The organism is Paenibacillus sp. BR1-192 (assembly GCF_029542445.1).
GTDB classification, from domain to species: Bacteria; Bacillota; Bacilli; order Paenibacillales; family Paenibacillaceae; genus Paenibacillus_AQ; species Paenibacillus_AQ lautus_A.
The window spans coordinates 594042-651712 of sequence record NZ_CP120718.1; the positions used below are offsets into that span (position 1 = coordinate 594042).

A 57671-nucleotide genomic window follows, 5' to 3' on the forward strand; every position below is an offset into this window, starting at 1 on the left:
CAAAATGGCGACCATGGTCGTAACGACGGCGCCGATCGTATTCGTTTATCCGTTCCTGCAGCGATACTTCGTCAAAGGGATGATGATCGGCTCCATTAAAGGTTGATTGACAGGATTCGTTGTTAGCCTTCCTTTCCATCTCCCGGGCAGACCCGGGGGAGGGGAAATCTTACAGGTAGCTTCTCTTGCCGAATGTGGCGGGAGTTCTATATAATCATATTTTTAAATAAGAAAAGGGGTAAACACATGAGCAAGATGCTTAAGCCAAAGAGCCTTCTGTTGTTGATGTTCGCACTGGTCATGGCCTTTACAACAGCATGCTCGTCCGGCGGTGACAATAACGCGTCGGAAAAAGAAAAAGGGGAAGAAAAGCCGGCAGAAGAAGTGAAATTGACTCAGGATCAGCCGGGATGGGAAGTCGATACCTCCCCGATTACGTTTGATTGGTACATCAACTTCGCCTGGTTCCCGAACAAATGGGGCGAGGACATTACGTCGCAATACGTAACGAAGAAGACGGGGGTTAACGTCAACTTCATCGTACCGGCCGGTAACGAAGCCGAGAAGATGAATACGATGATCGCTTCCGGCACACTGCCTGATTTTATTACGCTGGGATGGTATGAAGACGCTGTCAAAAAAATGATCGAAGGCGACCTCGTTCTGCCGCTGAACGAACTGGCCGACCAATACGATCCGTATTTCTATAAAGTAACCGACCCTGCGAAGGTGTCGTGGTACACCAAGGATGACGGCAATATTTACGGTTATCCGAATGCCTCCTCTTCACCGAAGGACTATGAGAAGTTTGGCGATAACATTACCTCCAACCAAACGTTCCTGGTCCGCAAAGACATGTATGAGGCGCTCGGAAGCCCGGATATGCGCACGCCGGAAGGTTTCCTGAAAGCGCTTGAGGACGCCAAGAAAATGTTCCCGGACGTGAACGGACAGCCGCTCATTCCGTTTGGATTGCATGATTTCCATGAAAAAGGCAACAGCTCCCTTGAGGGCTACCTGCAGAACTTCCTCGCCATTCCGCAGGATAAAGACGGAAAGCTGTATGACCGCAGCACCGATCCGGAATATGTAAGATGGTTGAAGACGTTACGTACAGCGAATGAAAAAGGTCTGATGTCCAAGGATATTTTCGTGGATAAACGTCCGCAGATGGAAGAAAAAATTGCACAAGGCCGCTATTTCGCGATGTTGTACCAACGCAGCGATATGGCGAACCAGCAGAACGCGCTGTATGCAAACGATCCGAACTCCGTCTACATCGCGGTGGACGGACCGGCTAACTCCAATCTGGATCAGCCGACCTTGTCGGGCCCTTCGATCTCCGGCTGGACGGTAACCTTGATCTCCAAGAACGTAAAAGACAAAGCACGTGCCATTCGCTTCCTGGATTACCTGATCTCCGAAGAAGGCCAGCGTGATACCTACTTGGGCGAAAAAGGCGTGACATGGGATACGATTGACGGCAAAGACCAATTCCTGCCTGAGGTTGCAGAGCTGCTGAACAGCGACCGCGGCGCATTCGACAAGAAGTACGGAGCATCCCATACCTTCTGGATGATGATGGATACCAACATCACTCCGGCTTGGGCGCCTCCGGCCGTAGAGCCATTCAAGCAGATGGAAGACTGGACTCGCGGCAAGACCCAGAGCTTCTCGCAATTCGATCAACTGGATCCGGATGCCGGCTCCGAGGAAGGCATCATTAACGACAAAGTATTGAACGAGTGGGGCAAAATCCTGCCGAAGCTGATCTTTGCCAAAACGGATGCCGAATTCGATCAAATCTGGAGCGATTACCAAGCGAAACGCGAATCGCTCGGGTTCGCGAAGGTTCAGGAATACAGACAGAAGGAATACGAAGAGAACGTCAAGAAGCTTGAGGAATTCCTGAAATAAGGATTCTCGCTCGAGCGCAAAAAAAACAGAATGCAGGCGCAAGGTACCCTATGATCGATTTTGTCGAAATAGGGTGCCTTTTGTCGCATCACGAGCTAATATAGGATGGTATCCGATCGGCTGATGCTGCCTTTCCATCCAGGACTCGGTTACGGTTATTTCATGAAACGGGATGTGACAGTCATGATGAAACGAATGGCATCGCTTATACAATCGTTTACCTATTGGATTGGCCGCAGGTCGATGCAGAGCCGTTTGGTTGCTGCCTATATTTTGATTTTGCTGATTCCGAGCATGATCGTGTCGAATTATTTTTTCAAGCAGATTCGGGATACCTATATCAGCGATGCGCTTAACCAGAACTCGTTCCTGCTGGAGATCGAGAAGATGAACATGCTGAACCAGATCGAGGCGATCGAAATGGCCGCACAGCTGGCGATTTCGGATGACGGGATCAAGGATTATCTTCGGATCAATGAAGAGCCCGAGCCGGCATGGCTGATCGATTTGGCATGGGGGCCTTTCAAGGATATACAACGGATCCAAACGAACAATCCGAATATTACGCATCTTCGGTTATACACCAACAACTCGAACGTGACGGAGATGTGGCCGATCATTTTCCATGAGAAACGGATCGCAAGCGAGCCGTGGTTCCCCAAGGTCAAGGAGTTGGACGGCGGGGAGATGTGGGTATTCAACCACCGCGATCCCGATATTCTGCAGCGCTACGCCGCCGACGTGTCCGAGGAGCAGCCGAAGGTGTCCTTGATCCGCCAAGTCCATAACGGGAATTACAGCGGCGTGATTCAGGTGGATATGCTGCTCAAGTATTTTGCCCCGAAGACCTTTGCCGGTATCGTGGATGACAGCTCGCAGATGGTCATCGTGGATCAGGAAGGGAAGCTGTTCATGGATCGAAGCCAATCGTTCATGACCAGTCACGAGGGACTCCGGGACGAGGTGGAGCTTCAATTCGCTAAGCTGAAGCTGCAGACGGGCGACTCCGAGGAGACCATGCATGCCAGGTTCAGCCTGGACGGTTCCTCGTTCCTGCTGATTGCGACGCCGATGGAGCGGCTTCATGCCCACGTGCTGAATATCGTTTCCCTGGAAGGGGCGCTGAATAACGTATCCAAGGCCCAGGGACAGATTATAGCCGCGAACGTCGTGCTGATCATTCTGCTGTCGATTATTACGTATTACTTGAATTCCATTATCCTGAAGAGCCTGCGTCGTTTAACGGAGACGATGAAGAGAGTCCGCAAGGGAGAGGTTACCGCGGCCATTGCGATCCGAGGCGGCGGCGAGGTGGGCGAACTGGCGCATCATTTTAACAAATTGATCCGCACCATCAATGAACTGATTGCCCAAGGGGTTCGCAAGCAGGCGGTGACCAAGGAGGCGGAGCTGCGTACGCTGCACAGCCAGATCGATTCCCATTTCCTGTACAACACGCTGGAAAATATTAAAATGCTGGCCGAAATCGAGGGACAGCGGACGATTTCGGACGCGCTGACCTCCCTGGGCGGAATGATGCGTTATAACTTCAAATGGTCGGGAGAGTACGTCAAGCTGAGGGATGAGATTCGCCATATCCGCAACTATATCGATGTGATGAATATCCGGTTCGACGAGCCGATCCGGCTTGAACTCAACATTCCGTCCGAATTCATGGAGCTCGAGGTATTGAAAATGTCGCTGCAGCCCATCGTGGAAAATGCCGTCAAGCATGCCTGGCCGGAGTTTCCGGATCAGGAGAAGCAGATCAAGATCGATGTCATCGCATGGGAAGAGGACCAGATTACGATTAACGTCACGGACAACGGAATCGGGATCGAGCCTTATCGGCTGGGGAGGCTGGGCGAGATTCTGCGAACGGCGGACGACGAGGAGCTCCCTTCGGGAGATTATGGGCGCGGCGGCGTGCAGGCCGGTGGAATCGGGCTTCGAAACGTGCACCAGCGAATCCGGTTGTTCTATGGGAATGAATATGGAATCGAAGTGAAGAGCGAAGAGGGGAAGTTTACGCAGGTGACCATGACATTCCCTAAAGTGCTGTTAACAGGAGGAGGCAGTGGACATGAGAAGTCTGATGATCGTGGATGATGAGAAGAATATCCGGTATGGCCTGAAAACGATGATTGAACGGGAGTTCCCGGATCAATACGAGATCCGTTTGGCTGCCCAAGGGCAGGAAGCACTGGATGCCTACAACGAACAACCGTCCGATATCGTCATTACGGACATCCGGATGCCGGTCATGGACGGAATACGCCTGATCGAGGCGTTGGCCGAACGGGAGGGTCCGCTGGGAGTTAAACCCGTCTTTCTGATTCTTAGCGGGTATGACGATTTTGAATATGCGAAGGCGGCGATCCGGTACCAGGTGAAAGAGTACCTTCTTAAGCCGATTCGACGGGATGAACTGTTCGCTGCCCTCCGAAAGACAGAAGAAGTTTTGATCCGGCAAGCGGACGTGCGTGACCGCATGGCGGCCAGTGACGCATATCTTCAACAGCTGCAGACCCATCGGCTGAAGGAGCTCCTGGAGCGGCCCCAAAGTGTGGATGGGGAGCCGGAGGCTGCCGCGGCTGAAATCGGATTTGATTCCTTCGTAAAGCCATTCCGGGTAGCGGTGATGAAATACAAATACGAAGACGGCAACTCCATGAACAAGGACGAGCTGAAGCAGCTGATTGATAACATGACGGCTTCGGTGGAAGGGCGGATCAATGCGTGTTTCCTGGACGGAAAGGGGAGGGTCGTGCTCATCGGCAGTCCGGACGGACAATTCGAGAAGCTGGCACGGCAGTTTACCGAGCGGGAGATGGACGGGCTCTTCGTCGGAATTAGCCGGAAAGGCTTCCGGTTCGAGGATATTCGGAGCTGTTACAACCAGGCGCTGACCGCTTTGAGTTATACGTTCATTCACCCCAACGTCAAACTGATGAGCCATGACGACATTCAAGGGGAGCTGAACACGTACCCGGTGCCGGAAGAGAATATCCGCAAGCTCGGCAACATGCTCGGCACGGAACGGGAACGGGAGATCAAGGCGCTGCTGCTGGACATTTTCCATATCGATGACATGCCCCATGTGGCCATCGATTATTTGGAGTTTGTCAGCAAACGGATTAATGAACGGGTGCTGGACGAAGTGTTCCGCCTGTACGGAGACTCCATGGTGGAAGTGTTGAAGCTGTACCGCAAGGTTGGGACGATGGACAATTACCGGCATTTCCATACGTATTTCAGGAATCTGGAACATCTGCTGCTGCACGTGAATGAATACGTTAAAGGGATCCGTTCCGCCCACAGCGAGCATTCCGAGATCAAGGCAGCGGTCAGCTACATGGAGGAGAATTATCACAGGCCGCTGAACATGGCAATGGTCAGCAATTATGTATCGTTGAATTATTCGTATTTCAGCGAAGCGTTCAAGGCCCATACGGGCGAAAATTTCGTGGTTTATCTCAAAAAGCTGCGAATAACGAAAGCCAAGGACCTGCTTCAGGACGGTGACATGAAGCTTGCCGACATCGGCAAAGCGGTCGGGTTTGAGAACACCAAGCAATTCTCGCGCGTCTTCAAAGAGCTGGAAGGCATCTCGCCGCATGAATACCGGATCAAGGTGCAGACGGATGCAGGCTTGCAGCAGGAATGATTTCAAAAAAACGCTGGGAGGACCAGTCGCCAAAATGATATTGTCTATGAAGGGAGAACCTTGTCCGTCAAGCGGCAGGGTTCTCCCTCTTATATGAACCGGGGACTGTTATTTTACATCCGATCCCCTTTTCACTTGTGGCGCCAAATTCGAGGCAGCTAAAAAGAATCGGTACGATCCAGTCCTGCGACTGGGTCGTTTATTTTGCTCTCTGACCATGATATATTCCATCTCATTTTATCCTTAATATGGTAAAATAGAGGAGTCGGAGGTGTGTTATGACGAATTCAGCGAAATGGATCTGGGTATGGATGGTAGCATTGGTGCTGGCCTGCACCGTGTTTCTGATTGAACATCAGAAGAAGATCGAACAGGGAACGAAAATGACCTTGCAAAGCATATTGGGCACATCTCTATTTCAAATATGGAGCCATTACACCGACATTTTGGAGCTGAAGTCCATGCCCCTTCATGAAGCGCGCCTTGCGGAAGTGCGGCTGAAGCTGGCGGCCATCGAAGCCTATTCCAAGACAGCGGATGAAGCCGTCCGTTCGCAGCTGCTTAACCCCATCGCAGGAAAGTTCCTGGCTCTGTCCGACAGCATACGGGAAAGCTATGCGGAGAACGGGGAGTTCTCGGAGGAAGACGTCAAGAAATATGCGATCATCATGAAGGATTCGGAAGCATTGATTTCCCTGATGTACAAGGTGTATTACGTTTCGGATTCGGTTGAGGGGGAGAAGTCAATCTGGACATCTCCGATTACGACGAATTGGTAGCGCTTAACAACAGGTTGAAGCATGATTTGGATGGTTTTGCGAAGAAGTAGTTTAGAGTGCCGGAACCCGGAGAAGAAACGATAGTAGACGGAAAAAAGACACCTGATCGGCTTTCCAAGGACATGCCTCGGAATAGCGATGGGGTGTCTTTCCTATATGCAGGATTATGTAATCCCTGTGTTATTTATTGAGCTGCAGTCTCTAATGTGGACAGCGTCATTTCCATTTTGCGGGTGATTTCTTTCTGCCACTTCACGTCTCCAAGCTGGATCGCGAGGTTCAGCAGGTCCAAATAATCATCCATTTGCAGAGAACAGCGGCGGGAAGTCGTTTTCATAAGTCAATCGGCTCTCCTTTGTATATAAACTCTTCAAGCGAAAAGCGTGTAAACCTGAGTATAAATACATTCTCAACACATTCTCACTTGTCCGGTAATGATAATCATTATCATGTGGTTAATTCTCATTATAAAGGCTTCCCGCCCAGGTTGCAAGCCACTTTCTTGGATTTTGCGTAAAAATGAATTAATTCATGAAGAACCGCTGCCTGTATTTGCGCGGCGAGATCCCTTCCTGCTTCGTGAAACAGGAGGTGAAGTAGGCCGCATGATTGAAACCGACCTCCTCCGCGACCCGGCTGATGCTGAAGTCCGTCTGCATCAGCAGCATCTTGGCCTGCTCGATCCGATAGCGCTGCAAATATTCAACCGGCGAGCAGCCGAATTCCTTCTGCATGCAGCGTGCGATATAGACAGGGTGGAAGTTGATGCGGTCGCCGAGCTCCTGTACCTTGAACTCCTCGCGATAATGCTTCCGCAGATAAGCTGCGGCCCGTTCGGCACAAGCGGAGGAGGGCGAGGAGAGGGGCGTATCCAATGCGGCGGCCAGCTGCTCGATGAGCTCTTGGAACACCACCTGCTGCCGCCACAGGATTTTGGCCTGGTGACCGTACTGAACCAGCGAAGACAGGGTAGCCAGGAGCTCCATGGCCTTTTCCGGCTGAGGCAGGGTGCCGAACTGGGGAATGTTGACGGAAAAATAGTTCGGCGTCATCGCCTTCAGCTCCGGAACTTCCTCTCTTCTAGGCGCTTGGCAGGCCTCGTCCGGGTGCCAATCCCCGGAAGTCTGGAAATGGAGCCAGTAATAATCGGTCTCCTCGGTGCATCCTTTCGTACCGAAATGATGCGTATCGGGACGCAGGATCAGGAACATGCCGGGTTTGATCTCATAAGGATTTCCGTTCTCGGTGACATGCAGCTCTCCCTTCCTAACGACGAGCAGATCAAAGATACCGATGTTTTTGCGGTTGGGATGTCCACTGTGAATCGGAGCCCGGGTAAGCCCGCTATTGATGTATTCCGGCAGCGGCGGAACGGTAAAATTCAGGATCGTCATAAGAAAGCCCTTTCGTGGTTCGCGAGGTTTGAATTTTGAAAGTTTTCGTTCGGAAAATGATATTATAACTCCAGTATACCATCTATAATTTGAAAAGGTTAAAGACCGTTTCATCATGAATTGTGTTTAACCCTTACATCATGGGTGGAGGTTGGAATGTTGGATAAAAACACAAACAAATTTACATTATGGGTTCTCGCATGGCCCATATTTATCGAGCTGTTCCTGCAGTTTCTGTTGGGAGCGGTGGATACATTGATGGTCAGCCGGATTTCCGACGATGCGGTGGCCGTGGTCGGCTTCTCCAATCAGCTGTTTCAGGCGATGACGACGCTGTTCATGACGGTCGCCAGCGGTGCCGGCATTCTCATTGCTCAAAAGATCGGCTCGCATCGGACGGGGGATGCCCGAACGATCGGCATCATGGCGGTAAGCGCCACCACCATCATCGGCTTGGCGTGCAGCGTGATATTGTTTGCAATGCCGGAGGCTATCGCCTCGGTGCTGCAGCTGCCGGAGCATCTGCTTCCGCTTGCGGGAACGTATATCTCCATTGTCGGCGGCGGAATGATATTGATTGCCATGATGGCAACGATGAGCACGGTCATCCGCAATACCGGCAACACGCGCGGGCCGATGTACGTGGCCATCGGGATGAATATCATCCACGTCATTATGAACTATGGGTTTATATTCGGGGCTTTCGGCTTCCCGCAGTGGGGGCTTACCGGCGTTGCGATTTCGACGGTGGTCAGCCGATTGCTTGCCGTTCTCTTGCTGCTGTACATGTTCCTTCGTTCCTTTGAATACCGAATCAAATGGAAGGAATTCGGGGTGTTCGACCGCCCGCTGTTCGGCGAAATCCTGAAGATCGGATGGCCGCTCGGCATCAATATGTCCTGCTGGGTCTTTACGCAGCTGATCATCTACTCCTTCATTGCAACGCTGGGTGCCGCCGAGCTGGCAGCCCGTACGTACATGAATACGCTGGAATCCTTCTGCTTCCTGCTTGGCTCGTCGATCGCGATGGCGGCCCAGATCCAGATCGCGCATCTGTTCGGCGCAGGCCGGATCCGGGAGGCATACCGAAGCGCGTACCGCGCACTGGGTATCGGGGCAATTTACGTGGTCGTCAATGCGTTCATCCTGTATGTTTTCGGAAAACAGCTGCTGGGGCTGTTTACGGACGATAAGACGATCGTTGCGATCGGGGCATCGCTTCTTGGGATGAACCTGATTCTCCAGCCCGGCAAAATGCTCAACATGGCGCTCGGCAACTCGCTTAATGCCGTCGGAGATACCAGGTTCACCATGTACATTTCCCTTGGCTCGATGTGGCTTGTCGCCACCGGGCTGTCCTATGTGCTTGGCATACACATGGGATGGGGTCTTATCGGCATCTACTCCTGCATGATTGCCGACGAGTATTTACGCGGCGTGTTGTCTTTCATCCGCTGGCGGGGGCAGAAGCACCTCCGCAAGGCAGAGCAAGTCGAGCCGGTGAGCCATCAGGCACGCTCAATGGAACCGATCCCGGCGCAAGCTTAATGATTGGTTATAATATAGAAAAAGGATACTTCGGCCGTGCGGCATCGGGGTATCCTTTTTTTACATACTAAAAAAATAACGTACTCGAAAACTTTTTGCCTGCATGCCGGGGTATTGTAAGTGATTGGCCAAGTGAAAGGAGGCAAGCACGGTTTGGTACACGACCTTATACAACGATTAAAGACGGAGTACAGCGATGAACTGTTTGAACAATTGTATCGTTTATATGCGGATCGGGCGATTCGAACGGCAGCCGCAGTCACCGGAAGTTCGGCGAGCGCCGCCGACGTGGTCCAGGAAACGTTTATCCGGGTTTACCGCAATCTGGGGTCCTATGATTTGAGCAGACCCTTTGAGCCGTGGTTCAACCGGATTCTCTATAACGAGTGCAACCGGTATTTGAAGAAACATGCGAAGATGGTGCCTTCGGAAATTTCCGAGGAGAGGGATCTTCCCTCCGAGAGCGACACCTATGAATTTGACCGGCACGGCGAGGTATATGAGCTGGTGCAGCGGCTGGATGATCCACACCGGATTCCCGTTATTTTGAAATATTTGAATGATGTAGCCGAGAAGGATATCGCGGACATGATGGAGCTGAACGTCAACACGGTGAAGTCCAGGCTGTTCAAAGCGAGAAAGAAATTAAAGGAATGGATGCTGCAGAATAGGGGAGGGAATCAGCATGGGACGTGATCCATGGGATCAAGAGATTGCAGACGGCCTGAAAAAAGGGGACGGATGACGCGATGCGACATAAAGAAGAGATTTGGATGGCGATCAAGGAGCGGATTCATAACGAGCAAGCCCAGCAGCCGGCGGAGCCGGAGACCCGCTTCGCGCCAAGGGAATCGAAAGGGCGCCGCCGTTCGGGACGAAGAGCAGCCGGATGGATTGCGGGAACCGCCGCTGCGGCAGCCATCGTGCTGACCGTCAGCTTTCAGACGGCGCCTGTCCAAGCGTTCATTGATCAGGTGAAGGAATGGTTCGCTCCTCAGAAGACGGTTGAACAGGAGCTGGAAGGCATGCCGGAAACAAGCGTGGATCAGCTGCATGAGGGAGCGGATTACGTGATTTATATGGATGAGAGCCGGTTTAAGATGGTTCATCAATCGGGCGTGGACCGCATTGAATTGAAGGAGAAGCCGACGGATGACCGCTATCCGGAGGTGTTCATGGAAATTTCGCAGGAGGGCATTGATCCGAAGAGCGCAGCGGAGCAGCTTCAGAAGGAGCTGCAAACGTATCCGAAGGTCGAGGCGAATCTCGTGGATGAACCGATTCAAGGCTGGGAGGTGCGTGCGGTAGGCGGCACCGGCGGCAAAGAGTGGGATGATCCGGTCATACGGTATTACGTGTTCGATAACGGGCAAGGCGGCAGCTTTGTCGTGAAGCAGCAGTACTTCCTGGAGGCCTCCGAAGGCTTCGGTGCACGCTTCCATAACATGATGAAGGAATTCCATATTACCTCCAATCATAATGGAGAGACAACGAAGGAGTAGTGAGCAATGAACAAGATTAGCGTGATATGGATTGCAGTCGTGGCCGTGCTGGTGATCGCAGGCTGCAGCAACGAAACTCCCCTGGTGGAGAGCGAGCCGGTGAACACATCCGTGCAAGGGCTTGAATTATCCAAGCAGCCGCAGCCGGAGGAGAAGAAAGAGGCAACTCCTGCCGGAGAGAGTGACGAGGCTTCAGAAGATCAATCGGTAGCGAAGGCAGCCGATCCGTCGCCGTCTGTTCCGGCACCTTCCGCGGAAAGTGCAACCCCTCAAGCAGACGCTTCAACCTCGAAAGAGCAGGGAGAAGATGTTGTTTCTTCCCTGAAAGAGCTGTCGCTGATAAGCAAGACGATGGAAGAAGTCCGGCAACAGCTTGGGGAGGCGAAGACGACGGCTAAAGGCGGGGGATTCACTTCGTGGCAGTATGATCATCCAGGCAAGGAAGGCTACCATTATCCCGAAACCGCCGTTTCGGTAGATGTTCAGGGCCTCGATAGCGGAAGCATGAAGGCGCAGCTCATGATTAGCTTTAACGAGAACAATTTGGTGGACTCTTATTCCATCTATCACGTGGTCGATGGTGAAATTATGGCGTACCGCGTCACCGAAGCAGGGGCTGTGGAGGAACCGGGACAGGCGGATTAAGCAGGAGGCGTTTCTACAAGATAATCGCAGCAAGCGCAATGAATGATAACAAGTGCAAGGGATAGTCCGACCGGAAGGTGATGGACTATCCCTTGTTGTTGTTTATAGCTCGGATAGAATCGTTTGCAGACGGCTTCTAGTGTTAATTTATATAACATTAATGATCTGGATGTCTGATGATGGGCTCCATATATTTCTGGATTTTATTTATTTAAATCTATCAAAAAAGGCAAATTAATAGGGAATATCATCTATAAACTATCATTGTAAACGCTTTTCCTACTGCATGTAATATTTGTTATATTAAATAACATTAAATAGAATGATTCTAACGAATACATAGATTTATGTTAGATAATATCACAATAACATCAGAGGAGAGTGCCACGATGAAACCAAAGTCGAAACGCCCGTTAGCAGTATGGAGTACCGCTGCATTTACCGCTTTTGTGATTTCTTTATCGCCTGTTGGGACGTATGCGGCCCATGCTGCGACGGTAACGGAAGTGAAAGGGACGGTTAGTGCGATTTCACCCGTTCAAACTCCTGCGGCGCCAGGCCGGAATACGACGGTTCCTCCCCTGTCGGAGGCCTTTAAACAATCGGCGAAGCCGAACGTGCTGGTGGTTGCGACTGGCGGCACTTTGGCGGGCCAATCGACGGATGCTACCAGCTTTCAATCCTATCGGGCAGGTACGCTGAAGATTGAAGACATGGTGGGCGAGCTTCCGAATACGGACAAGATTGCGGATATCAGTACGCTCCAGTTCGGCAACTCCGGGTCGAGCGCCTATACCATGGCCGATTTATACGATCTTTCCCGGACCGTCGACAAGGCGCTGGAGGTGTACGATAGCGTCGTCGTGACAACGGGGACGGATACGATGGAAGAGATTGCGTACTTCCTCGATCTGACGGTGCAAAGCGATAAACCCGTCGTTATCACCGGTTCCATGAGACCTTGGACGGTGATCGGTTCCGATGCCCAAGCGAACCTGTACAACGCCATCAAGCTTGCCGGAAGCGGCCGTACGGAATCCTTCGGCACGGTGCTGATGCTGAATGACACGATTCATCTGGCGCGCGGCGTAACCAAAACCAATGACTACCGCACCGACACGTTCGAAACGCCTATGCTGGGAGCGGTCGGATATATCGATGACGAGAATATCCGTATCTACCGGGCTCCCCTCCGTGCAATGAAAGAGGAAGGTCAGGGCAAACCGGTGTTTGATCTGAGCAAAATCTCGAAAGGGGATCTGGCGAAGGTCGAAATTGCGGTTTCTTATCAGGAGGCCGGCGGCGGCGCGATCAAAGGCTTTGTGGCAGATGGAGCTAAAGGCATCGTCACCTCCGGTACCGGCGCAGGCGGCATCTCGAGAGAGATGAGCGCCGCCCGCAAAGAAGCCATCGAAAAGGGGGTGGTCTTCGTAACTACGACCCGTACAGGCTCTGGCAGCGTATACGGCGGCGGAGAGGGCATCATTTCAGGCGACAACCTGAGTCCTCAACAAGCCCGCATTCTGCTGCTGCTCTCCCTGTCCTTTACGGATGATTTCGATACGATCAAGGGTTGGTTCGCAACCTACGGAACGCCTGAAGTGTAATCTCAGTCCCAGTCATTTTTTAGCTGCTCCTTATTCCTACTGAACGATGAAATTCCTTCCACCAATATATTTGCCGCCGGGGATGACCCGGCGGTCTTTTTTTGTTCGCAAGCACGGAGGACAAATCGACATTGGCGTTCGTCGCATCCAGCGACTGAATAGCGTTCCGGGCATTGGGGCTAGCGCCGAGAAATTGGGATCTGCAGATGTAACGGGGCGTGAGCTTGACGGATATTTTCATCGGTTTATTGCTTTCTATGTCAGCTATTTGTATACTTTACAATAGTAAACGATTACTATAAGTGAGGGATCCTATGAAGAAGCCGACCACGATACATGATATAGCGAAGATGGCAAACGTTTCTTCGGCAACGGTTTCGCGCGTGTTAAGCAACAGCAGTTATCCTGTCAGCAAGGAGCTTAAAGAGCGCATCCAGCAAATCGCGAAGGAATCCAATTATATTCCGAATATGCTCGGCAAACAGCTGAAGAAGAATAGCAGCAATACGATCGGAGTCATCATTCCTTCTATTGTGAACCCATTTTATTCTTCCGTCATTTTCGGGATCGAAGAGGTGGCCCGGCAGAATAATTTTACGGTTATCGTATGCAATTCCCTGCAAGATCCGGCGCTGGAGGATGAATATTTAAGGACGATCATGGAGAAGCAGGTCAAAGGCCTGATCATCTCCTCGATCTCCAAGGATAAGAGCCAGTTGACCCAGCTGATGAAGCTTGGCCTGAACGTCATCGCCATCGATCAGAAGATCGATGAGGATAACATTAACCAGATCGAGTTCGACTACCACAAGGCCGGTTACATCGCAACCAAGCATCTGCAGGAGAAGGGGCATGCGCGCATCGGTTACGTCACTTCCAAGCTGGATCGTCCAAGCCGCCGAAGCATTCATCAGGGCTATATGTCGGCGATGAAGGATGCAGGTCTCAAACCGCTGGTGGTCGAGTCCCCGACCGAGGAAGTGTATAACGCGATCACCGAATTCGATACGGGCAAGCAGCTCACGCAGAGACTGCTGGAACATTCGCCCCAGCCGACGGCGATATTTGCGTGCAATGACATGATGGCCTTTGGGGTGATCAACGAATTGTCGCAGCGCGACATTCAGGTGCCGGAGCAGATTTCGGTAATGGGCTTTGACGGCATTGACGTGGGGCAGATGATTCATCCGCCGCTCACAACGATAAAGCAGCCCGATTACGAGATGGGGAAGATGGCCTGCAAAATGCTGCTGGATATGATGCAGGGCGACGATAGCCCGATGTTTGATGTTATGCTGCAGCCTAAATTGCTGGATCGAAAATCGGTCCGGGATATCCGGGAGAACAAGTGAATACAAGGATGGTTTAAAGCCTGGGCATAACAAAAAGCTCGGGCTTTATTTATTATTATAAAAGATATCGATTACTAACTTTTTTCCTATCCGTTTCTTGATTAAGCATGTGGAAAACAATCCCTGTTAAACCTTGGAACACCTTATATAACGCTCGAAGTCAGACTTTTATTATAAAAATAATCGATGGGAGCCTAGAAAACTCTATTCAAGAAAGGGCTTCCATGCTATACTCGTTACAGAAATCGATTACTATAAAATGAATACCTTGGAATGAGCTGGAGCAGAAAACACGTTATCTCTATTTGTAACTTAAAAAGGAGGGTTTTCAATGTTAAAAAAGGTAAAGGTAATCTCTTTGATGCTGGCGTTTATGATGATGTTCACCGCTTGCTCTTCATCCGGCGGGTCAACCGATGGGGAGGTCTCGCCGGGGGAAGCGGAAGGCAGCAAAGAGAAGGTGACGCTCAAGATTGGGCTCCCTGGCAGCTATGAGGTGACGAGTAAAGAAATTATCGACGGTTTTATTGCGTCCCACCCCCACATCAACGTTGAAATCCAAGAAGCGCCGTGGGGGGACTTTACGTCCAAGATCGCCACGCAGATTGCAGGCAACACGATGCCGGACGTCTGGTTCCAAGAGAACGCCACCATACTTAGCTACGGGGAACGCGGTGTGGCAGAGGACTTGTCCTCCTACATTGAATCCGACCTGAAAGCGGACGAATACATCGACGGCCTGTTCTCCGCCAAAACGCCGGAAGGGAAGATCTGGGGCGTCCCCCACGGCATTAACCCGATTGCGCTAGCGTACAACCAGGATGTCTTCGAGAAGGCCGGCGTGCCGGTACCGACCGACGACTGGACCTTTGACGACCTCATTGAAGCCTCCAAGCAGCTGACGATCAAGGAAGGAGACCAAACCAGCCAATTCGGATTCATCGGTTCCTTTTCCATAACCAACGGCTGGTTTCCTTGGATCAAGCAGGCAGGCGGCTCGGCCTTGGACGACACCCTGACGAAATCGCGGTTTGACGATCCCAAAACCGCGGCCGGATTACAGCAGCTGTATGACGGTTTGGATCAAGGCTATTTTGCCGATATCGATTTCCTGAAAGCGAACGGCGGCGAGCTCGAAGTATTCGCGAGCGGCAAGGCCGCGATGTATTTCCTTCAATACAGCCTGCAGGTGAATATGAATGAGAGCTTTGCCGATACGAACTGGGATGTCGTCAAAATTCCGAAAGGGGTTGACGGCAAGCGCTATGTTCCGATGGTAGCCAACACGTGGCTGGTCTCCTCCAGAGCGAAGCAGGAATCGAAGGATGCCGCCTGGGAGTTCCTGAAATATTACCTCGGCGATGAAGTGCAGGATATCATCGTCAAGACGGGATCCACGCTGCCCGTGAAGAAGTCGGCGCTGGATCAGTTGAAGGACAGCACAACCAAACCTTTGAACAAAGCGGCTTTCACGGACGGCATTAACGAAGGCGGCGTTACCCTGGATGAGAATGCTACCTGGAGCGAATGGCGCATTCTGGTGCAGCAGGTGGTCAATGAAATCATGGTAGGCAATGTTTCGGTGGAAGACGGCGTGAAGGATATTCATGCCAAGGTTCAGGATGTGCTGGACTCCGGTAAATAACTTTCATGGGATCAGGGAGATGCAGTCTTGGCGACGTGTCGGATTGCATCCTTTGCTCCGTTAACGAAAGGCAGGTGTGTCATGCAGAAACAAGGATACTGGGGTTATATCTTCACATTGCCGTTTGTCATCAATGTCGTGGTTTTTCTCTTATTTCCGATCTTATTCTCCACGTATATTTCCTTCACGGAGTGGGATTTGTTTAACCCGCCGCGGTGGATCGGGCTGGACAACTGGGTGCGGGTCCTGAACAAGCACGAGTTCTGGGTGTCCATTCGGAACGTGTTTGTGTTTGCGCTCATCTTCGTGCCGATTCAGACGTTAATGGCATTCGTGATCGCATTCATGCTGAATCAGGCCATCCGGGCCAAGGGCTTGTTCCGGCTGTTCTATTTCCTCCCCGTCGTGACTCCGTGGATCGCGGGCGGCGTGGTCTGGGTGTGGATGTTCAACTATCAATACGGCGTGATTAACTGGGTGCTGGAGTCTGTCGGCCTTGCCCCCGTTAAATGGATTGACAGCAGCCATTGGCTGATGGTCATCTCCAGCATCGCGATCGTTCAGGTATGGAAGGGCGTGGGCCAATCCATGATCATGATTCTGGCCGGCATGCAGAACGTTCCGAAAGAGGTGCTGGAAGCCTCGCAAATTGATGGCGCCAATGGCTGGAAGCAGCTGACGAAGGTGGTGTTCCCGATGGTGACGCCGATGGTGTATCTCGTCATGATTTTGTCTACCATCTCGGCATTCCAGGCATTCGACGTGTTCCTCGGTCTGTTCGGCTCCATCACCACGGGCATACCGGAGAGAAATATGGTGCCGAATCTGCTGGTGTACCGGGACGCGTTCCTGCTCTTCAAAATGGGACCAGCATCGGCAACGGCCTGGCTGCTGTTTGTCATCATCCTGGGCTTCACGTTGTTCCAGAAGTATTTCGAGAAAAAGTGGGTGCACTATGACTAAGACGACTCACCCCTTGCTTAAGGTGCTGATGTACCTGCTGCTGATTGCCGGTGCGGTTTTCATGGTGTTCCCGTTCATATGGATGCTGTCCACGTCGTTGAAGACGGTTGGCGCCATCTCGCAGATGCCGCCGCAGCTCATCCCGAATCCGCTGAATTGGGATAACTATGTGACGATATGGAATAAAGTCGACTTCGGCCGATATACCTTGAACAGCTTTTTCATCGTTTCGATCGAGATGGTGGGATCCTTGGTCTCCAGCGCTTTCGTGGCCTTCGGGCTGGCGATGTTTACCTTTCGGCTGCGGGGGCTCATCTATATGATCATGCTGGCTACCCTAATGATTCCGTCGCAAGTGACCATGATCCCGACCTATTTCATCTGGAAGGAATTCGGGGCGTTGAATTCGTATTACCCTTTGATCGTGCCCAGCTTCCTGGGCGGGGCGTTCGGTATTTTCTTAATGCATCAGTTCATTAAATCCTTGCCCAAAGAGCTGTATGAATCGGCTACGATCGACGGCTGCAGCCCGCCGGGCATATTCTTCAAAATTTATCTGCCGCTGTGCAAGCCGGCGCTGGCCGCGCTGGGCGTATTCACCTTCATGGGCGCGTGGAACAACACGCTGGGCCCGCTGATTTACCTGCAAGACAAGGAATTGTACACATTGCCGCTCGGCTTGCTCTACCTGAAATCGGAGAACGTCAATCAAGCGCTGTTGATGGCGGGGGCCGTTATTACGACGCTGCCGGTCGTCATCGTCTATCTGTTCGCGCAGAAGCAATTTGTTCAAGGCATCGCTTCGACAGGGATGAAAGGCTGAAGGAGGAACTTACGACATGAAGAAGTACGTGCTGGTCGGCGCTGGATCGAGAGCGCTGTATATGTTTGCTAAACCGATGGTTACCGACTGGAGAGGCGTCCTTGCCTTTAAAGGCGTGTATGATGCCAATCCGGTGCGGGCGCGCTTTCTGAGCGAGGAGTGCGGGGGAATCCCCGTCTACGATGATTTTGACGGAATGATCACCGCCGCGAAGCCGGATGTCGTGATCGTGGCGAGTACGGATTACACGCATCATACCTATATCGTGAAAGCCTTGAGGGCAGGCTGCGACGTCATTAGCGAGAAGCCGATGACGATTGACGAAGACAAGTGCCGAGAGATTCTGCAGGCGGAGTCGGAGAGCGGCAAGAAGGTGACGGTCACGTTCAACCTTCGGTTTGCGCCATATTTTGCGACCGTGAAGGAACTGCTGCTGCAAGGAGTCATCGGAGATGTTTACCATATTGATCTGGAGTGGTTTCTGGACCGCCGGCATGGCGCGGACTATTTCCGCAGATGGCATGCCGAGATGAAGAACAGCGGCGGGCTGCTGGTTCACAAGTCAACGCATCACTTCGACATCGTGAACTGGTGGATGAATAGCCGTCCCGTGGAAGTTCATGCGTTTGGGACGAGACGGGTGTACGGGGACGACCGGCAGGACCATGGAGAACGATGCCTGACCTGCCACTGGAAAGACGAGTGCGAGTTTTATATGGATATCGAAAAGGATCCGTTTCTTGAAAAATACTATCGCGAGGCGGAAGGAGCCGACGGCTATTTGCGGGACCGCTGCCTGTTTGACGGCCGGATCGACATTTATGACACGATGTCGGTCAATGTCCGGTACGACAATGATGCGATGCTGACTTATTCCCTCGTCGCCTATAGCCCGTATGAGGGCTGGCGCGCCGCGATCAACGGCAGCAAAGGACGGATTGAGGTCTCGAATGTATACAGCAACGCGGATATGAAGCAAGGGGAAGACAGCTGGATTCATATTTTCAGAGCCGATGGCACGGAAGAGCTGGTCGAGGTCAATACATCGGCCGCCGGTCACGGCGGCGGGGATGCGAAGCTGCGCAAGGCGCTGTTCGAAGGCGGGATCGAAGATCCGCTAGGTCAACAAGCCGACAGCTCGGTAGGCGCCGAATCCCTTCTGATCGGCGCCACGGCCAATCGCTCCATTGCCGAAGGCCGGGCGATGAAGCTTCCGGACGTTTCCCCGACGCTCGTCAACAGGAGTTCATCGAGATGAACAGCGTTCAGGAACTGGAGCAGTATGTCTGCACGTTATACGACACGCGGGATCAGTTGAAAGCGCATGTGTTCGAGCGTTCCGATGCCGCATTTGCCGCCGGGGATGCTATCCGCGATTCCATCGTCACGGCCGAGGCGGCAAGAAAGCGGCAGGAGGACATCAAGGCGGCCTTCCTGAGGTCCATCGGCGGTTTTCCCGATGCATTCGCGAACCCGGAAAGGGAGGAAGGGGCGGCATTCGGGGAGGAAACATCGCCTGACAGCTCACCGCTTAAGGAACGTTCGCGCTGGTCGGCGGGGGACGCCGGCAACATGTCAGGTGGCAGAACCGATTCCCTTCTTAACGGACGCACAACGGGAAGCATTCGCGGAACCGGATTTCAAGTAGAGAAGGTTATGTTCGAGTCCCTCCCGGGGTATGATGTCACGTCGAATCTGTATCTGCCCGATCACCGGGAAGAACGCTCCGCGGCCGTCCTGTTTCTGAGCGGGCACGAGCTGGGGGCGAAGCAAGATGCCTATTATCAGCGCGTCATCCAGCACTTCGTCCGGGCGGGCATCATCGTGCTGGCCATCGATCCGATCGGGCAGGGCGAGCGCCTTAGCCTTCATGATTTCGAGGATCGGGCAGGGAGCGTCATATGGGGAACGAAGGAGCATCAGCAGTACGGCGTTCAGTGCCATATGCTCGGCGACAGCGTAGCCCGATATTTCGTTCACGATGCCATGCGTGCCATCGACTACTTGTGCGAACGGCCCGAGGTCGATCCGTCGCGGATCGGCGTAACGGGAAATTCCGGCGGCGGAACGCAGACGGCCATGATGATGGTCTGCGATGAACGCATTGCGGCGGCGGCTCCCGCCACCTTCATCATGAACCGGCAGCTGTACATGCATGCCGGCGGCGTGCAGGATGCCGAGCAGGTATGGTCGGGCCTGTCCGGACTGGGTTACGACCATGAGGATCTGCTCATCGCTTTTGCGCCGAAGCCGCTGATCGTGTTGGCGGCGGAATACGATTTTTTCCCGATTGAAGGCACGCGGCGCACCGTTGATCGCTGCAGGCGTTTCTGGGAGCTGCTCGGTCACCCGGGCGACCTGCAGCTTGTGACCGACGCCTCGACGCACCGCTATACGGATCGGCTGGCCGCGGCGGCCGCGGCATTTTTCGTCCGGCATCTCGAGGTGAAGGCTGTTCCCAACAATGCCATGAAGATCGAGGCGCTGCCTCCGGAACAACTATGGTGCAGTCCCGGCGGTCAGGTGTACCGGGATAAGGCGGACGGAAGGACGATCCGGGACTTCAATGCCGATCGCTGCGACCAGCTGGCAGCAGCCCTGTTCGCTGCTGCCGACGCAGCAAAGACAGGATCAAGCAAGGCAGTGGCTGCAGGAGAAGATTTACGCCTCCCGGAAGCCTTGCGAATTGAACCCGCGCATCATTGGGCTGGGCGCAGTGGAGGGCCTTGAGGTCGATTATCGCTTGTGGTGGTCGCAGGAGGGCATCATGAACAGCGGTTATGTATTCCGACTGGCCGAGGATACAGCCGAACGAAGGCGGCCGCTGACCGTTGCCGTTTGGCGGGGAGGGACCCGCCAGCTGAAAGCGCATTGGGCCTGGATTCAGGAAACCTGCCGATCCGGCCGCGCCGTGCTGGTGCTGAACACGTCCGGGGTCGGTCCTCATGAGCCCTATCCGATCTATGGTAAGCCCGCGCGTTCTTATTTTGGGGTGCTGCATAAGCTTGCCGATGATTTGATCTGGCTTGGGGACAGTTTGGCTGCGCTGCGCACGTACGATGTCGTCCGGTGCATGGAGGTTATCTCCCACTTTGATGAGTGGCAGGCGGGAGCGGTCCCGTTCTATACGGTAGGTCGGGAAGGGTTGTATGTGCAGCTTGCCGCGGAGGTTGACCATAGAATCGGCGCGATTACAGCCATTCATCCTGTGAGCAGCGCAGCCGATCTGGTCAGGGCTCGGCAGCTTGAGGAGGAGGAAGCGATGAGCGTCGTGTTTCCCGGCATTTTCAAGATGCTTGATCCCTCCGAGCTGAACGAACCACGGGTAGAATATCGCGGGCAACTAGAGGGAAAGGATGTGGAAGGACATGAGTAAACCAAAACCACTAACGGTCACGCTGGTCGGAGCCGGCCTTCGCGGCATGATTTACAGCGGATATGCGCTCCAGCGACCGGAGGAGATGCAGATTGTTGCCGTTGCCGATCCGGATGAGGTGCGGCGCAGCCGCTGCCAAGCGAAGTTCGGGATAGCGGATGAGCAATGCTTTGCAAGCTGGGATGAGCTGTTTGCCGGACCCCGTCAATCGGATGCGGTCTTCATCTGCACGAGGGACCGGGACCACTATGAGCCGACCATGAAGGCGTTGGCAGCCGGGTATCATGTGCTGCTGGAAAAGCCGATGTCCCCGGAGTGGCAGGAATGCATCGATATGGGCCGGCAGGCGGAAGCCTTCGACCGTACGTTAACGATTTGCCATGTTCTCCGGTATGCGCCTTTTTTCCAAGAGCTTAAACGGCTGCTCGATGAAGGACGAATCGGCCGCCTGATGTCGATCCAGCACAACGAGAACGTCGGCTATTGGCACCAGGCCCACTCGTATGTGCGGGGATATTTCAATAACAGCGAGTCATCCAGCCCAATGATTTTGGCCAAATCCTGCCATGACTTGGACATCATGCAATGGCTGGCGGGAGGCCGATGCCTAAGCGTGGCCTCCTATGGCCACCTGTCGCATTTCCGTCCGGAGTCGGCTCCGCCCGGCGCGCCGAAGCGCTGCCTGGATGGATGCCCGGTATCGCACGAATGCCAGTACTATGCGCCGAATACGTATTTGATCGAGAATGCGGGCTGGAAAGGCGAGGCTGCGAGCAACGACCCGAGTTACGAAGCGCGTTACCAAGCGATGCTGGAGGGTCCTTTTGGCCGGTGCGTGTACCACTGCGATAACGACGTCGTGGATCATCAGGTCGTCAGCATGGAGTTCGAGCATGACATTACGGCGGTGTTCACGATGAGCGCGTTCACGGAGAAATGCAACCGTACCATCAAGCTAATGGGCACCGAAGGCGAAATACGGGCCACGATGGAGACTAATGAGATCGAGATCCGCCGTTTCGGCAGCGTCAAGCAGGAAGTGATCCAGCTCGTCGATCCGGAAGGCCATGTAGGCCATGGTGGCGGGGATATGCGTTTGATCGCCGATTTTGTGAAGTCGGTTCAATCCAAGGGACAGCATAACAGCACAACCTCTGCCCAAGCATCGATCCAGAGTCATCTGATGGCGTTTGCCGCCGAGCGTTCCCGCGTAGAAAAACGCATGGTGAGGCTGGAGGAATTTATGAATAGCGGCGTTCTGGCCTAATGGCTTACATTTCTACAATGTTGTACAACAAGGAGGAATTATCATTATGCAGTTGAACATCTTGGAACATGCGGATCAGGCAGGCTTGGAGGCGGCCCGCGCTTGCGAGGCGATTCTCCGCGATACAATCGCGGAGAAAGGAAAAGCGCGAATCGTCCTGTCGACGGGCGCGTCGCAGTTTGAGTTTTTGTCGCACTTCGTGAAGCTGAATCTGGAATGGGAACGAATCGAAATGTTCCATTTGGACGAATACATCGCGCTGCCGGAATCCCATCCGGCGAGCTTTCGCAAGTACTTGAAGGAGCGCTTCCTGAAATATGCGAGCGTCGGCCAAGCTTGGCTCATCAACGGGGAGGGCGATCCCGAGGAAACGGTGAAGCGGCTGAACGAGGAAATCGTCAAAGCGCCCGTGGATTTGGCCCTGATCGGGATCGGGGAGAATGCGCATATTGCCTTTAATGATCCGCCGGCCGATTTTGATAACGATTCGCCTTATACGATCGTGAATCTCAGCGATACCTGCAAGAGCCAGCAGGTAAGGGAAGGCTGGTTTGCATCGAATGAGGAAGTGCCCAAACAGGCGATTACGATGACGGTCAAGCAGATTTTGAAGAGCCGCCATATCGTATCGGTCGTGCCTCATCAGGCGAAAGCGGCAGCCATTCAAAATACGATTCAAGGCGGGGTCGATAACCGGGTGCCGGCTACCATCCTGAAGACGCATTCCAGCTGGATGCTGTATCTGGATAAAGCATCGGCAGCGCCGATATATCAATGGGCTTAGGCTGGGGGCACCTATGATGTGGCGTGGAAAGCTCCCGCACACCGGCGAGCCGGTTGAGGTAGAGTCGTCAGACGGACGGATCGCGGCCATACGACGGTTAGGTCAGGGGGATAAGACGGCGTTGCTGCCCTGGATCAGCAGCGGCTGGATCGATGTGCAGGTCAACGGCTTCGGCGGATACGATTTGAATGGAACCGTGACGTCGCAAAGCGACATTGAAGGCGTGACGCGGGCGCTGCATCGGTGCGGGGTCGCCGCCTACTTGCCGACGGTCATCACGGGCAGCTACGACCGGATGCGTCAAGCATTTCAGGCATTGTCCAAGTATGCCGGGTCCAAGCAGTTCGGGAGCGCCTCGATAGTCGGCATTCATATGGAAGGCCCCTATCTTTCCGATGAAGACGGCAGTCGCGGGGCGCATCCGAGGGAGTATATCCGGAATCCGGATTGGGATGAGTTTCAACGGCTTCAGGATGCGGCTGACGGGCTTATCCGGATGGTGACACTCGCGCCGGAGCGCGAAGGCTCGGTTCCATTTATAGAGAAGGTAGTCAAGGCAGGTGTTATCGTCGCGATCGGGCATACGATGGCAACCGGCGAGCAGATCGATCGGGCGGTGCAGGCAGGGGCAACGGTTTCGACGCATCTGGGGAACGGCTCGCAGCCCGTTTTGCCGCGCCACCCCAACTATATCTGGCACCAGCTGGCGGACGACCGGTTATGGGCCACCTTTATACCGGACGGCCACCATCTGGCGCCCCCTGTGCTGAAAGCGATGCTGCGGGCAAAACGGAACAAAGCGGTGCTTGTCAGCGATGCCGTCATGTTCGGCGGCATGGCTCCCGGAAGGTACAGCAGCCTCATCGGAGGCGAAGTCGAGCTGACGGCGGACGGGCGCCTGCATACGGTAGCGAATCCGGCGATACTGGCCGGATCCGCTTCTTCGCTGGAGGTTGGCATTGCGAATGCGATTCGCTATACGGATATGACGCTGGCGGAAGCAGTAAGCGCGGTCACGGTCCGCCCGGCTATGGTGCTGGATATGCCGCAGTTGGGCGGGCTTGCGCTCGGGAGCCCGGCGAACCTGACGCTGTTCGACTGCGATACGGACGGATCGGGCATGATGGTCCGGGAGACCGTTGTAGCGGGCGAGAGGGTGTACGGTCCTGTTTGATGAAGCAACACAAAAAAACCATCCCTGTCGAGCGTTCATTGCGCCAGCTCGCACGGGGATGGTTTTTCTTTTGATGTTATTTTTCGATATGCTCCACGAACCAGCGGACGATGTGGCTGAGGCGCCGGACCCGCAGGTGCGGATTGCCGCTGCGGGACAGGTTATGGTCCGCGCCGGGGAAGCGAATCAGCTGGGTTTCACGGCCCAGTCGCTTCAAGGCGATAAACAGCTGTTCTCCCTGCTCGATCGGGCAGCGGAGGTCCTGTTCGCCGTGAAGGATAAGCAGCGGCGTGCTGACATTCTTCACGTAAGCGAGCGGGGAGTGCTTCCACAGCTTGTCGAGATCGTCCCAAGGATTGCCCCAGATTTGATCCTGGGTAAAGGTATAGCCGATATCGCTGACGCCGTAGAAGGAAATCCAGTTCGATATCGAGCGCTGGGTTACCGCAGCTTGGAACCGGTCGGTATGACCGACGATCCAGTTGGTCATGAAGCCGCCGTAACTGCCGCCGGTCACGCCGAGACGGGAAGCGTCGATATAAGTGTAGGTATTCACAACATAATCCACGGCTTCCATCAGATCCTGGTAATCCCGCCCGCCGTAATCGCCTCTGACGGTATTGACGTGGACTTGACCGTATCCATGGCCGCCCCGCGGGTTGGTATAGAAAACGGCATAGCCGGCTGCTGCCAGCAGCTGGAACTCATGCATAAACGTGTGTCCGTACATGGCTTGCGGACCGCCATGAATCTCCAGCACGGCCGGGACCTTGGAGCCTTCCGCGAAGCCGGCAGGCTTCATGATCCAGCCTTGGATCGGCCAGCCGTCCGACGTACGGAACGTAAAGGACTCCGGCGTGCTTAACGTAAGCTCGTTCCACAGCTCCTCATTGCAGTTCGTCAGACGGCGTTCCTCGTTGCTGCCTGTAGTGAAGCTGAACAGATCGCCCGGCTGCAGCGGGTCGGCAGCGGCAAATACCACGTTCTCTTCCGGTGTCAGTGCGAATTGGTACACCTCGCGTTCACCTGCCACCACCAGCTCGAAGGAGGAGCCGTCCAAGGCAAAACGTCCAATATGGACGCCCCCATCCTGGCTGAGCTGGACGTAAACCGATCGACCGTCCTTGCTGAACAGGGGAGGCGTTCCCGCCCCAGCTCTCATGTCGCTGACAGCGGCGTGCCCGAGCTGAACGTCCATGTCCGTGAAGAGGACGCGGGCTTCTCCGCCCGAGAGCGGAACCAGGCGGATTTTGGTCAGCGTGGCAAACCCGCAGCTGAGATCGCTGGCAAGCATGAGTACATGCTGCCCGTCCGGGGTGAACGCAATGGAACCGATCGAGAGGGTTCCGTCCGTGATTTCGGTTACCGATCCGCTGGACAGGTCCATGACAAACACATCGTTCGTCAAGCGAAGATCCGGGTCCGGGAAATGCTCCGTGGCGAGGGTGCTGCTGTATGCGATGCTGCCGCCGTCTGGTGACCAGGCAAAGGCATATACGTCAAAATCGCCTTCGGTGATTGGTTTGCATTCTTCCGTAGCCGGATTCACGATAAATAGATGATGTCGGCGGTCATTCCATAATCCGGGGCCATCGGCTTTATATTTAATGCGGTTAATGATTTTTTCTTCCGGCAGCTTGTGCTTGTCGTCTTTGTCTTTCTCTTCGCTTTCGGTAGATTCAGCCGCTTCGGCTTCGCTCCGAACCAGCAGACGCGAGCTGTCCGGCGACCATTTAAATGCGCTGACGCCGTGCTTCAGGTCGGTAGCGGGGCGGGCTTCCCCTCCGTTGGCAGGCATGATCCATACCTGTGGCTTATCGCCCTTTTTGCGCAAGAAGGCAAGCTCAGACCCGTCGGGGGACCAAGCGGGTGCTGCATCGGCTTCGCCGGAAGTGAAGGGAATATCCTGAGCGCCCCCTGCGGGAAGCAGGCGGATATGGGAACGGTAACCGTCGTGCTTTTCGCTCACGGACTTATGTACATAGGCTATGGCCCCGCTTGCGGGGGATACGACAGGGTCATTCACCCAGTGCATCCGGTACAAATCCTCGGGCGTTATAAGTCGCTTATCAGTCATGAATCATCCTCCTAATCTTCTTGTGTGAGTTAAACCTCATTATCCCAGATAATGGCATGGAAATCTAGATAAAATAGAGGGTGAGGATGTGAACGTTTCGATCCAAATGCTAGTAAAACAGAGGAGGATTTACAATAATTCTAGGCTGTAATCGAGGATTTGGAGACAGAGAAGAGCTTGTTATTCTTCAACTGGTCAATTTATGACATGAACCGTGCCCGAGAATCTCGATAGGTGTCCCCTTCTCTTTTTGTTATAATTGAGATAGACTCTCAATTAGGAGTATGCAAATAAGACCAATTATATAGAGCTCGGGAGGAAATCAAATATGAACGTAAGTGAAGCTATCCGCACGCGCCGCAGCCTTGGCAAGGTCAAGCCTGACGCCGTACCGCAGGAGTTGATCGAACAGATCGTCGAAGCAGGAACCTGGGCGCCGAACCACAAGCTGACGGAGCCGTGGAAATTCTTTGTCATGCAAGGGGAAGGCCGCGACGTGCTCGGCAATGCCCTGGGGGATATTCAGGTGGCCGGCGGCGACGATACGAGCGAAGAGGCCGTGAACGCAGCGCGCGAATCGGGACGTACGAAGGCGTACCGCGCTCCGGTCGTCATCGGTGTGGCGGTTGAGCCGTCGACGGATCCGAAGGTGATTGAGCTGGAAGAGTACGGAGCGGTATTCGCCGGCATCCAGAACATGCTGCTGCAAATTCATGAGCTGGGTCTTGGCGCCGTGTGGAGAACCGGCGAGCCGTGTTTCCACGCGTTGATGAACCAAGCGTTCGGATTGAAGCCTGACGATAAAATGCTGGGTTTCCTGTACATCGGATATCCGGACATGGAGCCGAAGCAGGGGAAACGTCAACCGGCCGCAAACAAGACGGTATGGCTGAATAGTGCTGCAGACCTGTAGTTGATCTATCCCCGGCCGTAAAAATCCGGTATAATGACCCTAAGTTTATCGAAGGGTGCTGGGCATCCGGGGATTGACACTAGGGGAGTGTACATGGATGAAATTTCGGTTTAAACAGTGGGATCTGGGGAGCAAATTTATTTTTATCGCAACCTGTTTGGCGATAGCCTCTTTCTTTTTTAAATGGCTGGATATCGGCGTGGCTGCGGAGAACGGCTTTATGCAGGGCGGCGTGTTGTTCATCGTATGTTTCATCTATCCGTTTTTGAAAGTGGTTCGCGAGAAGAAGATGAACAAGCTGATTGCCTACGCCTTTGCGCTGGTCGCTATTTTCCTGACCATGATGTACGTGTCGTCCAAGACCATTGATTTTTTTGGAGAGACGATCAGAGGAGCGGCCGCTGGGCCGTATCTGTTTCTGGCGGCATGCGGGCTGCTGACCTTCGGTATTTTTAGACGCAAGGTTTAAAACGATAGGTTACATGCAAATGCCGTAACGATTAATAAAGGGCCGAGCCTATAGCAGCATGCTGCCCATAGGACGGCCCTTTTTGGCGATGAATGATGGGATTAGTTAAAAAATGTCCGCAGCCCTTGCAAGGGCTGTAACGTTGAGCGGGATACTGGGATTTTGATATACTGGAATAAGCGGCCAAATCCGCTGCATTACATAAACAGGAGGGATTTCAGAATGGCCAATCAAACTTTTACCGATGGACCTACTTTGAATGACGGCGTAAAAATGCCGTGGCTGGGCCTTGGCGTATGGAAGACCAAAGAAGGCGAAGAGGTTATTCAGTCCGTAAAATCAGCAATCGCTGCAGGGTACCGCAGCATCGATACCGCTGCCATCTACGGCAATGAAGAGGGCGTAGGGCAAGCCATTCGCGAATCCGGAGTTTCGCGGGACGAGCTGTTCATCACCACCAAGGTATGGAACGATGACCAGGGTTATGAGAAGACGCTGCAAGCTTTTGAGACGAGCCGCAAGAAGCTAGGGCTGGATATCGTTGATTTATATCTCGTGCACTGGCCGGGTAAAGATAAATACCTCGAGACGTGGAAGGCATTGATTCATCTGCAAAAAGAAGGCCTCGTTCGTTCCATTGGCGTCAGCAATTTCCAAATCCGCCACCTGCAGCATATCATTGAGGATACCGGCGTGGTACCTGTCGTCAACCAAGTGGAATTGCATCCGCTGCTTTCCCAGAAGGAGCTGCTGGGCTATGCACGCGAGAATCATATCGTTCTGGAAGCTTGGAGCCCGTTGATGCAGGGCAACCTCGATCAACCGGCACTCGCGCAGATCGCGGAAAAATACGGAAAAACCACGGCGCAAGTCATTCTGCGCTGGGACATTCAGAACGGCGTCATCGTCATTCCGAAATCGATTAAAGATCATCGGATCCGTGAAAACGCCGGCATCTTCGAATTCGAGCTTTCCGCAGAAGATATGGCGGCCATTGACGGCTTGAACCAAAACAAACGTTTCGGCTCCAACCCGGATGAGTTCCTGTTCTAAATTTCGTTTTCATATAAAAAAGCGAGCACCAACCCTGAGTGAGGGAAGTGCTCGCTTTTTTTGCGTATTCAATAGCAGGTGGAAAGCCCCCTTGGCATTATCGTCCTTCCTGGTCGTCCTCGGGAAACAACGGCTCGCCGATCGTGCCGATCTTCCCATGCACCAGGTCCTCATGCAGCCGTCTTAACCAGTTCAGGTCGGTCTTGGCGTGCTCATACATCCCGATCATCAGGTGCTGCGTGCTGCGGGGGACGATATGCTGATGCTCCACGTATAGTTGGTACGCCTGGTTCACCCGGTGTTCGGCTTCCCGGATCCGGGTCTGCAGGATCGGGGCCAGAACGGCGGGGTCTGCGTGGCGCGAGAAGGGCAGCGCCATATACAGCGGGTGGTGCACGGGCTCGATGTCCCTGAACTTTTTGAGCAGCAGCTGTTCAAAAAGCTTGCGTCCGGATTCCGTGATCCGGTAGATGGTTTTGTCCGGACGGCTGTCGCTTTGGATGGTTTCCACGGCCTCGATATATCCTTCCTTGGCGAGCCGGTCCACCGCGTAATAAAGGGAGCCCATCTGGAGCTTGGTATATTGATCCATGCCCCGGTCCTTCATCTTGATCCGGATCTCGTACGGATGATGGTCTCCTTCCAGCAGCAAGCCCAGGATGGCCAGCTTCATGGACATGCCATCAGGCTCCCTTGGCTTTGGCGGGGGCTTTGGCGGGAACGGTCACCCGTTCGTTGCCCATCATAAGGACGAACACAAGCGCCAGCACCGCCGGCACAAGCGCCCACATGAACGTGTTCGCGATGGAATCGGCCAATGAAGCCGTGATCTGTTCGCGCACGTTCGGTGGGAGCTGCCCCATCACTTCAGGCGAAAGGACGGCATCCGCGTTTAACTCGGCACCGGCCGGCGCGTTTCCTCCGGCTTCCGCGAGCCGGTTGTTCAGGCCGTTGCGCTGGATGATCCCGAAGATTGTAATCCCCACCGTCATGCCGAAGGAACGAAGGAAGGAGTTCGTCGATGTTGCCGCGCCCCGCTGTCTGGCATCAAAGTTATGGATGGAGGCCATGCTGAGCGTGGAGAACGAGAACCCGACGCCAAAGCCGGTCAGGACCATGAAGAGCGTTAACAGGTAGCGCGGCGTATCCGGGCTGATCGTGCTCAGGCAGAAAATGCCTGTGATAAAGCACAAGACGGACAGGATCATGATGTTTCTAAACGAAGTCCGGGTCGTCAGCATACCGCCGCCTTGGCTCCCGAATACGCTGCCCAGCATCATCGGCATCAGAATGAGGCCCGAATTGGTTGCGGATCCACCGTACACTCCGCTGACGAAGATCGGGATGTAGATGGTTGCCACGATAAACGTTGCTCCATAGAACAAGGCAACGATATTGCTTGAAGCAAACAGGCGTTTACGGAACATTTGGAATGAAATAATGGGTTCGGCTGCTCGGGTCTCTGCGAACAGAAACACGATAAACAAAGCAATGAATCCCCCGAACAAGCCCAGAATTTGCGGGGAATCCCATGCATAGGTTTGCCCGCCCAGCTCCAGACCGAACATCAAGCAGATGATCGCGCCAACAAGCGTCGCTGCCCCGGTCCAATCGATCTTCTGTTTGGCATGGGAACGCGATTCCTTGTAAGACGTCATAATGAAAATGAAGGATACGATCCCGATCGGAACGTTGACATAGAATATCCATTCCCAGCCGATGCTGTCGGTAATAAATGCACCCAGCAGCGGTCCCATAATGCTGGAGGTGCCGAATACGGCGCCGAGCAGACCTGTCATCTTGCCGCGCTTCTCCGGCGGGAACAGGTCAAACACGATGGTAAAGGCAATCGGCATAAGAGCACCGCCGCCGATTCCTTGAATCGCCCGGAAAATAATAAGCTCTGTCATATTGTTTGCCATCCCGCAGAGGGCGGAACCAATCAGGAAGACAACCAGTCCGAAGATAAAGAACCGCTTCCGTCCGTACATATCGGACAGCTTGCCGAATATCGGCGTGCCGGCCATAACGGCAACCATGTAGATCGAGGTTACCCAGACGACTTGGTCGAAGCCTTGAAGATCGCGGATAATCGTCGATAACGCGGTCGCTACAATCGTGTTATCGATGGCGGCCATGAAGATGCCGAGCAGCAATCCGGCCACGACCAATTTGATGTTGCTTTGTTGTGCATTCATGTTAAGGATACTCCTTTTCCTTATTCAACTATGTACATATTATTCAAATTTGAATAATTCGGTGGTTATATTGTAGCCGGATTAACAGAAGTTGGCAAGATGTTGAATGCAAGGCCTGTCTCTACATTTTGCACAAGAAAAAACAAGGTCAACCCTGTATACGGGATGACCTTGATATTATCGGGCGACAACCGCCGGAATGCCGTTGCAGTCAAGACCTTTGTCGGCAGATTCGTTTCGGGAAGCGGCTGCATGGTTCGGATAATTTTTCAGCTCTGCATGTTTCGTGTGGTAACTTGCACGGGATAATGAAACGGAGATCAAGCGGATGCTTATTTCCACAGGGGCCTCGGGGTGAGGTATGACAGAGATTCGGCTGGCGATGGTAGCGTCTAACAGTTCATCTGCGGCGATTTTGGATCCAGTTGCATGAATTCGATCCGGTTGCCGTCCGGGTCCCTGGCCCAGCACTGCCAGTTGAAGTCTTTTCCTTGAACCGGCTCGACGTCCAGCTTCACGCCCTGCTTGCGAAGATGCTCCGCGATGCGCTCGATGTCTTCCACCTCAAGGCAGAGATGGGAGAATCCGACGGGCCGCTCTACACGGGCCGGTTTATTTTGTCCGCCGTAAAACAGCTCGATAAACTGTCCATCACGCACCTTAATGTACTCGATCCACGGTTCGCCCTGATCATTGGGAATATCAAAAGCACGGGTAAAACCAAGCACATTACAGTAAAAATGCAGGGATTTCTCCATATCGGCAACATCGAACGCCAGATGGGCAATTCCTTTAATCATGACGGCATTCCTCCTCGGTATGTATCAAAACATGAAATAAGATGATCTCTTATGTCCATTGTAACGCATTCTGTATACGCTTCCATATTTATTTGCGGCATCGGAAAAATAAAACCGGAATCCTGACTGAGCCACTCAGGCATGCAGCGGAAGCCTGTATGCGGATGCCAAAAAAACCCGAGGCCTGCGATAACAAGGCCTCGGGTTTGGGGGAGGATCCTCGTGCCGTGGCGACACGAGGATCCATTTGGCATATTCTGCTCATCAACGATCGTTTCAAATGTATCTGCCGCTATCAAACAGAGAAACCTTATACATAGGTCAGGCTGTCCAGAATTTCCTTCACGCTCAGCTCGGCGCAAGCCATGGAGGTATCGGCTACTCCATAATACATTCTCACGACATCGCCATCGACCAATGCGCCACAGGAGAAGACGACGTCTCCGAAGAATCCGTTCTTCTCATAATCGGCCTCGGGCTCCATGATCGGTTGATTGGAGCGGGCGATGACTTTGGATGGATCGTTCAGATCCAGCAGCAGGGCACCCATGCAGTAGCGGTGATCCAACGTTGCGCCATGGTACAGCTCCAGCCAGCCTTTTTCCGTGCGGAATGGTACGGCGCCGCCGCCCATGCGGCCGCTGTCCCACATGCCATCGCGCAGGCCTGCGAGATGTTTGTGGTTGCCCCAGTATACAAGATTATCGGATTCGGCGATCCACATTTCCGGGTTGCCCGTGCTCTTGGTCGTTGGACGGTGCAGCGCATAGAATTTGCCGCCTATTTTCTCAGGAAAGATCAGGACGTCCTTGTTGTCCGGTCCGAAAATCATCCCGTGATGAGTGAAGTTCACAAAATCTCGCGTCGAAACCATGGATTCGCCTACGCCTACCGGAGAAACAGCAGAGAAGTAGATGTAATACGTATCGCCGATCTGTGTAACGCGCGGGTCTTCGATACCGAAAGCTTCCAGCGTCTGTGCGGGATATACCAGCGGCTTGTCGTCGATGGTAAAGCGATGCCCGTCCGTGCTGCGTGCCACTCGAATATAGGATAAGGAGGTCAAATATTCGAAGGTAGCGCTGTGGTTCACATTACGAATGACACGGGGGTCAGAGAAATCATAACGAGCATCGTCGGTGCGGAATTCCAAAATGTCCAGCTTCTGTGTTTCAGCATGGAATACAGGCGCTTTGACAATCATCGGATTGGTGCTAATCGGGCGCTCCGCGACCCGAAGCAGCAGCAGCACTTCGCCGTTATATTCGGCAACGCCTGCATTGAAGGCGCCAATGACTTCGAAGCCGTCATGATACGGCTTCACGTCGGCCGGTGTAATCAGAGGGTTCTCCTCATATCTGTATATATTCATGGTTGTTTACCCCTATCCAATGTTCTTATTTATTTGGGAACGGCTTCTCTTACTGTTCGAATTTGAGGAACGGATCCTGAATGGTTATGCGATGCGCTTCCGCATCGCTGATGCCGGCATAGAGATCGGCGGTGCCGTCAGCATGGCGAACGAGGCCTCCGCTAAACACGACGTCAGCGAGATCCGGACGTTTGGTTTCACCCGGCAGGAATTCGGCGCGTACGGCAATCAATTCCATATCGCTAAACTCGCCCGTCTGCGGGTCTAGCGCAAACGCCATCGGATAATAGTGGCGATCCCCGGCTTCGTCGAAGCTGGCAACATGGCCAAGCACGCCGACAAGCCCATTGCTCAACAAGTGCAGCTCGTTGGCCCCGCCCCATTCCGCATCGATGAATTGGTCACCCAGAAGGGGGGCATCGTTAACGAGTTCTACCGTCACGTCTTCCAGCGAGCTCACCTTGGTAAACCCGATTTTACCTCGGCCGCCTTTTTCGCCTTGAGGACGAGTAAACACGCCGATTTCGCCGCCTGCCAGCTCCGTGAGACGCAAATCCTTCATCGCGTCGGGACCCGTGAAGAAAAGGGAGAGCTCGTTCAGCGTTTGGCCTTTCCGGAATACGGTTCTCCACATCAGTGCATTCTCCATCGTGGGGTGAGGGAAGATTTCAACGCCACCCAGAACCAGTTCGCCATGAATGAAGGTAAAGAACGGATCCTGAAGCGTAAAGACAGGGGCGCCTTCTTTCGGTACCCAGGTGCCGTCCTGCTCCACGAAGAAGCGGATTTCGGAATGCTCGCTGTCTCGCGACTCCACCCGGCCTGCAATGACGGTGACTCCGTCAATCCTGAAGGGAGCCGTGATATTATATACGTCTTTGTCGCCTACACCCGAAAACGAAAGCTTGACCGGGTTCTGGACCGTGGATTTTTTGCTTTGATATTCTTGCAGCAGGGTTGCGCAAGTTTTTACTGAGGATTTGTTTAATGCCACCGTATGATGCCTCCTTATATAAACCATAAATAATTGCGTCTTAGGATACCCATACCGCAGCTGTGTGCGGTGGGACTTCGATTACCGATCCGCCGAGGGATACCATCTCGCCGCTTGCAGCAGCCAGCTCCAGCCTCTGGTCTGACCAATCGGACAGGTCCAGCCGAAGCGGCTGATAACCGAATTGAAGGACAATGACGGCTTCCTCGCAGCCGGATCGTTTGGTATAAGCGATTGCCGATCCCTCCAATTGCTCCAGCTTTACGTAATCGCCGGAAGAGAGGGCGGTATGCTGGACACGAAGCGAAAGCAGCTTTTTATAAAAAGAATACATGGAATCCGGCTGCTCCAGTTGTGCTTGCGCGTGGATCTGTTCGTGCCCGGGCCCCATCCCGATCCAAGGTGTTTGATCCGAGAAGCCGCCGTAACGATCACCGTTCCATTGCATGGGGGATCGGGAGTAGTCGCGGCTCTTGGCCCGGGCCAAGTCCAAAGCCTCCTCTTCCGTTCTTCCATTCTGAATTGCGGCTTCGTAGTGGCCGATGCCCTGGATATCCCTCATGTCCTCGATCCGGTGCGCGATATGGTTCCTCATCCCGATCTCGTCGCCATAATAGATGAACGGAACGCCCTTCGCCGTTAACATGAGGGCTGCCATCAGTTTGGCTCGCTGCTCCTCGAGCTGCGCATCGTCTTCGCCAAATCTCGAGATGTGGCGCTGCATATCATGGCTGCTGAAGAACAAGGTAGGGAGCTGATCGGATGCATGCTGGTCTTCCATGCGTTTAATCTCCCTATATAAATCCTCCGGCCGAAATTGCTCCTGACTTCCCAGGTTGAAATTGAAAACCACATCGAGAAGGCCGCTGCCGCTGTAGCGGAGCAGGATGTCCATATCCTCGGAACCGACTTCACCTACCATAAAAATGCCTTCCCGTTCATGCACGTAACGGCAAATGTCGCCGAGCGCCTCCACAATCCCGTCCTGGTTCTGATCGTACCGGTGGATCTGTTCGCCGTTATCATCTACCGGATTATCCTGAAAATCACCGGAGACCTTTAGGAAATTGATGACGTCCAGCCGGAAGCCGTCGATCCCTTTATCCAGCCAAAATCCCATAACATCCTTCATGGCTTTCCGGACTTCCGGGTTGGCCCAATTCAGATCCACCTGTTCCTTGGCAAAGGCATGGTAATAGTACTGCCCCGTGCCTTCATCCCATTCCCAGGCGCTGCCCCCAAAGAAGGACTCCCAGTTATTCGGTGTCTCTTGATTAACGGGAGACCTCCAGATATACCAGTCGCGCTTCGGAGAAAGGGAGGAGGATTTGGACTCCTGGAACCAGGCATGGGCTGATGAGGTATGGTTCAGCACGAGATCCACAATGACCCGGATACCCCGCCGATGGGCTTCATGAATGAAACCATCGAAATCTTCCATCGTTCCGTATTCCGGATCGACGGCATAATAATCCGAAATATCGTAGCCGTTATCGATCTTGGGCGATTGATAGAAGGGGGTCAGCCAAATTCCGCCGATTCCGAGTTCCTTCAGGTAATCCAGCTTGGAGGTGATCCCCTTAAAATCTCCGACGCCATCCCCATTGCCGTCACAGAAGCTTGGCATGTAAATTTCATAAAAGACGGTTTCTTGCCACCACTTTTTTTGGTTTCTGTCCATACGTTTCCACTCCCGGATGAAAGCTGTTTTCATCCCTTTATTTAAGAGAAGCCCGGATAGGCAGGTTGTAAAGTACAAACCCTCATATTCGAGCTTCCTGCAACGTTCTGATGCGTCATTTGAAGCCACCAGCGTTTTATTTGAGACTGAACTGCATGCCTTCCTTGAACTTTTTACCGAAGATCGCGAACATGATAATAATCGGCACGGTGAGCAGGACGGATGCCGCATAGAGCGGACCCGGGTAACTGCCGTATGGCCCGAACATCTGGGACAAGAGTACGTTGAGCGTCAGCATGTCGTCGCTGCGGACAACGATCATGTCCCATAGAAGCTCGGTCCAACGCTCCATCAGCAAGAAGAGGAAGATCACCGTAGTGATGGATTTGGACATGGGCAGCATGATTTTGTACAAAATCTTGAAATCCGATGCCCCATCCAGCTTCGCTGCTTCGATAAAAGCATCCGGTACGGCTTTGAAAAAGTTGGTGTACATGAAGATCGCCCATAAACTGACGGCCTTCGGAATGATCATAGCCCAGTACGTATCGTAAAGTCCCACCTTCTGAATAATGAGAAAGTTCGGAATCAGCAGAATGATCGCCGGGAAGAACATATGGAACAACACGAAGTTATTCACGGTGTTGCGTCCCCGGAATTTCAATTTGGACAGCGCATAGGCCACCATGATTCCGAACAGCATCATAAGGAAGGTGGAGGCTACCGAGACGATGACGCTGTTGAAGAAGGCGTTCATCCATGGCCGGGCAATGCCAACCTCGCCTCCGGTAAGAAGCCATTCATAGGATTTTAACGAGAATTTGCTTGGAACGAGCTGCCTGTCCACCTGCGCCCAATCGGCAAAAGAGTTGAGCACCATGTACAAGTAGGGGTACACCATGACGAGAAGCAGAAGGGTTGCCAGTACATAGCGGCCCGCGAGACGACGTTTACTATTTTTCTTAGACCCAACCATTTCGTTTCCCCCAGCTTTCCAGCAGTTTACGAATCACGAAGATGGAGATGAACGTTACGATGGATGCCATAATGGCAATCGCAGACGCGTATCCGGCTTGCAAATTCGTAAAGGCTTGATTAAAGATTTCCATCTGCCATGTATTGGTTGCAAAGTTCGGTCCGCCGCCTGTCAGCTGGTAAACTTCCGTGAAGATACCGAAGGTTACGCCGAACGAGAGAATGAGCGTTGTATACAGGGCAGGGTACAAGAGCGGCAGCGTGATTTTCCAGAATCGCTGCCTGTCGGTTACCCCATCAATGGCAGCTGCTTCATAAACTTCCTTATCAATGCTTTCAAGCCCCGAGGTCAGGATCAAGGCATAATAACCCGTGAACTTCCAGGCCAAAATCAGACCGACGATAAACAGCGCCGAGAACGGTGAGCCGAGCCAGTCGATATTGATCCCGAATGTGCCTCTCAAGAATTCATTGACCGGACTGTTGTAGGACAGAAAGCCCTGTACAATCAGGGATGCAACAACACCAGAGGACAGATACGGCAGAAAGAAGCCGATCAGGTACACGCTTTTGAACTTGGGCAGTCCCTGTATAACAACGGCGACGGCGAGCGACATCGCGGTTACCAATGGAACAAACAGCATCATGAACTTGTAGGTAACCCAGAACGCGGATTGCACCCCGGGTGCGGCCATGGCTTTTCGGAAATTATCCAGCCCTACAAAATCAAATTCGGGAGCAATCAGGTCCCAATTCGTAAAAGAAAGGTACAAGGACCAAAGGAGCGGCCCCAGGAAAAATACCAATCCGAAAATAATGTAGGGACTGGCAAAAAGCCAGCCCAACTTATTGTTTTGCTTATTAATCATGATTAAAGTTCACCTTCAATCGCTTTCTTCATGTTATTCCAACCGGTTTGCGGATCGATCTCCCCGCGGATGACCTTATTAAATGCTTCTTGTCCGATCAAGGTTTGAAGCTCATTGAACTTCGGATTATCCATGGCTGGAACGCCTTTGGACACCGCTTCCGCATAAGGAGCCAGTTCCGGTTTCTCGGCGAGGATCTGCTTGAAGCCTTCCACTTCGTTCAGATCATCGCGTGCCGGAGGCAGGTTGGTTTGCTTGAACCATTTCACGTCATTTTCGTCGTTGGAATAAACCCATTTCAGAAATTCAGCGGCAGCTTGCTGCGATGCTTCGGGAGCGGCGGAGAAGATAACCAAACCTTTTGCGTCCGCGTAGGTTTTTGCATCTGCCGGATCCATATGATCCGGTACCGGAGGCAGGGTCAGGGTGAAGTTTTCTCCATATTTCAGTTCAGGATACTTCGTTGCCCACATATCGAATGTCCAAGGACCGATATCGGTGAAGACCCCCGCACCGGTTTCGAAAGGATCGGTTGCATTCTGCGCCAATACACCGCCAGCTTTACGAAGGTCATCAACGAAAGTCAGCATTTCCACGCCAGCTTTATCGTCCGCAACAAGGCTTTGGCCTTCGATAAATTTGTTGCCGTCGGAAGCTGCGTTGTAGAGCAAGAAGAAATCGAACCAGCGTTTCCAGGCCGTAGGGTCTGCAAGGTCGGCGCCTTTAGCCCACATATATTTATCCGGATATTTCGCTTTCAGCTTCGTTGTGGCTTCCAGAACTTCACTGTACGTTTGAGGAGGCTCATTATATCCGATCTCTTTCAAGAAATCCGTTCGCCATCCGATCAGCATCGGGTTAGAGTAGATCGGCAATACATATTGGTGGCCGTCTGCGAATTCCCAAGGAGCGATCGTTTCGGTCATGTTACGGGACTCGACCATTTCCTTAAATTGCGGCAGTTCATCAAGAGCTACAAGCGCTTTACTGTTGGACAGCTGTGCGGCGAATCCACGGTTGATATTCTCCGCGACCGTCGGTGCATTCCCACCTGCTATGGCAGCCTGAATACTTGCCTCAGAGCTTGGTGATTCTTTAATTGCACTAACGTTAACTTTTACGTCCGGATTCACGGTTTCGTACTCTTTGGCCATCTCTTGCCAGAATGCTTGCTGCGGCGGGTTCGGTGCCGCCCAGAATTCGACGGTGGTAACGCCGTCTGCACTTTGACCGCCGTTGCTGCCGCCATTACCACAAGCAGCGAGTACCGTTCCACCTACCAATGAGATTGCTAGAAGCAAAGAAATTCTTGATTTTTTCATATTGACCCTTCCTCCTAAATGCAATAGGTCTTCCAATAAAGGAAGTTGACATTGCTAATTTTGTAACGTTACAAAATGTAATTACAAATTACTGAAAGCGTTATATTCACATTATTGTTCATTACACATAGGTTTGTCAACGCTTTAACCCCTAAAATACGACAAACAATTAATTCCTGTGAGGTAAATCACATAAATATAGTGCTTTACATAATTATTTTGTAACGTTAAAATAATGTTTGTAATGTTCGAGCGTGAGCTTTCAAATCTCTGATTGTTTTCGGTATAGTATGATGAGAATCCATTCGTCCTATACAACTATTCTTACTATAAAGAGAAAGGAACGTTATCCTTGACCAAGCCAAAAGTTACGATGCAGGATATCGCAGACTACTTGCAAATCTCCAAGAATTCGGTTTCGCAAGCATTATCAGGTAAAGGCGGTGTCAGCGAGGAGACGCGCAAGCTCATCATGCAAACGGCCGATGAGCTCGGCTACGTCTATACCGGAAATCGCAAACGATCCTCGGATCAAGAGGACGAGGAAGAATCTACAGGCAGTATTGCTCTAGTAGCAACGGATTTTGCCTTCTCTATGCGGGGCTTTTTCGGGGAAATCTACCTTACTATAGAAAATGAAGTGCAGAAGAGAGGGAAGAAGCTGCTGATCCAATCCATTTCCCAGCAGATGATGAAGGATCAGACGCTGCCCCCTTTTATCGAGGGAAGGGAAGTCGACGGGATCTTGATCCTTTCGCATCTTAGTACCGAATATATGAACACATTGATCGATACCGGTATTCCTACCGTGCTCATCGATCATCACCATCCGGATGTGCAAGCCGATGCCATTCTTACGAACAACCGGTTCAGCGCCTATCATGTCGTTAAGTATCTCTATGAGCTGGGACATGCACGCATTGGCTTTGTTGGCAATACGTCCTTCTCCCCAAGCTATTATGAACGTCTGGAAGGTTTCAAGCTTGCCCATCATGAACTCGGCATGGAGCTGCACCCGAAATGGATTCTTAGCGATGCGCTGGAAGATCAGGAATTTATGGAGAAGCGGCTGCAGGGGCTGGACGAACAGCCGACTGCCTGGTTCTGCGTGAATGACGGTCTCGGGTTTATCGTGAATTCGACCATTTATAATATGGGCTATTCGATTCCGGGCGATATTTCCATTGTCAGCTTTGATAACGGACAGCTTTCCAGATTGGCTACGCCCAAGACAACCACCATGGGAGTGGACCTGAGACTATTCGGTCAAACGGCGATCCGGCAACTGTTTTGGCGGATGAAGCAGCCGGATGCGCCGCATATGGAGCTGCTGCTGCCGACAACACTCATTGAACGTGATTCCACATCGGCCCCGCGTAATTAACATAATGAATCGATAATTTCGGGATGGAGGCTTATTTACAACATGACCATTCAAGCACAAGAACAAGCTGTACAGGCATATGAACGATGGCTGAACAGCCGGGTGATTGACGAAGCGTCCAAGGATGAGCTTCACGCTATTGCACATAACGAGAGCGAAATCGCAGACCGTTTCTATAAGGAACTGGAATTCGGAACCGGCGGACTGCGGGGAGTGATCGGTGCGGGCAGCAACCGGATCAATATCTATACCGTGGGGAAAGCAACCCAAGGGCTTGCTGCTGTGTTAAAACAGGAGTCCGAATCGCCATCGGCTGTGATTGCGTACGATTCCAGGCAGTTCTCTCCCGAACTTGCGCTTGAAGCGGCACTTGTGCTCGCAGGGAATGGCGTTAAGGCTTATGTATTTGAAACTCTTCGTCCGACGCCCGAATTGTCGTATGCCGTGCGGCATCTGAACGCAGAGGCGGGAATCGTGATTACCGCAAGCCATAATCCGCCGGAATATAACGGATATAAGGTGTACGGTTCGGATGGGGGACAGATTACGCCCGATACGGCAGCCAGAGTGATTAAGGAGATCGGGCATGTCGCTTCTTTTGAAGAAATCCGTAAGCTGGACCGGGCAGAGGCGGAAGGGAGCGGCCTGCTCGTATGGCTCGGCCAAGAGATCGATGATGCTTATACCCTCGCCGTTGCAGGCGTAAGCCAAAATCACGGAATCATACCTGAAGCCAGCAGCAATTACCGAATCGTATTTACGCCGCTGCATGGAACCGGTAACGTTCCTGTACGTGCGGTACTGAAGCATCTAGGTTTTCAGCATGTGGATGTCGTGCCGGAACAAGAACAACCGGATGCCAATTTCTCAACCGTGCAATCGCCTAACCCCGAAGAACATGCCGCATTTGAGATTGCCATCGCCCAAGCCAAGGTAAGCGCGGCTGACCTCATTCTCGGAACCGACCCCGATGCGGACCGCATGGGGGCCGTCATTCAGGATGATCAAGGACAGTATTTCATCCTTAGCGGCAACCAGTCCGGTGCCATCATGGTGCACTACTTGCTGGAATCCATGAAGAACAAAGGTACCCTTCCGCAGAACGGCGCGATCATCAAGACGATTGTGACCAGCGAAATGGGAGCTGCCATTGCGGCTGCATACGGTATGACCGTGTTCAACACGCTGACCGGGTTTAAATACATCGGGGAGAAAATGACGCAGTTCGAGAAGACCGGAGCGTTTGAATTTATTTTTGGTTATGAGGAGAGTTACGGTTATCTTGCCGGCAGCTATGCCCGTGATAAGGACGCTGTCGTTGCAGCCATGCTCATAGCCGAGGCGGGTGCTTACTATAAAGCGCAAGGTAAGACTTTATATGAAGTGCTTCAAGAGTTATACCGAACCTACGGCTATTTTGCCGAGAAGCTGGAGACGAGAACGCTTAAGGGCATTCAAGGCGTACAACTGATTGCAGGCATCATGAGCGCTTGGCGTGAATCGGCACTGAGCGAAGTGTCGGGGATTAAACTCAGCGAAACAGAGGATTTCAGCCTGGGACTATATGGTCTGCCACAAGAGAATGTGTTGAAATTCCATCTTGCGGACGGCAGCTGGTTCTGCCTTCGTCCGTCCGGCACGGAGCCGAAGATCAAGTTGTATTTTGCTGTTCAGGGCAGCACGTATGAAGAGGCGCAGGCTAAGATCGCTGCGCTTACGCAAGATGTAATGGCTCGAATTGATGCTTATATCGAACAGCACCAGAAATAGAAAAAGGACTGAACCCGATCGTTCGCTTCGGAACGGAAGGGTTCAGTCTTTTTGGATATCGGCCAGCCTTTGGAAGGCAGGCCGATATCGTATGGCGCACAGCAGGCAAAAGCTGCGATAATCATTGTATTCATGATTCCAGAAACCGCTATGTTTCACCTAACCGCTTTGTAAATCGAGCTATTTAGTAGAACGAATTGCCCCTAGCGCCTGTGATGCACCGGGACTTCTTTGCGACCCTGTTTCATGGGTGCCTGGCATAATGGACAGGACTTGCTCTCCCGATCCCTTGTGTTAACAGGGATACGTGCGTTGACTCGCTGCCAGCCCTTGCAATTAGGGCTGGTGCACAGCCATACGTCGACGATTTCCGTCGCGGCGGGAGCAGCCGGAGACTGCGGCTCGGGAGCAGAGCTCGACCCTGACCGTGAACCTGAACCGAAACGTTGGCTCGTCTGGTTAACGGCGCTCCCGGTCCTTCGTCCGGCAGAAGCGGAAGGCGATGAAGGCTTGGCCGAGGTTTCTATGCGGATCGTACGTTGCGCCGTAAAGGCTGTGCGGGCCGCTGAACCTGCGCCCTTGTTCGGTATGCTGTTGCCCTGTTTGCTCTGTTCATCCGTGAGGAACACGTCCCGGAAGAAGCGGGAAACCTCCGCTTTCCGTCCGCGATAAAAGCCCGGGGAGCTGATCACCAGTTCATCCCGTGCTCTGGTGATGGCTACATAAGCCAATCTGCGTTCCTCTTCCAGCGCATCCAAGGCCTTATCCTCTTTGTCAGACAGCGGGCGCTGATCGTCCCAGCGCTCAGCGTCCAAAGCGGACGTATGCGGCAGAATGCCCTCGCTCGCTCCGATCAGGCACACCGAGGGAAATTCCAGCCCCTTGGATTTATGGATGGTCATTAAGCGGACGGCATCGGCATGCTCATCCCGTTTCATGGCCGCCATTTCCTTATGGATGATGATCAGCCGGTCGACAAATCCGACGAATTCAGCGATATCGCCAAAGCGCTTCGCGGAAGCCTCCAGTTCATCCAGCCCTTCTTGAATGAATTCCTTATGGAGGGTGATCTCCTGCCGCTCGTCGGCCTCCAGGAATTTATCGTAGAATTGCCGCCTCATTTCCTGCACGGCCTGAAGGGGTTCCATCGCCTTCAGGCTCTTGATGAGCTTGGAGCGTTCCCTTATATTCTCGATCTGGAAATCCTTCAGCCCGGGGAAGGAAAGAAGGTGCGACAGAGGCCCTTTCTTGGGCCGCGGAGCATCCTGCTGCCGGATGAAAGCCATGCCCTTGTCGCGGTTGATGTACAGCGTATGAAGCATGCCCTCCATCGCCGTGAAATTGCGCCGGTCCAGCGACAGACGCAGATGATCCATGAGCGGCTTGACGATCCACTGCTCGTAGAACAGATCCCCATTCTCATAATGTATGAACGGAATTTCCCGCATCACGAGCTGCTCGAAGATCGCCCGGCTGTTGTTTGCGGTGCGATAGAGAATGGCATGGTCGCGGTACTGCTTCCCGTGCTCCCGGACCTGCTCGGTGATATGGGTCAGCAGCAGCTCCGCTTCTTGATCGGGATCGCCGGGTCGAAGGTAGAGCGGTACGCTGCTGCTCTTGCGGGTCGACCGCAGCTGCTTGGGGCGCCGCCGTTCATTGACGCGGATAATTTCGTTCCCCAGCCCGACGATCGAGGAGAGGGAGCGGTAATTGATATCGAGCGTCACGACCTTGGCCCCAGGAAACGTCTGGTCGAATTCCAGGATGAATTCGTTGCGCGCCCCGTTGAAGCCGTATATGGTCTGGTCATCGTCACCCACAACCATTAAATTGCGGTGCGGGGCGACGATTTTTTTGAGCAGCTCATAAGGCAGCAGTCCCGTATCCTGAAACTCGTCGACCATGACATAACGGTACCGCCTCTGAAGGGAGGCGAGCAGTCCGGAATCATGGGACAGCAGACGATAGGACAAGACCAGAATGTCGTCGAAATCCATCTGGCCATGCTCTTCCTTCCATGCTTCATACCGGGCAAAAACCTGCCGCTGTTCAACCTCGGCAGGCGTTTTGACAGGCAGCTCGTCAAGTCCGGTCATGCTCATCCGATGGGCGGACCACAGCGATAGCAGCGTCTCGGCTTCGTAGCTATCCTGCAAGCCCATTTCCCGCAGAATGCGCTTCATGATAAATTGCTGATGCCTGGCGTTGCTCAGGATTTCCTGCTTGTAGCCGCGGGTTCGCAGCAAGTACAGGAAGAAGGAATGGAAGGTTCTGGCCGTTACCTTGGCGGTTTCGCTGGACCTCAAGCCGGGAAGCGCCATGATGCGTTCCTTCATCTCGGCCGCCGCCTTGGAGGAGAAGGTGACAAGCAGGATGGAAGAAGGGTCGACGCTCTTGGCGGCAATAAGGTAGCCTGTCCGGCTGACCAGCACGGAGGTTTTGCCGGAGCCTGCGCCAGCAAGCGTAAGCAGCGGTCCTTGCGTATGTCGTACGGCTTGGATCTGGGCGCGGTTCAGCAGCAGTCCCTGGGATTCCAAGCCGCGAAAAAAAGCCGCATCCGGCGCGTCATCGCGGATCAGGTCCCGGCTGTTCTCGAAGGAAGCCAGCTTCGCAAACGGAATATCCTGACGCTCACCGCCGTACGGGCGTTTATAAAAGGGTATGGATGTCATGAAATTCACCAATCATTTCGTTTATCGTTTATCGTCTTACCAGTTTAACGGATTCTCGGAAGTCTGGCAAAGTGCAGGATATGGGTAAGCGCATGGGCGAAGCTCTTATGATTCATGGCATGAATCACCGTTCATGAGGGCTATGAGCATAAGCTTCACTCCCAACTTGATAGAGGGAGAAGGTGTTATATTAAGTAGGAATGTTCAAGAGTATCCATAATCCATGTAGGAGGAGGGATGTCATGCTGGTTGTTATTGCTTTGCTGCAGCTCATCATGATCGGCATTTTGCTGAACATCAACAGCAAGCTGAAACCGCGCGATTATATTGCTGACGCGATGGAGAGGGACCGCCAAATCCGGGAGGAGCGGGAGAAGAAGCAGCAAATGGAGCAATGGTCCCACGAGTCAAGCGCAGGCAGCAGGGATCATTCATGACCTGAATCTTTTATATGACTAACGAAAAATCCCGGACTTGCCATAAAGGAAGAAGTCCGGGATATCTGCGCCCTAATAGTCATCTTGCATATCGTGCGCATCGATCCCTGTACGCACGGAGCGTGGCCGGGGCATGCTTGGAGGGCTGACGGCCCTCACTTCATGTTGCAAGCCAATTACAGTATACGGCACTCGCCATCGACCATCACTCGATCCAATTCCACAGCCGCACTTCCCCGACCCGCAGATTGTGGACCCAGGATACCTCGCGCAAGGTCAGCAGCTCTTTAACAGGGCCGGTAATGACGGCACCATAGAGGCGAACGCCGTTCTGTTCCACGTAAGCTAAAGAAGCGTCCACGTCAATGAAGGGAGCCACCCGTTCGGCAATCCGATCATACTCCTGCAGAAGCCGCAGCGATTTGATGAAGTGCTCATTCCGCAGCTCCCCGTCCCCGTAGGTGTCTACAGAAGGGTAATGTCCGCCGCTAAATGTGGTTTTGCTAAACCATCCCGTTTTTTGCTCCTGATAAGTAGTCACCGTATAATCGTCATGATGCCAGACGGGATAAGAAGGAAAGCCTACTGGATCGGTGATGACTCCATCATGATCGCCGAACCGGTCCTCCGGCCCGGTATCGACGGCAAACCAGACGGCCTCCATATTCCGGTCTTCGAATTGTTTCAGCAGCTCGTCGGTCGTGAAGAAACGGTTAAACGATACATAAGCCTCGGCCACGGTGCCTTCGGGAAGCTTTTCAAGCCTGGACCAATCGCCGCTCTTTGCAGAGGAGGGGCTAGCGTTCTGCTCATTTGACTGTTCGTTGGGTTCTTCTTGATTCGCGGATGAAGTCTCCGCAGAGCTATCCGGCCGGTAGAAAATCTGCGATGAACCCGAGCTGCCATTATTCCAATCCACATCGACGGACGGCAGCCCGAACAGGAAGTTGACGGTGTATTCGCCGACGGTCACGCGTTCGCTCCCTACCTTTTTGTCTATATCTCCGTACACTTCCTGCCGGAAGAAGGCTCTGACCTGGCTATTTAAACGTACGTCGATATTAGGCTTCGAGATCGAGATGGCGGAAGCGATGGCATCCCGATATTTATCGTTGCGGCTGGGATCGCCGACCCCGTAAAACAGCGCCGTAATGATCGAGCTGATGACGAATATCGCCAGAAACGCCGATATCACCGTCAACGTATTGGAAATTCTAGCCCGCCATTTGCCCCGGCGAACGATTCGCTTTTCTTTCTTGGGCGAGAGGCCGTTCTGACCGTCAGCGGCATGCGGGGGTGCGGCATCGCTCGAACGTTCGTTATCCATCATCTCGTTCACGTAAGCCTGGTATTCCTCCAGCTTCTCCATTTCCCGTTCGATTTCGTTTTTTTTCTCGTCATTCAGATTGCCCTCCGCATAGTCCTTCAGCCGCTGCTTGAATTCTTCGCTCATAAATTCCCGTCCTTTCGTTTCATGTCCCGCAGCCGCTGCCTGGCCCGAAATAACGTGATCTTGATATGGGATAAGGTGATGCCCATAATATCCGCCGCCTCCTGGTAGGTGAATTGATGAAAATCGACCAGGAGCACCGCTTGCCGCTGCTTCTCCGGAATATCGGCCAGCATTCGTCCGATTTCTCTGTGGACTTCTTGCTGGAGCAGGATGTTCTCGGGCGTATTCCGGTCTATCATCTGATCGAAAAATTCTGCGTCCCGGACGATGCTGCGGCTCGCCTTGCGCTGATAGTCCACGTAAGCGTTATGGGCAACCCGAAACAGCCATGGCTTGATTCGTTCTTCCTTCCAATCCTCGAGATACAAATAAGCCCGGTAAAAGGTTTCCTGCACCAGGTCCTCGGCCGTATGGTGATCGTAAGAGAGGGAGTACAAGTAACGATACACGTCTTTCACGTAATATTGATAAATCGATTCCAGACTGTTCAGTTTCATGTCCTCCCCTCTATGTAACACACGTATAACCAGGGCATAAGGTTACAGTTAGGCTGTGAAAAAATGACACGGGGCTTTTACCCGTAAATCGCTAAAGCAAAAGCAAAAGCCCGCCAAGTGAGCGGGCTTCCGATAGCATATGAAGGGCTGCATAGAGAAGGAGGCTGCCGTAAACGGTGGGGCTCACGACGCCTCTGCAGATTCGGACATCACTGGCTGTTCTTGTTGATGTAGGCCGTAAGCAATTTGTACTGCTTGCTGTCTTTTTCGGCATAGTCCAGCGCCGTCTTTCCGTAAGCGTCTTGAAGGGAGGCATCTGCCTTGTGCTGGTTCAGCAGCTTGTCGATGTAGAAGTCATTCTTGTGGATGACCGCCAGATGAAGCGGCGTCTGACCTTCGAAATTCGGCAGGTTGTAATCAAGCTCGCCGGCTTGGCCGTCCATCTGTACAAACGGGGCGTAAAGGGAAGAATCGCCGTCTAGAATCAAATAATGCAGCAGCCCGTTGCCGGTGGCTTCATCTTGCGAATACAGCCTCGCTTCACCGGCAGCGATAACGATATAAATCTTTTGCATATTCAATTCGCCGTTGACTTCGATCAGCTTGCCGAGGTTCTTCACCAAATGACGCTCGTGAGCAGGCGCTCCTTCGGACTCGGAAGGTGCAGTCGGGCCGACCGGGATCGCCTCTCCATTCGAGGATTGGGGAATAATTCCGATTCTCTCGGGACCGACGGAGCCGACCCGATATCCAAGCGCTTCCGAGAAGTCCCGCACGGGGACATACAGCTTGTTTTGTATGACTACCGGAGAATCCGACAGCCGGGCTTCCGATCCGTTGACCACAATTTTGGATTGGGATGGAAATGCCTTCAGATAAACGGCGGCACCAACGGCCGTACCGGCTGTCAGCGCCACGCCGAAGATCGCGCCGAGTGCAAAAGCAGGAACAGAAGAGAAACGTTTTTTCATAATATCCTCCCATGATCGCATATGGACTTTTACTCCATTATATACCAATGCGGTGTTATCTCCATTGAATATCCGGATCCAATAGGACGATTCTCTGCTCATCGACAGCCTTTTTCAGCAGATCTTCCTTCAGCTGCTTCGTACTGGTTATGACGTCAGGCTGGTTTGTCTTCATTTCCGTCGTCCGTTTATTCATGAAACGTTCGATCGATAGCATGTCCCGATATTCCGGCGGGGAGTAATCTTCCCAGTACTGATCTTCGCTGATGCCGATCGCATCCAGCATGCGCAAGTGCTGCTCTTGCACTTGTCGCGGCTGGCGCTCGAGCGTTTCCCGAAGCTGCCTTGCCCTCTGAGCCCCATCCTCCAGGCTTGCCGCAACGCCCTCTTCGTCAGCCAGCTGAAGCATCAATTCCTTTGCTGCCATTTCTTTGAGGATCGCGGAGTCATCAGGTAGGAGGGCGTCGCTCTTAGTGAGGTTGTCCTTGTAGGCGGTTAAATGTGTACGCGTGATGTAGGTGGCGCCGACTTGAATCAGCGCCTGACCGTTCAGGCTGTCGTTCCTGCGGTGCTTCCCGCCTGAGCGATGGGAAGCATCGGTAAAGTACAGGATGGTGCTTATCGTCAGGACGCTTGCTACGGCGATGCTAAGGATGGCGATGAATTTACGGTTTAATTTCATGCAGTCATTCCTCCTGGCATGAAGGTATGGAAGCTTCGATACTAATATAGACGTTTTATCAATCTGAAAGGTTCAACAAAAATATGAAAAAAACGCCTGAAAGCACAACATCAAAGTGCTTTCAGGCGCAGGCGGCCACCGTGATCGGACCGGCTTCGGGAGCGATGCTTATTTGCGAAGCAGGCGAGTTCTATGCGCGTAAATGATCGCTTTGTCCGCGAGAAATGCCGCGTAGAGCAGCAGGAAGACCGCATAGGGAAATCCGGTGCCGTCCAGGCTCGGAACGAGCCATTCGGCGGCAATGAAATACAGCAGCGTCAGCAGTACCGGCAGCTGCCGCTTCAGACGGTATTTCCAGACGGACCAGATGATGCCGGCGCCCCCGGCAAACAGCATGACCAGACGGACTGCATCCAAGGCGGATTGCACGATTTTTCTTGCTTCCTCGTTTCCGATGGCAGCCGCATATTTGGAGGTGCGGCCCGCAAATATGCTTCGGAACAGATGAACCAACGGATTGCCCTCGATGTATCTGGAATCCAGCCACAGCGCGGCGAGATTCCACGGACCGGACATATACCTCAATTTATTGAACAGCGGGATGTTCAGCCACCATGGAGACAAGATGAGCAGGTATCCCGCGCTAATGAGAAGGATCCCCCCGGTTACGATCTTGACCGGACTGCGGTATTTGATCCAGAAGGCAATGAACAATACAGGATACAGCAGCGCCTGGAGATTGTAGCAGGCCATAAGCGCCGTAAGCGCGCCGGCAGCCGCGTACCATCCCGCCTGCTTCAATTCAAGCGCTCCGATGATGGCGCAGACAAGAAGAAGCATCAAAGTCTGCATGGTCGTATCCGGCAGGATCAGGCGAACGGCGCCATAAGCCGGCCAGAATAGCGCATAAATCATGCAAGAGAGAAAAGCGATCCGCGTATTGAACATGTAGCGGGACAGCACAAACACCAAGTAGACGGAAAATGCATGAAAGAAGCATTGGAGCAGCTGATAGCCGATCAGGGCAGCTTCCATGCTTCCGAATATGGCGGTAAGTCCGGCAATCATAAGCGGCACACCGGGCATGACGCTGGTGGCATGCTCTTCCAGGTCTCCACCGGGGTGGCTGATCATGGCCGCACTTTGGATATACCGTTCTTCGATCACGCTGCTGATGCTGGGGGAACGTTCATGAAGACCGGTCAGCACCAGCAAACATGACATCACCAGAACCGCTGCTATCAGTACCAACAGCATCCTTCGCTGCACACGGTTTAAAGTCCATATGGAAAACAAAGGGTCCACTCCACTCTTTATATAATCTCTAGGGTTTAGATCAGAATACATACCCTTCTATACTAAAGAAAAAACGGGGAAATAAAAAGGCTCCGCCAAAACGGAGCCCATAAGTTCAAGTTACGCTGCAGTGATAAGGCCAGTTCCATTTTTAAAAGCCGCTGTGATACTTATCGTCGCTGGATGAACGCTTCTTCGACGTGCCATCCCGCTGCTTTTCTTCCTGGCGCTCCAGCCTGGCGTCTTCCATCGGAATCGGGTCCACATGCTGATCGCTCTCGAATTTGTCGAACAGGCTTTCTTGTTCCGTCGGATATTGTTCAGGGTGATCCATGTTGCCGGGACCATTGTGAAGCGGAAGATCCTTTTTCTTGTCAGCCACCGATCTCACCTCATTTAACGTTGTGATACTACCTTTATACCTTATTTGAGGAAGTATCAAACATCCCAAGAGATGAGAAAGGCAGAGGGGAGGTGGTCTTTAAGAGGTCTCCAGGCCGGCTGCAGGCTGCTGCTGCGCTTCAGCTTTGAGCCTTAAATAACGAATAAACAGCTCGACGAGCTCCGGATCGAACTGCGTGCCCGAGCAGCGGAGCAGCTCTTCAATTCCTTCCTCGAAGGTTTTCGTTTTCTGGTAAGGGCGTTCGGTCGTCATCGCGTCGAAGGAATCGATAATGGTCAGCATCCGGCACAGCTTGGGGATTTGGCTGCCCTTGAAGCCGTGAGGATAGCCGCCGCCGTCATACCGTTCATGATGCAGTTCGATGTAAGGAACCAGTTCCTTGAACTTCTCGTTCGTTTCCGCGATGCGCTTGCCCCAGCTGACATGCCGTTTGACGGTTTCCCATTCGCCGGCTGTCAGCTTGTCCCGTTTGTTCAAGATTCCCCAAGGAATCTCCAGCTTGCCGATATCGTGAATGAGCGCCCCAAGCACAAAATTGCGGCGCTCCACGCTGTCAAGTCCAAGCACTTCACTGATGTCCATGGCGTAGCGGAAGACCCGTTTGGAGTGCTTGAACGTATCCACGTCTTTATACAGGAACAGCTTCAGCTGCTGCTCGATGTCGCGGACGTCCTCCGCAAAGTCGATCTCGGATTCCTTTTCGGCGCCGCTTCCATATACATGCACGTTGTTTTTGCCCTGCTTCTTGGCATAATACAGCGCTTGGTCTGCAAGCTCGACAAGCTGCGACTTGTCATGAATATCAATCCGGTACGAGGCAACGCCGGCAGAGAAGGAGAGACAGCCGGACGGAAAAATCTCGACGCCGTCGAAATAGGTATCGTTCAGCTTTTTGCGGAGCCTGTTAATGAAGGAACGTGCCCTATGGTCATCATAACCCGGCATCAGGATCGTGAATTCCTCGCCGCCGAAGCGGGAGGCCACCACCTCGGCCATTTCGGATTCCACCTTGAGGTAATTGCCGAGAAATCCGAGCAGCATGTCGCCTTTCAGGTGTCCGAATTGATCATTGTATTTTTTGAAATCATCGATATCGATCATGGCCAGCGACAACGGCGTTTCATTGGTTTTGGCCTTCTTGATTTCGTCTTCCAGCAAATTTTCGAAATAGCTGTGATTGTATAATCCGGTTCGTTGATCCTTGATAGCTTTCTCTTGTACCTGTTTATACATCGTGAAGAGCTGCTTGAAGGAATAGGACAGCATCACGCTGAGACCTATAAACAGGGTCAGCCCGAAAACGCCGTTATGTACGATGAGTATGGAGAGAACCAGCGAAAGAATGAGCGTGCTGAGGTAAACAAGCAGTGTATCTTTCATGAAGGTTTTCAAAATATCATATAACGATCCCTTGTATAACAGGTAATAGTAGAAGCCGACAAGGAATACGTTGATAACAAAATAAACAACCAACGCTGCAACATACGCACCAAATTGATCATTGTGAATAGGGCCTGCTTGTCCGCCCGCCATTTTGAAAATGAAGGAGGACCCGACAATCATCACGGTATACACGGAGAAATTAACAAAATGCTTCCAGAAGGGGATTTTTCTGTCGTAAAGCGCCATGGCAAGGGAGACGAACAGGATGACGGACAGCGCAAACGGTGCTCCATAGATAAAGATGCATGCCAGGTAAACAGAGGAATCCATGGACTGTAAATTACCCTCTGGCGGCAGCTGGAAGGTGAAGTAGTTTAAGATAAGGGCGGCGCCTAACATCGCATAGACCCATACCCACTGGGAAGGAGTATATTGGAAGATTTCCCCTTGATGCACCAGCAGGAAGGTGGAACAGCCCAGAAGAGAAAGAAAAACAAAATACAGCTGTCCCGCAAAGCCTTGAGAGAACCTAGGACGCTTAAATATGGACATAAATGATTTCTCCTCAATAAAATCAATGGTGTATTCTCCACATTTTAAGGTATATTGCGATGCAAAACAACGAAAAAGATGTAAAAAAACAGGCTGAATTTTCCAGCCTGTTTCTTATGGAAGTCGATTATCCGAATCTGTAACCGGAAGTCAGAGCGACAACAACAGAAGCAACGATGATGGCATTCAATACGATGCGGGAATACTTGATTTTATCAGTTTTCTTCACAGTTCTCCCTCCTTTCCAGGTGGTATGATGTATGATCAATTTTGTGGTTCAACACGTTCATTGGTATCGGATTTCGGTCCTAATGCTTGCACGTTGGCGGTATTCTTCCCCACGGTCATCAGGTTGAAAATGTAGAGAAAGATGCCGACGTTCATGATGATATCTCCGATACTGATCACCTGTGTTCTTGGATACGGCGGGGATAACGGTATAATGTCACCCAGGAACGGAAGGCGGGTAGAAGCGTCCATCAGATAATGCTTGGTGATAACGGTGCTGTTGCTCAGCATGTCCACGTAATAAGGATCCAGAACGGAAGCGGCGCTCATCGATACGGGCATTCTGCCGCCGTTAACCGCCATGACGAGGAAATTGAGAAAGACGCCTGCCAAGATGCTGCCAAAGCCTTTCTGGTCCCGGTTCATCCAAAGGAAGATCATGCCGGCGACGTAGATGAACATAAACACGTAGCTGCTTGCGGATGCCAGCCAGTCGGAATTCGCTTGAAAACGGAATATGAGCAGCTGTACGATCAGGAGAATTGGGAAGATGAGGCCGCCCTTCAGGCGGATCTTGCTGAATTGCTGCAGTCCGTGACGGAAACCGCCGCGTATCAGTCCGACAATTAACCCTAGTATAATGCCGTCAAATACCATGATAGAGTTCCTACTTTCATAGTTCGTTATCTCTGTAATAAGATAGTTCGACAGCGAATTGGTAATTCCTGCAACAATAATCAAAATTTATGGAAAAATTTCGGAGGGGAGTAAAAAGCTTGTCCCATCCTGTATAAATCTTATGATTCATGTACATTATAACAGATCAAAAGGATAAATCTTCCTACTTTTTTCGTGTTTCTGTTGCAGAAAGGAGCAAATTCGCCAACTTTACATACCTACGGGGGGTATAGTAAAGTGATAATGTACGACATTTTACGATAGGAGGGCGACAGCATGAAACAAGTGACATTGACGGTGGAAGGCATGTCCTGCAATCATTGCGTAAACTCGGTGGAAGGCGCGCTGAAGAGTGCGGGAGCTTCTGGCAAAGTCGATCTTGCATCCAACACGGTGGCCGTCGAATACGACGAAACCAAAGTCAGCCTTGACGCATTGAAGGAAGCGATTGAAGAGCAGGGCTACGATATCGTGTCTTAACGACAGATTTCCTGCCATATTCCCTAGCCGCGAACTTTGGCTGAAATAAGAGCCGGCTGCTGAAGGCGATCGACAGCATGCCGGCTTTTTTGCGCTGCGGTCGCAGGCAATCAAGCTTGCACTGCCCAAGCCGAAGTTTCATAATAAATGGAGCGATTCTTAAGAGCCTAAGGAGTGATACCCGATGAATGACACGATTTCACTGCTGATGAACCATCGATCGATTCGTAAATATTCGGATCGGCCCGTGTCCGAGGAACAGCTGAGGGCTGTCGTGGCAGCAGGCCAGATGGCATCGACCTCAAGCAACGTCCAGGCATACAGCGTGATTGCCGTGACCTCACCAGAGAAAAAGCAGCGGTTGGCCGCTTTGGCGGGCAATCAGGCGTATATCGTGGAATGCCCGGTATTTCTGGTATGGTGCGCGGACCTGTATCGTTTGAAAAAAAGCGCAGAGGCGCATGTGGCGGATCAAGAGACGTACGAAGATTCGACCGAGAATTTCATCGTGGCCACGGTGGATGCCGCTTTGGCTGCGCAGAATGCCGCGATCGCGGCGGAATCGCTCGGTCTTGGCATTGTGTATATCGGCGGAGTCCGCAACTCCATTGCGGAGTTCTCCGAGGCATTGGAGCTCCCGGATTTGGTTTATCCGGTATTCGGCATGTGCCTCGGGTACCCGGATCAGGAGCCGGGGCTGCGTCCCCGGCTTCCGGTGGAGGCTGTCCTGCACCGTGACAGCTATGATCCGGCGGCCCTGGAAGAAGTGAAGAGCTACGACCGAATCTCTTCCGATTATTTGTCCAAACGCACCCATGGCAAGAACAGCGCTCCTTGGTCGGAGCTTATGGCCAAACGACTGGCGGAGCCGGTCAGGCTGCACATGAAGGACTTCCTGAAGGGGAAGGGGTTTATGGGGCGTTAGACACCAGTAGAGAGAGGAGCGGGTACGTCGCTCTCATAAAGCAATAGAGAGGGCTGGTACCGCTGCTCTCTTGGGAATACTCCAAAGGCTCGCTGTACATCGCGCGGACTGCTCCCTGTGCGCACGGTGCGTGGTTCGGGGCATGCTTGTACGGTCCAGCTCTAGGAACTACGCTTGGTTGGGAAAGCCAGGCCTGGCTGGCGTGGGATCGGTGGCGCGGGTGACGAAGTGCTCTCTGTGCACATGGTGCGTGGTCGGGGGCGTGCTTGTACGGTCCAGCTCTAGGAACTACGCTTAGCCTATAAAGCCAAGCCCGGCTGGCGCCGGATCGGTGGCGTGGGCGACGCAGTGCACCGAAAGCTTGCCGTAGCTTCCAAGCCGCAAGCCGGAACGAGTTATGGACGGCAGCAGCAGTATCTAGCGGACCTCAGATCCGTTATTTTCATTATGGGCTCGTGTTTGCCGGCTCTATCGGACACGTGTTCCGTTAAGCAGCGTATAATCCGAAAAATGAGAGCCTAATTCGGTGAATAGCGGACCTCATGTCCGCCAATATTCGAAAAATGGCGTTTTTGATCAAAATAAGGTCCGCTGAGTCCGCTAATGTGCAGCTATTTTGTACATCGTGCTCCCTGTGAACACGATGCGTGGTTCGGGGCATGCTTGGATCGCTGGTCGGCGCTAAGCCTGAACGTAAGTCACGACACAGGAAGTGTGCAGCAATAGGGCGACGCTTGAGCGCAAGTACAACACAGAAGGCGTAACGCAATAAGGCGACGGTTGAACGTAAGTCACAACACGCTAAGCGTGGCCGCAATGTACGACTCCTGAACGTAAGCACAACACAGGAAGCGTGCCACAATGTACAACGCCTGAACGTAAGTCGCAACACGGGAAGCGTGGCGCAATGTACAACGCTGAACGTAAGTCGCAACACGCTAAGCGTGGCGCAATGTACAACGCCTGAACGTAAGTCGCAACACGGGAAACGTGGCGCAATGTACAACGCCTGAACGTAAGTCGCAACACAGGAAACGTGGCGCAATGTACGACGCCTGAACGTAAGTCGCAACACGGGAAGCGTGGCGCAACGTACAACGCTTGAGAGTAAGTCACAACACAGGAAGCGTGGCGCAACGTACGACGCTTGAACGTAAGTCATAACACATAATAGGGGCTGTCCCACAAGGTCATGAAGTACGGACCAAGGGACAGCCCCTTTTTCAGAGGGCTCTTTTTATACGAGATTAATTGATCAGGATGACATGCCGATTCATTTGCCGATTCCCTGCTGGCGGTATTGACCCGGGGTGATCCCTTCCAGCTTCTTGAACATGCGATTGAAGTAGGGAGGCTGATATCCTGCGGCCTCCGCGATTTCATGAATGCGAAGATCCGTGGTCAGCAGCAATTCTTTGCAGCGGTTCATGCGCACGGTCGTCAGATAGTCCATATAATTCGTGCCCGTCATCTGTTTAAACGCTTTGCTCAATTGGGATACGCTGACGCCGGCCTCCATGGCCATGGCATCCAGGGACAAGTCCTGCATCCCGTTCTGCTCGATTTGCTCCAGTACGTTTTCGACCAGCGATTTCATGGAGCTGTTGAAGTTCTTCGTCAGCTGATCGAGATAGGGCTCGATGATTTCTTTCTGGAACCAGTCCACGCAGGCCTTTGGATCGCGAAGCAGGGACAGCTGCTCCTGCAGGTTGGAGAAATCGTACACCTGATACGGATTTAAGCCGGCCTGCAGCATGGAGCGGTGAACGCTCGTGATTAAACGCATGAGCCCATGGTGGACATGCCACTCCGAGCCGCCCCCGGCTTGAAGCGCTGTGACGAAGCGGCTTAGGGATCGCAGCGCGTCCCCTGCAGCCCGAGGTTCAGGGTGTGTATGAAATCCTGCTCCAATTCCAGCGGAAAGTCGATCCAGTCGTTTTTCTGGGACAGCACCGTGTCCGCTTCCAGCAGCTGGCTGCCGGCATCGAAGGATCGGTAATGAAGCGCCCGCTTGGCCTGTTCCAGAATATGGGGAACATCGGTCCAGGTCGAGCTTGGCCCGCCCAGCACGATGGTTGCCGACATCCGCAGCGTATCGCGCAGGGCCCGCAGGATCTGGTCGCACAGCAGCCTCATCATACGTGTCTGTTCGTCGGCTTTAGGAGAGGCCGGAACGATCAGGATGACGCCAAAGGAGCCGTCGAAGAAATTGATGGGATGCATATAGGCGCTAACGTCCTCTGCCAGCTCTTGAATCACGTTCAAAGCGGCATAGGTGAGAAGATGCTGATCGTTCTCAGTAAGCGGCGTCCGATCCTCCCCGTGGGTATGCTGCTGGAGAACGATCGCCGAGAACTGTTTATTGGTTATGTCTAGCTCCATCTCTTGCAGCTTGAGCACATACTCGGACTCCGTCAGGTGGGCGGCTTGCCCGCTTAAGAATTGATTGATGTAAGCCTCCCTGATCGCGGGCAAGGATCGCTTCCATTGATTTTGAAGCGTGTCATGCGAGAACCGGTACTGCTTCCACTCGTGTTCAATATAATCGAGCTCGTTGTACCGCGATGTCTGCTTGGCCTGATCGCCTCCAATCATATGCAGCATTTTGCGAATAGGGCGATACATCCTCTTGGAGGCAAACCAGCTTGCGCCCAGGGATGCCGCGAGAGCAAAAGCAAAGCAGATCAGGATGAT

General features: G+C 52.9%; 52 protein-coding genes (2 of these 52 cut by a window edge). 28 read left to right on the forward strand and 24 right to left on the reverse strand.

Translation table 11 applies throughout. The features are described from left to right. The 5 genes from P0X86_RS02590 to P0X86_RS02610 all read left to right on the forward strand — a co-directional run. Positions 1 to 106, forward strand: the final stretch of a protein-coding gene (locus tag P0X86_RS02590) for a carbohydrate ABC transporter permease (RefSeq protein WP_096774705.1). The gene continues 776 nt to the left of window position 1, outside the view; the window shows 106 of its 882 coding nt (coding positions 777–882); the start codon falls outside the window, past its left edge; it ends in the stop codon at positions 104 to 106. Between the two features lie 140 nt (positions 107 to 246). Then, positions 247 to 1917, forward strand: a complete 1671-nt coding sequence (locus P0X86_RS02595) for an extracellular solute-binding protein (protein ID WP_277747700.1) — start codon at positions 247 to 249, stop codon at positions 1915 to 1917. A gap of 105 nt (positions 1918 to 2022) precedes the next feature. Continuing rightward, positions 2023 to 4026, forward strand: coding sequence for a cache domain-containing sensor histidine kinase (locus P0X86_RS02600; RefSeq protein WP_277747701.1), 2004 nt, complete (start codon positions 2023 to 2025; stop codon positions 4024 to 4026). Continuing rightward, positions 4001 to 5584, forward strand: coding sequence for a response regulator (locus P0X86_RS02605; protein ID WP_277747702.1), 1584 nt, complete (start codon positions 4001 to 4003; stop codon positions 5582 to 5584). The genes P0X86_RS02600 and P0X86_RS02605 overlap by 26 nt, the downstream gene beginning before the upstream one ends. 278 nt (positions 5585 to 5862) lie before the next feature. Then, positions 5863 to 6363, forward strand: coding sequence for a hypothetical protein (locus P0X86_RS02610; protein ID WP_277747703.1), 501 nt, complete (start codon positions 5863 to 5865; stop codon positions 6361 to 6363). Positions 6364 to 6547: 184 nt separating this feature from the next. On the opposite strand, the gene P0X86_RS02615 is transcribed toward P0X86_RS02610, so the two are convergent. Together P0X86_RS02615 and P0X86_RS02620 are read right to left on the reverse strand one after the other, a co-directional pair. After that, entirely contained in the window at positions 6548 to 6700 is a 153-nt protein-coding gene (locus tag P0X86_RS02615; RefSeq protein WP_009591875.1) for a hypothetical protein, read from the reverse strand. Positions 6701 to 6887: 187 nt separating this feature from the next. Further along, a complete protein-coding gene (locus P0X86_RS02620; RefSeq protein ID WP_277747704.1) occupies positions 6888 to 7757 on the reverse strand; it encodes an AraC family transcriptional regulator in 870 nt (289 codons plus the stop codon). 156 nt (positions 7758 to 7913) lie between these two features. Here P0X86_RS02620 and P0X86_RS02625 point away from each other — a divergent pair, with 156 nt between their 5' ends. The 15 genes from P0X86_RS02625 (at position 7914) to P0X86_RS02695 (ending at position 24443) form a co-directional block, all read left to right on the forward strand. Continuing rightward, positions 7914 to 9305, forward strand: a complete 1392-nt coding sequence (locus tag P0X86_RS02625) for an MATE family efflux transporter (protein ID WP_277747705.1) — start codon at positions 7914 to 7916, stop codon at positions 9303 to 9305. Positions 9306 to 9458: 153 nt separating this feature from the next. Further along, the gene (locus tag P0X86_RS02630; RefSeq protein WP_096774695.1) at positions 9459 to 10001 is read left to right on the forward strand and encodes an RNA polymerase sigma factor; all 543 of its coding nucleotides are present in this window, start codon (positions 9459 to 9461) and stop codon (positions 9999 to 10001) included. 53 nt (positions 10002 to 10054) lie between these two features. After that, the gene (locus P0X86_RS02635; RefSeq protein WP_277747706.1) at positions 10055 to 10807 is read left to right on the forward strand and encodes a hypothetical protein; all 753 of its coding nucleotides are present in this window, start codon (positions 10055 to 10057) and stop codon (positions 10805 to 10807) included. A 6-nt stretch (positions 10808 to 10813) separates the two neighbouring features. After that, complete coding sequence (locus P0X86_RS02640) at positions 10814 to 11452, forward strand: hypothetical protein (protein WP_277747707.1); 639 nt, start codon at positions 10814 to 10816, stop codon at positions 11450 to 11452. A gap of 389 nt (positions 11453 to 11841) precedes the next feature. Further along, positions 11842 to 13059 (forward strand): asparaginase, encoded by a 1218-nt coding sequence (locus P0X86_RS02645; protein WP_277747708.1) that lies wholly within the window; start codon positions 11842 to 11844, stop codon positions 13057 to 13059. A 314-nt stretch (positions 13060 to 13373) separates the two neighbouring features. Continuing rightward, positions 13374 to 14411 (forward strand): LacI family DNA-binding transcriptional regulator, encoded by a 1038-nt coding sequence (locus tag P0X86_RS02650; RefSeq protein ID WP_277747709.1) that lies wholly within the window; start codon positions 13374 to 13376, stop codon positions 14409 to 14411. Between the two features lie 331 nt (positions 14412 to 14742). Continuing rightward, the gene (locus tag P0X86_RS02655) at positions 14743 to 16056 is read left to right on the forward strand and encodes an ABC transporter substrate-binding protein (protein WP_277747710.1); all 1314 of its coding nucleotides are present in this window, start codon (positions 14743 to 14745) and stop codon (positions 16054 to 16056) included. A gap of 81 nt (positions 16057 to 16137) precedes the next feature. Further along, complete coding sequence (locus P0X86_RS02660; protein ID WP_009591841.1) at positions 16138 to 17019, forward strand: carbohydrate ABC transporter permease; 882 nt, start codon at positions 16138 to 16140, stop codon at positions 17017 to 17019. Then, the gene (locus P0X86_RS02665) at positions 17012 to 17842 is read left to right on the forward strand and encodes a carbohydrate ABC transporter permease (protein ID WP_009591862.1); all 831 of its coding nucleotides are present in this window, start codon (positions 17012 to 17014) and stop codon (positions 17840 to 17842) included. Before P0X86_RS02660 ends, P0X86_RS02665 begins: the two co-directional genes overlap by 8 nt. Positions 17843 to 17858: 16 nt before the next feature. Then, positions 17859 to 19100, forward strand: coding sequence for a Gfo/Idh/MocA family protein (locus P0X86_RS02670; RefSeq protein WP_277747711.1), 1242 nt, complete (start codon positions 17859 to 17861; stop codon positions 19098 to 19100). Next, positions 19097 to 20572 (forward strand): alpha/beta hydrolase family protein, encoded by a 1476-nt coding sequence (locus P0X86_RS02675; RefSeq protein WP_277747712.1) that lies wholly within the window; start codon positions 19097 to 19099, stop codon positions 20570 to 20572. The genes P0X86_RS02670 and P0X86_RS02675 overlap by 4 nt, the downstream gene beginning before the upstream one ends. Beyond that, a complete protein-coding gene (locus tag P0X86_RS02680) occupies positions 20529 to 21218 on the forward strand; it encodes a hypothetical protein (protein WP_277747713.1) in 690 nt (229 codons plus the stop codon). The genes P0X86_RS02675 and P0X86_RS02680 overlap by 44 nt, the downstream gene beginning before the upstream one ends. Beyond that, positions 21211 to 22485 carry a Gfo/Idh/MocA family protein gene (locus P0X86_RS02685; protein ID WP_277747714.1) on the forward strand — a complete coding sequence of 425 codons (1275 nt, stop codon included), beginning with the start codon at positions 21211 to 21213 and terminating at the stop codon, positions 22483 to 22485. Before P0X86_RS02680 ends, P0X86_RS02685 begins: the two co-directional genes overlap by 8 nt. Positions 22486 to 22531: 46 nt before the next feature. After that, complete coding sequence (locus P0X86_RS02690; RefSeq protein WP_277747715.1) at positions 22532 to 23269, forward strand: glucosamine-6-phosphate deaminase; 738 nt, start codon at positions 22532 to 22534, stop codon at positions 23267 to 23269. A gap of 13 nt (positions 23270 to 23282) precedes the next feature. Beyond that, positions 23283 to 24443 (forward strand): N-acetylglucosamine-6-phosphate deacetylase, encoded by a 1161-nt coding sequence (locus tag P0X86_RS02695; protein ID WP_277747716.1) that lies wholly within the window; start codon positions 23283 to 23285, stop codon positions 24441 to 24443. Between the two features lie 76 nt (positions 24444 to 24519). Here P0X86_RS02695 and P0X86_RS02700 read toward each other — a convergent pair whose 3' ends face one another. Next, positions 24520 to 26520, reverse strand: a complete 2001-nt coding sequence (locus tag P0X86_RS02700; protein WP_277747717.1) for a S9 family peptidase — start codon at positions 26518 to 26520, stop codon at positions 24520 to 24522. Between the two features lie 328 nt (positions 26521 to 26848). Here P0X86_RS02700 and P0X86_RS02705 point away from each other — a divergent pair, with 328 nt between their 5' ends. The 3 genes from P0X86_RS02705 to P0X86_RS02715 all read left to right on the forward strand — a co-directional run bounded on the left by P0X86_RS02705 (position 26849) and on the right by P0X86_RS02715 (position 28955). Next, positions 26849 to 27433, forward strand: coding sequence for a nitroreductase family protein (locus P0X86_RS02705; RefSeq protein ID WP_012818767.1), 585 nt, complete (start codon positions 26849 to 26851; stop codon positions 27431 to 27433). A 97-nt stretch (positions 27434 to 27530) separates the two neighbouring features. Further along, the gene (locus tag P0X86_RS02710) at positions 27531 to 27902 is read left to right on the forward strand and encodes a hypothetical protein (RefSeq protein WP_012818768.1); all 372 of its coding nucleotides are present in this window, start codon (positions 27531 to 27533) and stop codon (positions 27900 to 27902) included. A 222-nt stretch (positions 27903 to 28124) separates the two neighbouring features. Continuing rightward, the gene (locus P0X86_RS02715; RefSeq protein WP_277747718.1) at positions 28125 to 28955 is read left to right on the forward strand and encodes an aldo/keto reductase; all 831 of its coding nucleotides are present in this window, start codon (positions 28125 to 28127) and stop codon (positions 28953 to 28955) included. A gap of 97 nt (positions 28956 to 29052) precedes the next feature. Here the strand turns inward: P0X86_RS02715 and P0X86_RS02720 are convergent, their stop codons facing one another. The 10 genes from P0X86_RS02720 to P0X86_RS02765 form a co-directional block, all read right to left on the reverse strand. Continuing rightward, entirely contained in the window at positions 29053 to 29634 is a 582-nt protein-coding gene (locus P0X86_RS02720) for a PadR family transcriptional regulator (protein WP_277747719.1), read from the reverse strand. 4 nt (positions 29635 to 29638) lie between these two features. Next, positions 29639 to 31153, reverse strand: coding sequence for an MDR family MFS transporter (locus P0X86_RS02725; RefSeq protein WP_277747720.1), 1515 nt, complete (start codon positions 31151 to 31153; stop codon positions 29639 to 29641). A gap of 177 nt (positions 31154 to 31330) precedes the next feature. Next, positions 31331 to 31495, reverse strand: coding sequence for a hypothetical protein (locus tag P0X86_RS02730; protein WP_277747721.1), 165 nt, complete (start codon positions 31493 to 31495; stop codon positions 31331 to 31333). Positions 31496 to 31545: 50 nt separating this feature from the next. Continuing rightward, positions 31546 to 31953, reverse strand: coding sequence for a VOC family protein (locus tag P0X86_RS02735; RefSeq protein WP_213580102.1), 408 nt, complete (start codon positions 31951 to 31953; stop codon positions 31546 to 31548). Positions 31954 to 32263: 310 nt separating this feature from the next. Then, on the reverse strand, positions 32264 to 33325 hold the full coding sequence (locus tag P0X86_RS02740) for a BtaManbiosPhlase (RefSeq protein WP_277747722.1): 1062 nt from the start codon (positions 33323 to 33325) through the stop codon (positions 32264 to 32266). 49 nt (positions 33326 to 33374) lie between these two features. After that, positions 33375 to 34346, reverse strand: a complete 972-nt coding sequence (locus P0X86_RS02745; RefSeq protein WP_481858272.1) for an MTP-1 family protein — start codon at positions 34344 to 34346, stop codon at positions 33375 to 33377. A 13-nt stretch (positions 34347 to 34359) separates the two neighbouring features. Beyond that, a complete protein-coding gene (locus tag P0X86_RS02750) occupies positions 34360 to 36000 on the reverse strand; it encodes a glycoside hydrolase family 13 protein (protein ID WP_277747724.1) in 1641 nt (546 codons plus the stop codon). 136 nt (positions 36001 to 36136) lie between these two features. Continuing rightward, a complete protein-coding gene (locus tag P0X86_RS02755; RefSeq protein WP_277747725.1) occupies positions 36137 to 36976 on the reverse strand; it encodes a carbohydrate ABC transporter permease in 840 nt (279 codons plus the stop codon). Then, positions 36963 to 37841, reverse strand: a complete 879-nt coding sequence (locus tag P0X86_RS02760) for a carbohydrate ABC transporter permease (protein ID WP_235201867.1) — start codon at positions 37839 to 37841, stop codon at positions 36963 to 36965. The genes P0X86_RS02755 and P0X86_RS02760 overlap by 14 nt, the downstream gene beginning before the upstream one ends. 5 nt (positions 37842 to 37846) lie before the next feature. Beyond that, positions 37847 to 39166: an ABC transporter substrate-binding protein gene (locus P0X86_RS02765; protein ID WP_277747726.1), complete on the reverse strand. Its 1320-nt coding sequence runs from the start codon at positions 39164 to 39166 to the stop codon at positions 37847 to 37849. Between the two features lie 352 nt (positions 39167 to 39518). Here P0X86_RS02765 and P0X86_RS02770 point away from each other — a divergent pair, with 352 nt between their 5' ends. Then, positions 39519 to 40550, forward strand: a complete 1032-nt coding sequence (locus P0X86_RS02770; protein ID WP_012818779.1) for a LacI family DNA-binding transcriptional regulator — start codon at positions 39519 to 39521, stop codon at positions 40548 to 40550. A gap of 42 nt (positions 40551 to 40592) precedes the next feature. Then, the gene (locus tag P0X86_RS02775; RefSeq protein WP_277747727.1) at positions 40593 to 42320 is read left to right on the forward strand and encodes a phospho-sugar mutase; all 1728 of its coding nucleotides are present in this window, start codon (positions 40593 to 40595) and stop codon (positions 42318 to 42320) included. A gap of 203 nt (positions 42321 to 42523) precedes the next feature. On the opposite strand, the gene P0X86_RS02780 is transcribed toward P0X86_RS02775, so the two are convergent. Beyond that, positions 42524 to 44992: a UvrD-helicase domain-containing protein gene (locus P0X86_RS02780; RefSeq protein WP_277747728.1), complete on the reverse strand. Its 2469-nt coding sequence runs from the start codon at positions 44990 to 44992 to the stop codon at positions 42524 to 42526. 242 nt (positions 44993 to 45234) lie between these two features. On the opposite strand from P0X86_RS02780, the gene P0X86_RS02785 reads away from it, so the two are divergent. Further along, complete coding sequence (locus P0X86_RS02785; protein ID WP_277747729.1) at positions 45235 to 45429, forward strand: hypothetical protein; 195 nt, start codon at positions 45235 to 45237, stop codon at positions 45427 to 45429. 205 nt (positions 45430 to 45634) lie between these two features. On the opposite strand, the gene P0X86_RS02790 is transcribed toward P0X86_RS02785, so the two are convergent. The 8 genes from P0X86_RS02790 to P0X86_RS02825 all read right to left on the reverse strand — a co-directional run bounded on the left by P0X86_RS02790 (position 45635) and on the right by P0X86_RS02825 (position 53551). After that, positions 45635 to 46882: an anti-sigma factor gene (locus P0X86_RS02790; protein ID WP_277747730.1), complete on the reverse strand. Its 1248-nt coding sequence runs from the start codon at positions 46880 to 46882 to the stop codon at positions 45635 to 45637. Next, positions 46879 to 47379: a sigma-70 family RNA polymerase sigma factor gene (locus P0X86_RS02795; RefSeq protein WP_192569868.1), complete on the reverse strand. Its 501-nt coding sequence runs from the start codon at positions 47377 to 47379 to the stop codon at positions 46879 to 46881. The genes P0X86_RS02790 and P0X86_RS02795 overlap by 4 nt, the downstream gene beginning before the upstream one ends. Before the next feature lie 209 nt (positions 47380 to 47588). After that, on the reverse strand, positions 47589 to 48350 hold the full coding sequence (locus tag P0X86_RS02800) for a stalk domain-containing protein (protein WP_277747731.1): 762 nt from the start codon (positions 48348 to 48350) through the stop codon (positions 47589 to 47591). Between the two features lie 55 nt (positions 48351 to 48405). Further along, the gene (locus tag P0X86_RS02805; protein WP_277747732.1) at positions 48406 to 49032 is read right to left on the reverse strand and encodes a phage tail tape measure protein; all 627 of its coding nucleotides are present in this window, start codon (positions 49030 to 49032) and stop codon (positions 48406 to 48408) included. Positions 49033 to 49200: 168 nt separating this feature from the next. Next, positions 49201 to 50289 carry an ArnT family glycosyltransferase gene (locus P0X86_RS02810; protein ID WP_277748985.1) on the reverse strand — a complete coding sequence of 363 codons (1089 nt, stop codon included), beginning with the start codon at positions 50287 to 50289 and terminating at the stop codon, positions 49201 to 49203. Between the two features lie 190 nt (positions 50290 to 50479). After that, a complete protein-coding gene (locus tag P0X86_RS02815; RefSeq protein ID WP_277747733.1) occupies positions 50480 to 50710 on the reverse strand; it encodes a hypothetical protein in 231 nt (76 codons plus the stop codon). Positions 50711 to 50809: 99 nt separating this feature from the next. Next, positions 50810 to 52666 (reverse strand): bifunctional diguanylate cyclase/phosphohydrolase, encoded by a 1857-nt coding sequence (locus P0X86_RS02820; protein WP_277747734.1) that lies wholly within the window; start codon positions 52664 to 52666, stop codon positions 50810 to 50812. A 264-nt stretch (positions 52667 to 52930) separates the two neighbouring features. Further along, the gene (locus P0X86_RS02825; RefSeq protein ID WP_009594161.1) at positions 52931 to 53551 is read right to left on the reverse strand and encodes a DUF5317 domain-containing protein; all 621 of its coding nucleotides are present in this window, start codon (positions 53549 to 53551) and stop codon (positions 52931 to 52933) included. Between the two features lie 297 nt (positions 53552 to 53848). Between P0X86_RS02825 and P0X86_RS02830 the strand changes: the two genes are divergently transcribed. Together P0X86_RS02830 and nfsA are read left to right on the forward strand one after the other, a co-directional pair. After that, entirely contained in the window at positions 53849 to 54052 is a 204-nt protein-coding gene (locus P0X86_RS02830) for a cation transporter (RefSeq protein WP_009594149.1), read from the forward strand. A 184-nt stretch (positions 54053 to 54236) separates the two neighbouring features. Further along, positions 54237 to 54977, forward strand: a complete 741-nt coding sequence (gene nfsA, locus P0X86_RS02835; protein WP_036664685.1) for an oxygen-insensitive NADPH nitroreductase — start codon at positions 54237 to 54239, stop codon at positions 54975 to 54977. Between the two features lie 1273 nt (positions 54978 to 56250). Here nfsA and P0X86_RS02840 read toward each other — a convergent pair. Together P0X86_RS02840 and P0X86_RS02845 are read right to left on the reverse strand one after the other, a co-directional pair. Further along, entirely contained in the window at positions 56251 to 56763 is a 513-nt protein-coding gene (locus P0X86_RS02840; RefSeq protein WP_277747735.1) for a helix-turn-helix domain-containing protein, read from the reverse strand. A gap of 62 nt (positions 56764 to 56825) precedes the next feature. Further along, positions 56826 to 57671, reverse strand: the 3' end of a protein-coding gene (locus P0X86_RS02845; protein WP_277747736.1) for a PDC sensor domain-containing protein. 897 nt of this gene lie beyond the right edge of the window; only the last 846 of its 1743 coding nucleotides appear in the window; its start codon lies off the right edge, out of view — the gene reads right to left on this strand; it ends in the stop codon at positions 56826 to 56828.

Coding starts and splice junctions, on each gene's coding strand:
- P0X86_RS02755 (WP_277747725.1), bottom strand. CDS start 36,976: ATGGTTGGGTCTAAGAAAAATAGTAAACGTCGTCTCGCGGGCCGCTAT.
- P0X86_RS02745 (WP_481858272.1), bottom strand. CDS start 34,346: ATGGTTTATATAAGGAGGCATCATACGGTGGCATTAAACAAATCCTCA.
- P0X86_RS02610 (WP_277747703.1), top strand. CDS start 5,863: ATGACGAATTCAGCGAAATGGATCTGGGTATGGATGGTAGCATTGGTG.
- P0X86_RS02765 (WP_277747726.1), bottom strand. CDS start 39,166: ATGAAAAAATCAAGAATTTCTTTGCTTCTAGCAATCTCATTGGTAGGT.
- P0X86_RS02650 (WP_277747709.1), top strand. CDS start 13,374: ATGAAGAAGCCGACCACGATACATGATATAGCGAAGATGGCAAACGTT.
- P0X86_RS02600 (WP_277747701.1), top strand. CDS start 2,023: ATGGTATCCGATCGGCTGATGCTGCCTTTCCATCCAGGACTCGGTTAC.
- P0X86_RS02740 (WP_277747722.1), bottom strand. CDS start 33,325: ATGAATATATACAGATATGAGGAGAACCCTCTGATTACACCGGCCGAC.
- P0X86_RS02655 (WP_277747710.1), top strand. CDS start 14,743: ATGTTAAAAAAGGTAAAGGTAATCTCTTTGATGCTGGCGTTTATGATG.
- P0X86_RS02775 (WP_277747727.1), top strand. CDS start 40,593: ATGACCATTCAAGCACAAGAACAAGCTGTACAGGCATATGAACGATGG.
- P0X86_RS02625 (WP_277747705.1), top strand. CDS start 7,914: ATGTTGGATAAAAACACAAACAAATTTACATTATGGGTTCTCGCATGG.
- P0X86_RS02595 (WP_277747700.1), top strand. CDS start 247: ATGAGCAAGATGCTTAAGCCAAAGAGCCTTCTGTTGTTGATGTTCGCA.
- P0X86_RS02735 (WP_213580102.1), bottom strand. CDS start 31,953: ATGATTAAAGGAATTGCCCATCTGGCGTTCGATGTTGCCGATATGGAG.
- P0X86_RS02800 (WP_277747731.1), bottom strand. CDS start 48,350: ATGAAAAAACGTTTCTCTTCTGTTCCTGCTTTTGCACTCGGCGCGATC.
- P0X86_RS02785 (WP_277747729.1), top strand. CDS start 45,235: ATGCTGGTTGTTATTGCTTTGCTGCAGCTCATCATGATCGGCATTTTG.
- P0X86_RS02820 (WP_277747734.1), bottom strand. CDS start 52,666: ATGTCCATATTTAAGCGTCCTAGGTTCTCTCAAGGCTTTGCGGGACAG.
- P0X86_RS02665 (WP_009591862.1), top strand. CDS start 17,012: ATGACTAAGACGACTCACCCCTTGCTTAAGGTGCTGATGTACCTGCTG.
- P0X86_RS02635 (WP_277747706.1), top strand. CDS start 10,055: ATGCGACATAAAGAAGAGATTTGGATGGCGATCAAGGAGCGGATTCAT.
- P0X86_RS02685 (WP_277747714.1), top strand. CDS start 21,211: ATGAGTAAACCAAAACCACTAACGGTCACGCTGGTCGGAGCCGGCCTT.
- P0X86_RS02715 (WP_277747718.1), top strand. CDS start 28,125: ATGGCCAATCAAACTTTTACCGATGGACCTACTTTGAATGACGGCGTA.
- P0X86_RS02645 (WP_277747708.1), top strand. CDS start 11,842: ATGAAACCAAAGTCGAAACGCCCGTTAGCAGTATGGAGTACCGCTGCA.
- P0X86_RS02710 (WP_012818768.1), top strand. CDS start 27,531: ATGAAATTTCGGTTTAAACAGTGGGATCTGGGGAGCAAATTTATTTTT.
- P0X86_RS02660 (WP_009591841.1), top strand. CDS start 16,138: ATGCAGAAACAAGGATACTGGGGTTATATCTTCACATTGCCGTTTGTC.
- P0X86_RS02675 (WP_277747712.1), top strand. CDS start 19,097: ATGAACAGCGTTCAGGAACTGGAGCAGTATGTCTGCACGTTATACGAC.
- P0X86_RS02805 (WP_277747732.1), bottom strand. CDS start 49,032: ATGAAATTAAACCGTAAATTCATCGCCATCCTTAGCATCGCCGTAGCA.
- P0X86_RS02795 (WP_192569868.1), bottom strand. CDS start 47,379: ATGAAACTGAACAGTCTGGAATCGATTTATCAATATTACGTGAAAGAC.
- P0X86_RS02640 (WP_277747707.1), top strand. CDS start 10,814: ATGAACAAGATTAGCGTGATATGGATTGCAGTCGTGGCCGTGCTGGTG.
- P0X86_RS02725 (WP_277747720.1), bottom strand. CDS start 31,153: ATGAATGCACAACAAAGCAACATCAAATTGGTCGTGGCCGGATTGCTG.
- P0X86_RS02695 (WP_277747716.1), top strand. CDS start 23,283: ATGATGTGGCGTGGAAAGCTCCCGCACACCGGCGAGCCGGTTGAGGTA.
- P0X86_RS02840 (WP_277747735.1), bottom strand. CDS start 56,763: ATGCGTTTAATCACGAGCGTTCACCGCTCCATGCTGCAGGCCGGCTTA.
- P0X86_RS02615 (WP_009591875.1), bottom strand. CDS start 6,700: ATGAAAACGACTTCCCGCCGCTGTTCTCTGCAAATGGATGATTATTTG.
- P0X86_RS02750 (WP_277747724.1), bottom strand. CDS start 36,000: ATGGACAGAAACCAAAAAAAGTGGTGGCAAGAAACCGTCTTTTATGAA.
- P0X86_RS02620 (WP_277747704.1), bottom strand. CDS start 7,757: ATGACGATCCTGAATTTTACCGTTCCGCCGCTGCCGGAATACATCAAT.
- P0X86_RS02670 (WP_277747711.1), top strand. CDS start 17,859: ATGAAGAAGTACGTGCTGGTCGGCGCTGGATCGAGAGCGCTGTATATG.
- P0X86_RS02780 (WP_277747728.1), bottom strand. CDS start 44,992: ATGACATCCATACCCTTTTATAAACGCCCGTACGGCGGTGAGCGTCAG.
- P0X86_RS02790 (WP_277747730.1), bottom strand. CDS start 46,882: ATGAGCGAAGAATTCAAGCAGCGGCTGAAGGACTATGCGGAGGGCAAT.
- P0X86_RS02720 (WP_277747719.1), bottom strand. CDS start 29,634: ATGTCCATGAAGCTGGCCATCCTGGGCTTGCTGCTGGAAGGAGACCAT.
- P0X86_RS02830 (WP_009594149.1), top strand. CDS start 53,849: ATGAAACAAGTGACATTGACGGTGGAAGGCATGTCCTGCAATCATTGC.
- P0X86_RS02700 (WP_277747717.1), bottom strand. CDS start 26,520: ATGACTGATAAGCGACTTATAACGCCCGAGGATTTGTACCGGATGCAC.
- P0X86_RS02605 (WP_277747702.1), top strand. CDS start 4,001: ATGAGAAGTCTGATGATCGTGGATGATGAGAAGAATATCCGGTATGGC.
- nfsA (WP_036664685.1), top strand. CDS start 54,237: ATGAATGACACGATTTCACTGCTGATGAACCATCGATCGATTCGTAAA.
- P0X86_RS02825 (WP_009594161.1), bottom strand. CDS start 53,551: ATGGTATTTGACGGCATTATACTAGGGTTAATTGTCGGACTGATACGC.
- P0X86_RS02690 (WP_277747715.1), top strand. CDS start 22,532: ATGCAGTTGAACATCTTGGAACATGCGGATCAGGCAGGCTTGGAGGCG.
- P0X86_RS02705 (WP_012818767.1), top strand. CDS start 26,849: ATGAACGTAAGTGAAGCTATCCGCACGCGCCGCAGCCTTGGCAAGGTC.
- P0X86_RS02810 (WP_277748985.1), bottom strand. CDS start 50,289: ATGCTGTTGGTACTGATAGCAGCGGTTCTGGTGATGTCATGTTTGCTG.